Below are 56741 nucleotides of genomic sequence, written 5' to 3'. Positions count from 1 at the left end.
CGTCGTCCAGGGGAGTGCCGAGGAAGACGATCCGCTCCGACAGGAGCCTGCTGAACACGTCGGAGGACCGCTCCCCGCGGGGCGTGCGCTCCACGACCACCGGAACCGTGTAGCGACCGCTCACCGCGCACCTCCCGGGGCCGCGAAGCCCGGCGCGAACCGGCCGATCCGGAGACCGCCGCCCATCTCGGCGGCGGAGGCGACCACGTGGTCGACGAAACCGTACTCCCTGGCCTGCTCGGCGGTGAACCAGGCGTCGCGGTGCTGGTCGCGGGTGACGGTCTCCTCGCTCTGCCCCGTGTACCGGGCGATGAGCCGCACCATGGTCTGCTTGGTGTACGCGAGGTTCTCGGCCTGGATGGCGATGTCGGCCGCGGTACCGCCGAGTCCGCCCGAGGGCTGGTGCATCATGATCCGCGCGTGCGGAAGGCTGTAGCGCTTGCCGGGTGCCCCGGCGCAGGCCAGGAACTGGCCCATGCTCGCGGCGAACCCCATGACCAGGGTGGACACGTCGTTGGGCACGAAGTGCATGGTGTCGTGGACGGCCATCCCCGCGTGGACGGATCCCCCCGGGCTGTTGATCGCGAGGGTGATGTCCTTGTCGGGGTCCTCGTCGGCGAGCAGCAGCAGCTGCGCGCACACGCGGTTGGCGGAGTCCTCGTCCACCTGGGTGCCGAGCAGCACGATGCGGCTGCGCAGCAGGCGGGCGGCGAGCCGGTCGTCGAACCCGGCTCCGTCCGGGGCCTCCGAGGCGGCGAGCCTCTGACGGGTCGGCATGGAACCCTCCTCTCCCGGCGGGGCCGTTCCCCGCCGGTGGTTCCACACTGCTCCGGTCCCGGTCGCCGCCGCCACGGTTTCGGCCTGCGGCAGATCTGCCACGGGCAGACCGGAGCGGACAGGGGTAAGGAGACGGCCTCGCCAGGGGCGCCGGCCCGGTCCGCCGGGGAGGTCAGGTCTCGTCGATGGCCTCGCGCAGATCCCGCAGGAGACCGAGCACGACCGGTCGCAGCGAAGGCGTGATGGCCTCGAACAGGCGCTTCTGCTTGGCCTCCATGTTGCGGCGCCAGACGGCGAGGACCCTCTCCCCCTCCTCGGTGACGGTCACCACCGTGCTGCGCTCGTCCCGCTCGGAGCGGCGGCGCGCCACCATGCCCTTGCGCTCGAGTTGTTGGATCATGCGGGTGACGGAGGGCGAGGAGACCCCGACCACGTGGGCCACCGCGCCCACGGTCGGGTTGTCCAGCCCGCGGACCGCCTCCATGAGGAGGGACTGGGTGAGGGTGATCTCCTCCGCACCCCGGAGCCCGCTGCGGGTGCGCGCGTGGATCGCCGCGTTGATCAGCTCTGTCCACGCGCGCTGGAACTCCTCGAGCTCCACGCCGTGGTCTTGGTCACGGTGCGAAGCGGCACTGGACTCGGGTGTCTCGGCGAACACGGAACTTCCTCGTCGGATGGGCTGGCGGCCTCGGTCAAGGGCTCGCGCGTTGGTTTGACGTTTAGATAGCTTAGCTATTAAATAGCTTAAGCACGCAAATTTACGATATCCACGCCCTCTCGACCGTGGCGTTGCCCGCCCCCCCTTCCCCGACGGTGGGTGCACCCGTCCGCTGCCGGGGGCTGTGGACGTCCGTCCAAGACAACGGGACGGGCCCGGACAAATCCGGGAGGGGCGCATTGACCACAGTGCTGATCGCGCATTTCATCGCAGCGGCGGTCGCGCCCTTACTGATACGCCGGTGGGGCCGCAACGCGTTCCTCGCGCTCGCCGTGGTCCCGGGGGTCTCGACCGTCTGGGCCCTTTTCCAGCTCCCGGCCGTCCTGGCCGGTGACACGCTCTCGACCTCCGTCGAGTGGGCCCCCGCGTTCTCCCTGCGCCTCGGCCTGTACATGGACGGCCTCGGCCTGCTCATGACGCTCATCGCCGCGGGCGTGGGCACCCTGATCCTGATCTACTGCGCCCGCTACTTCAGCGACTCCGAGCCCGGCCTCGGCCGCTTCGCCGGCGTGTTCACCGCCTTCGCCGGGGCAATGCTCGGCCTCGTGCTGGCCGACGACCTCATCCAGCTCTTCGTGTACTGGGAGCTGACCACGGTCCTCTCCTACCTGCTCATCGGGCACAGCACCGAGCTGAAGGAGAGCCGCCGCGCCGCCATGACGGCCCTGACCGTCACCACCTTCGGCGGCCTGACGATGCTCGTGGGCATGATCGTTCTCGGCGAGACCGCCGGGACCTACGTGATCTCCGAGATCGTCGCCTCCCCGCCGGAGGGCACGGCCGTCGAGGTCGCCCTCGTCCTCGTGATGGTCGGCGCGATGTCCAAGTCCGCGCTGTTCCCCTTCAGCCTGTGGCTGCCGGCCGCCATGCGCGCGCCCACGCCGGTCTCCGGCTACCTGCACGCCGCGGCGATGGTCAAGGCGGGCGTGTATCTGGTGGCCCGGCTCACCCCCGGCTTCCACGACAGCGCGGTCTGGACCTCCATGGCGCTGTTCTTCGGTGCCCTGACCATGGTGCTCGGCGGTTGGAAGGCCCTGCGCCAGTACGACCTCAAACTCGTCCTGGCCTACGGCACCATCAGCCAGCTCGGTTTCCTCATCTGCCTCCTGGGGGCCGGCACCCGCTCCGCCGCCCTGGCCGGGATCTCCATGCTCCTGGCGCACTCGCTGTTCAAAGCGCCCCTGTTCCTCGTGGTCGGCATCATCGACCACGGCACCGGGACCCGGGACCTGCGCGAACTCTCGGGGCTGCGCCGTTCGATGCCGGCGACCTTCTGGACATCCGTGCTCGCCCTGGCCTCCATGGCGGGCCTGCCCCCCACACTGGGCTTCGCCGCCAAGGAACTCGCCTTCGGCGCGTTCACCCGCGGCGACGGCGTCGACATCGCCGTCCTGGCAGCCCTCGTGCTCGGCTCCGCCTTCACGGTCGCCTACAGCCTCCGCTTCCTGTGGGGCGGCTTCATGGACAAGCCCGATGTGGCGGACACCCCCGTGCACGCGCCCGGGCCGCTGTTCCTGGCACCCGCCGTGATCATGGCCGGGTTCGGCCTCGTCGGCGGGCCGCTCGCCTCCCTGCTGGACCCCTTCATGGCCGTCTACTCCGCCACCCTCCCCCTCGGCCCCGGCGCCCACGACGAGCACCTGGCGCTGTGGCACGGCTTCGGGCTCCCCCTGCTGCTGTCGGCGGTGGTCGTCGCGGCAGGCCTGGTCCTGTTCCGCTTCCGCACCGCCGTCGCGTGGGCGGGCGTACGGATGGGCCGGGTCGAGGGCGATCGCGTCTACCGCCGGATGCTCAGCGGCCTGGAGAACCTCGCCCTCCAGGTCACCGGCAGCACCCAGCGCGGTTCCCTTCCGGTCTACCTCAGCACCATCCTGGTGGCCCTGGTGGTCGCCGCCGGGGTGTGGGTCGTCCGGGGACGCCTCTGGGAGGGCGACTACCCCCAGCTCCGCATGTGGGACAGCCCCGTCCACCTCCTGCCCGCCGTCATCGTCGCGGCCGCCGCGCTGCTGACCCTGTTCATGCGGCGGCGCCTGTTCGCGGTCGTCCTCGTCGGCGTCACCGGCTACGGGGTGGCCTCCCTCTTCTACCTGATGGGCTCACCGGACCTCGCCCTCACGCAGTTCCTCGTCGAGACCGTCAGCCTGGTGGTCTTCGTCCTGGTGCTGCGGCGCTTCCCGAGCCACTTCTCGGCACCCGCCCTGCGCGGCCGCCGGGTGTGGAACATGGCCGTGGGAGCCGTCAGCGGCGTGCTGGTCGCCGCCATGACGTGGTTCGCCCTGGCCGGGCGCAAGGAGCCGTCCGTCTCGGAGGGCTACCCCGAGGCGGCCGAGAAGGCCGGCGGCGACAACATCATCTCCGTGCTGCTGGTCGACGTCCGCGCCTGGGACACCATGGGGGAGATCGCCGTGCTGGCCGCGGCGGCCGCCGGCGTGGCCAGCCTGATGTTCGTTCGCCGCTCGCAGCCCCGCAAGATGGCCGTCGGGGTACTGGCCCGCTCCCGGACCTCGGTGCCCGAGCCGAACGGCGAGCGGCCGATCGACCTGAGCGGCATCACCCTGGCTCCCGAGAGCCTGCACATCCGCCCCAAGTGGGACCGCACCTGGCTCTCGGCGGCGCACGCCCTTCCCACCGAGCGCCGGTCGGTCGTCTTCGAGGTCGTCTCGCGCTTCCTGTTCCCCGCCGTCATGATGATCTCCGTGTACCTGCTGCTGACCGGCCACGGCGCGGTCGGCGGCGGCTTCGCGGGCGGCATCGTCGCGGGCCTGGCGTTCATCGTCCGCTACCTGGCGGGCGGGCGCTTCGAGCTCTACAGCACCGCGTGGGTACAGCCCGGCGCGCTGATCGGCACGGGCCTGGCCGTGGCCACCGGAACGGCGCTGGGCGGCGCGGTCTTCGGCGACAACGTCCTGGCCGGCGGCCACTTCTACCTCGACCTCTGGATCCTGGGAGAGGCGCACGTCACCGTGTCCACGCTCTTCGACCTCGGTGTGTACCTGCTGGTCATCGGACTGGTCCTGGACATCCTGCGCAGCCTCGGCGCCCGCATCGACGAACAGATCGAGCGGGACTCCGCAGACCCCGACACGTCGGCCGCGGCCGGATCCTCCGTACGGCCCGAGGAGGTCACCTCGTGAACGACTCCCCGAGTCTGCTCATGGTCGTCCTCATCGGCGTCCTCGTCGCGGTGGGCGTCGTGCTCCTCCTCGAGCGCAGCCTCAGCCGCGTGCTCCTCGGCTTCATCCTCATGAGCAACGGTGTCAACCTGCTGCTCCTCGCCATGGCGGGGAAGATGGGGGAACCGCCCCTGCTGTGGCTGTCGGATCCGGAGGAGATGACCGACCCGCTGCCGCAGGCGATGATCCTCACCGCCGTCGTCATCACCCTCGGTATCACGGCACTCCTGCTGGCCATGGCCTATCGGAGCTGGCAGCTGGAGGGCAACGACGAGGTCCAGGACGACGCCGAGGACCTCCGGATCGTGCAGGGCGAGGGCCGGCGCGCGCTGCGGCGCAGGTTCGCCCGCGAGCGCCGCAGGCTCAAGGCCGACATCCGCCGCCAGCGCGCCGAGCTCCAGGCGACCATCGCCGCGGCCGACGCCCAGGAGCTGGCCGAGCAGGCCCGGATCAAGGCCGAGATCGCCATCGCCGAGGCCGAGCTCGCCCGCTACGAGGCCGAGGCCGAGGAGCACGGTGCGGACGAGCAGTCCCAGGAGACGATGCGCAAGCTCAGCAGCCGGGCCGAGACCATGGCCGCCCAGGTCCAGGAGCTGCGCCAGCGCATCCGGCTGGGCCGCAAGCGGCTGCGCGAGCACCGCCGGGCCGACCGCGCCGCCGAGCGCGAGCTGTGGCGCGAGCTGCGGCGGCGGGTGCGCGCCCAGCGCCGCCAGGCACGGCAGAGCATGCGGGCCGAGCGTGAGCGCCTGGCCCGTGCCGAGGACAGCGACCTGCAAGGGAGTGACTGGCCGTGAGTTGGGACTACTTCGCGGGTCTTCTCCACTACTTCGTCCCCCTGCCGGTGGTGATCCCGCTGTTCGCGGCGGGGGTCAAGATGGCCATGGGCAGCCGGGGCCCCAAGTTCCAGCAGTGGCTGAGCATCATCGCCCTGACCCTGGTGCTGGCCATCGGCGGCGTGCTCATGGTGGGCTCCTACCTGTTCGGCCCGCAGGCGGTGCAGATCGGCGGCTGGGAGGCACCGATCGGCATCACCCTCGTGGCCGACCAGCTGTCCGCACTGATGGTGACGGTGTCGGCCGCGGTCACGCTGGCCGTGCTCGTGTACTCCATCGGCCAGGGCATGGCCAGCAGGGCCGAGGTCGCGCCGCTGTCGGTGTACCAGCCGACCTACCTGATCCTGGTCGCGGGCGTGTCCAACGCCTTCCTCGCCGGTGACCTGTTCAACCTGTACGTCGGCTTCGAGATCCTGCTGACCGCCAGCTACGTGCTGCTGACCCTGGGCGGAACGCAGTCGCGCATGCGGGCGGGCGCCATCTACGTGGTGGTCTCGCTCGTGTCGTCGGTGCTGTTCCTCATCGCGATCGGCCTGGTCTTCGGAGCGACCGGCACGGTGAACATGGCCCAGCTCGCCGAGCGCATCCCCGAGCTCCAGCCCGACCTGAGAGCGGTCCTCCAGGTCTTCCTGCTGTTCGCCTTCGGCATCAAGGCGGCGGTGTTCCCGCTGGCCGCCTGGCTGCCCGACTCCTACCCGACCGCCCCCGCACCCGTCACCGCGGTGTTCGCGGGTCTGCTCACCAAGGTCGGCGTCTACGCGATCATCCGCGCCCACACGCTGCTCTTCCCCGGGCAGCTGCTCAGCGATCTGCTCATGTGGGTGGCGCTGGCGACCATGATCATGGGCATCCTCGGTGCGGTCGCGCAGACCGACATCAAGCGGCTGCTGTCGTTCACCCTGATCAGCCACATCGGCTACATGGTGTTCGGCGTGGCGCTGGGCACCGAGCTCGGCCTGGCCGGCGCGGTGTTCTACGTGGCCCACCACATCACCGTGCAGACCACGCTGTTCCTCATCACGGGTCTGATCGAGCGCCGGGGCGGGTCCACGTCGATGGACCACCTCGGCGGCCTGGTGCAGATCGCCCCGCTGCTGGCCGTGCTGTTCTTCGTGCCGGCGATGAACCTGGGCGGCATCCCGCCGCTGTCGGGCTTCCTGGGCAAGCTCGGCCTGCTCCAGGCCGGCGTGGAGGTGGGCACACCGCTGGCCTACACGCTGGTGGGGGCGTCGGTCCTGACCAGCCTGCTCACCCTCTACGTGATCTCGCGCGTGTGGAACTACGCGTTCTGGCGGGCTCCCTCCGAGGGCCGGGTCGCCGACCCCGGCACCGTGCTGGAGGACACCGAGGCCGACGACACCTCCACCGCGGCCCTGGGCCAGGGCGACGCGGTCGGCCCTTCCTCCCGGCTGGGAAGCTCGATCACCGCGAGCGCCCCGGTGGTCACGTCGGTGGCCCTGCCCAAGAGCATGCTGGGCGCCACGATCGCCCTGGTGGCCTTCGGCCTGGCCCTGACGGTGTTCGCGGGACCGCTCATCGACTACTCGTCGGACGCGGCGACGGAGCTGCTCGCGCGCACCCCCTACATCGAGGCAGTCCTCGGAGGTGACCGGTGAAGGTTCCCGAAAGGCCGTCGAGGCTGAGGGCCGCACGCAACCGCCTGGGCAAGGTGCAGTTCTCCGTCGCGGTCGGCATGACGCTGGTGTGGATGCTGCTGTTCAACGGCTTCCAGCTGCGCCCCGAGTCACTGGGACTGCTGGTGCTGGGGTTCCTGGTGGCGGTGGTGATCATGCTGCTCTTCCCGATGCCGCCGATCGACCCCGGTTTCCGCTTCCGCCCGATCGCCCTGGTCCGGATGGTGGCGTACATCCTCGCCAAGATGGTCGTGGCGAGCTTCTCGGTGATCCGCCAGATCTTCACCTCCGGCGAGGTGCACAGCTCGGTCATGGCCGTGAAGCTCAGAACCCAGTCGGACCTGATGCTCGTGTGCACCGCCATCGCCAGCTCGATCATCCCGGGGACGGTCATCGTCGAGGTCGGCCGCGACGAGTGGATCCTCTACGTCCACGTCCTGGGCGCCGACGACGAGGAGAGCATCGAGCAGTCCCGCCTCGACATCCTCGAACTCGAGCGCCAGATCGTGCTGGCACTGGGGACCGGCAAGGACGTCGCCGCCCTGGCCGGGCCCGCGCCCACCGGAGAGGAGAGCCCGTGACCGTCCTGTGGATCCTGATCGCCGCCATGCTCGGCGTGGCGGCCCTGCTGGAGCTGATCCGGCTGGTGCACGGCCCGAGCATCCTGGACCGGGCCGTGGCGCTGGACGTGCTGCTCGTGTCGGCCCTGACCGGACTCGGCGCGTACGCGGCCTACCACCGGGACCCCACCATCCTGCCGACCCTGCTGGTGCTGGCCCTGCTGGGCTTCGTCGGCTCGGTCAGCATCGCCAAGTTCGTCGCCCGCCGCTCCGAGGAGCACACCGACACGCAGGCCGGCGGAACCGGCTCCGCCGAGGGTCCGCCCGTCGAGGAGGGGAAGGCACCGTGAGCGAACAGCTCGTCGCCGTTCTGGACTGGATCGCGATCCTGTGCCTCCTGTTCGGCGCCGCCCTGTGCCTGCTGGCGGGGATCGGCCTGATCCGCTTCCCCGACCTGCTCGCGCGCATGCACACCGCGGCCAAGCCGCAGGTCCTGGGGCTGCTGCTGGTCCTGGTCGGCATCGGGATCCGGATGATCCCGGTGGAGACCAGCGTGTTCAACATCGGCACGCTCTTCCTGGTGGGCCTGTTCCAGGTGGTGACCATTCCGGTGGCCGGCCACATCGCCGCCCGGGTCGCCTACCGGACCGGGCGGATCCGCAGCGACCTCCTCGTGAAGGACGAGCTGGCGGAGCGGTTGAGGGCCTCGGGCAGGAACCCCTCCCAGGAGAACCCGCAGCGGTAGAGGCGGCCGCGGAAACGCGTCCGCACGTCACCCGCGGGCATCCGCTCCCGCCGGGGCGGCGTCCTCGGGCAGGGCGGCGAGGGCCACGGTGAGGGCGACGCGGGCCTCGGGATCCTGGAGGGGGAGGTCGGCCACCTCCCGCATGCGCCGCAGGCGGTAGCGGACCGTGTTCGGGTGCAGGCCGAGGAGCTCTGCGGCCGAGGCCAGGTCGCCGTGGCTGTACAGCCAGGCCCGCAGGGTACGCGTGTACTCGGTGCCGTGCGCGGTGTCGTGGGCCAGCAGGACCACCACCGGGTTGCGGCCGGGCAGGCGGCCGGACTCGGCCACCAGGCGCAGCCGGCGCAGCAGGACGGAGTGCCAGGAGTCGTCGTAGACCACGGGATCGCTGCCCGACGCCAGGGGCAGGCACTCGTCCGCCTCCTGCCTGCTGGCGGGCAGGTGGGCGGCGTCGGCGGCCCCGCCCACACCGACGACGACCTCGAGGCGGTCGGGCAGCCCGCGCACGGTCGAGCGCACCCACTCCAGGGCCGGGGCGGTGGCCCCGCCGCAGGAGAGCACCGTGTAGACGGTGTTGCCGAGGAGCGTGCTGCGCCCCGGCCGTGACCAGCCGAAGCCGGTGGTGACCTGTTCGAACAGGTGCAGGACGGCGGCGTCGGGGTCGGTCGGGGTGCGGGCCTGGAAGGCGATGACGCGCAGTCCGTCGGCGAGGAGGCCGATCCGGCCCGCCGCCTGGACCGGGTCGACCGATCCCTCCAGGAGGTCGATCACCGACTCCGACTCGACCTGGCGCTCCAGGTCGCTGCTCACCCTGGCGCGCAGCATGTGCAGGCCGACCGTGTGGGCGCCCTCGTTCAGGGCACGCAGGCGGGCCTCGTCCAGGGGCTCGTCGCACACCGTCCACAGCGAGCCGAGGAGCTCGCGGCCCACCCGGATCGGCACGACCGTGCGGCCGCCCATCCCGATCTCCGGCGCGGCGGGGACGAAGAGGGGCCCGCTGCTGGCCGTGAGGCGGGCGAACACCCCCTCGGCCTCGAGTCTGTCGCGTACCGCGTCGGGCGCGCGCCGGGTGACGATCGTGTCCCGGCGCACCCTGTCGGCCGTGCCCTGGTACTCGGAGTAGGCGACCACCCGCCAGGTGCGGTCCTCGATCGTGACGGGACCGCCGACCTCGGCGGCGACGGTGTCGGCGAGGGCGAACAGGTCGCTGGGGCCGCGCCCCGACTCGGTCTCGCGGCCCTCCAGGACCAGGCCGTAGACGATGCCGGAGATCTGGCTCCACGACACCGCCGGGTCGACCAGGACCAGGGCCAGGCCCCGTTCGTGCAGGTGGGCGCGCACCTCGGCGCCGGCCTCGGCGGCGGAGCGGAGGATGACGACGTCGGCACGGGCCTGGTCGGCCAGGTGCAGGGCCTCCTCGACGGCCTCGACCCCCACGGCCAGGAAGGCGTCGCCCCTGGGCGGGGTCTCGTCGGTGGGGTCGTGCATGGCGACGCTGCGCAGCTGCTTGCCGCGCAGCGGCTCGGGCCCGACCAGACGCGCCCCGTATCCGCCCAGGACGTTGACGAGCCGATCAAGATTGATCACCCGTTTCCGCCCCCTCGATGTTGTCCGACAGCGACAAAACCGTTACGCCTGATTGTCGTTCCACAATAGCGAGCGGTCTTCGGTCCGTGGCCACACTCAAGAACGAGGGGCAGCACCCCCGGCCCTCCGACCCTCTGTCTGAATTGTCTGCACTCGCGCCACGGACGTGTCCGTGGCGCGTGTTCGTGAAGCTAAGGACGTTCCATGAGCAAGACTGCCAGCCGTTGGATGACCCGGGAGGCCTACGAGCGACTCAAGGAAGAGCTCCGGGTGCTGAACAGCGACCCCGACGACGATCCGGGAACGAACTCCGGAACGGTCGGGGGCGCGGGGAACACGATCCCCGCGCCCCGCTACATTCACGACCCGGGCGTGCGCGAGGCCCGCGTGAAGACCATCGAGCGGCTGCTCCTCGAAGCCGTGGTGGAGGACGTGCCCGACGACGGCATCGCCGCCCCCGGCAAGGTGCTGACCATCCGCTTCGACGACGAGGAGGAGACGGAGGAGTTCCTCCTCGGCGTCCGTGACGCCTCGGTCTCGGAGGGGATGGACGTCTACTCGCCCGAGTCGCCGCTCGGCGCCTCGCTGCTGGGTGCGCGGCCGGGCGAGCGGCGGACGTTCACCTCACCGCGCGGCGCGGTGATCGGTGTGACCCTCGTGGCCGCCGAGCCCTACCGCTCGCCAGCGGCGAACTGACCCTCCTCCGCAGCCGACCAGGGGACCCCCTCGCGCCCCGGTCGCGATCGCGGGCTCCGTCCTGACAGGGAACGGAACCCGCGACCGCGGCCGGGGCCCCCTCGTTTCCGGGCGGAACACCTCAGGAGCCGGGAACCAGCCCGAGGGGACCGTCGGGGGCGGGGGCAAAGTGGCGCTCGACCTCGACCGCGGAGACCGCGGCGAGCGTGTCGGGGGACCACTTGGGTGAGCGGTCCTTGTCGATCACCTGGGCACGCACGCCCTCCACCAGGTCGGGCGAGGCCAGGGCCGCGCACGAGACCCGGTACTCCTGCTCCAGCACGGCTTCCAGGGTCGGCAGTTCCCCGGCCCGGCGCAGCGCCGCCAGGGTGGTCTTGACCGCGGTCGGCGACTTGGCCAGGACGGTGTCGGCGGCGGCTGCCGCCTCAGGGTCGCCGAAGGCGCTCAGGCGCTCGACGATCTCCTCCGCGGTCTCCGCCGCGTAGCACGCGCCGATCCACGGCTTCCCGGTCAGGGACGGCTCCGGAGGTGTCTCGGCGAAGCGCTCCACCGCCTCAGCCACGCCGCCGGCGGACGTGGCGTCCGCGAGCGCGGCGACCAGCTCGGCCAGCCTTCCGGAGGGCACGAAGCGGTCGGCGAGGCCGAGAGCAATCGCGTCCCCCGCGCCGATCGCCCCGGCGGTGAGGCCCAGATGGGTCCCCGTCTCGCCCGGAGCGCGGGAGAGGAGGTAGGTTCCGCCGACGTCGGGAACGAACCCGATCGTGGTCTCCGGCATGGCCACCAGGGACCGCTCGGTGACGATGCGGACCGAACCGTGCGCGGACACACCGACCCCGCCGCCCATGACCACGCCGTCCATGAAGGCGACGTAGGGCTTGGGGTAGCGGGCGATGTGCGCGTTCAGGAGGTACTCGTCGCGCCAGAAGGCGGCTGCCCTCAGATCTCCGTCGCGGGCGCTCGCGGAGATGGCGCGGACGTCGCCGCCCGCACACAGGCCCCGCTCCCCCGCTCCGTCGATCAGCACGGCGGCGACCGCGTCGTCGTCCTCCCAGGCCGCGAGGGCGCCGCGCAGGGTGAGGACCATGTCGTGGTCGAGGGCGTTGATGGCGCGCGGCCGGTTCAGGGTGAGCCGGCCGAGACGGCCTTCCACCCGTACCAGGACCTTGTCGTCGGGGCTCATGGTCTCGGGGCTCCTTCGGGGTCGGACGGGCGAGGAACTGGCCGGAGGCGGCCTTCGGGGTGGTGGCGGGCGGGGGCGCGTCCGGCCCCCGCCCGCCGCCGCGTCAGGAGGCGGCCACCGCGCCGGGCGCACCCATCAGGGCGTACGCCTCCTCCAGACGGCCGGGGAAGGCGTCCGGTGTCTCCGCCAGCCTCATGGCCGTGAGCTCACAGGCCATGGCGGCGTGGGCGGCGAGGACCGCGACGTTCTCCGGGGTGCCCACCTCGGTGAGCGCACCGGCCAGCCGGAGCGCCCTCTCCTGGCGGGTGAGCAGGTAGCGGGACCGCAGTTCGGTGCTCTCCCTGAGCAGGCGGGCCAGGACCGCCGAGTGTCCCGGGGAGAGCGCGATGTGGGGCCGGGCGGCGGAGGCCGACTCCCGGATCGCGGCGACGGCGGCTGCCAGGTCGCCGCCCAGAGGTCGGGGCGCCTTCTCGCGAATGTGGGCGCACATCCGGTCGGTCTCGGCGCTCTCGTCGGCGAACAGCACCTGCTGTTTGTCGCCGAAGTAGCGGAAGAAGGTGGTGCGGCCGACCTCGGCGCGTTCTGCGATCGCGGCGACCGTCACGTTGTCGAATCCGTGCTCCGCGAAGAGCTGGAAGGCTGCTGACACGATCATCGCTCTGGCCTTGCGCCGTTTACGGGCGTGGAGCGTGTCCGGGGGGTGATGCATGTGGCGGAACCTATCAGATGAGGCCCGGTCCGCTCGGGGACAGCAGGACCATAGGGACGGTAGTCCTGAAGCGTCTCCGGAGAACCGGGAGATCGGGAGTCTTCTGTGCCTGCCCTGTGTTTCGGAAAGCAACCGCGAGGGGTACAGGCAGGCCCCGTGCGGCTGCACCGGTTGGGCCGGAATTTTATTCCAGAGCAGCACCGGTATGGCAACCGCACCCTCCTGATTAATCCGGGCTCGCGCAGAGGCGCTCCGCCGCCCCGGGACGTTATATCTCTCGCAGGGAAGCATTTTCTTATGACACCGATACTCCGCGGAGAGAAACTTTCGGCCCTGTCCCATAACCGACGCCCGACTACCGCGGACGGACCCGGGTAGAGGGGCTGCGGAACCGCCCGGCGGCACGGGGCGGCACGAGGCGAGAGGAGCAGCCATGGCGGTGATGCGCGCGGCGCGGCTCGACGTGAGGACCAGGACCCTGGAGGTCACGGAGGTGGCCAGGCCCGTCCCCGGTCGGGGACAGGTCCTGGTGCGGGTGAAGGCGGCGGGGGTGTGCCTGTCCGACGTCCACCTGATCGACGGCACCCTCACCCCTCGCCACCTGCGGGGGGACGTGGTCACGCTGGGCCACGAGGTCGCCGGGGTGGTCGAGGAGCTCGGCCCCGACGTCGCCGGCGCGGCGGTGGGCGACCGGGTGACGCTCCAGGCGGGACAGACCGACCGCTCCGGTCGGGTCCTCACCCGGGGCGTCGACTACGACGGGGGATGGGCCGAGTACGCGCTCGCCGACGAGGCGACCCTCGTCCCCATCCCGGACAACCTGCCCTTCGACCAGGCGTCGATCATCCCCGACGCCGTCTCCACCCCGTGGGCCGCGGTGACCTCCACCGCCGCCGTGGCGCCGGCCGAGGCCGTGGCCGTGTGGGGTGTCGGCGGGCTCGGCGTCCACGCCGTCATGCTGCTGCGCCTCATCGGTGCGGCACCGGTCATCGCCGCCGACCCCGACCCGGTGGCACGCGACCGCGCCCTCGCCCACGGCGCCGACGCCGCCCTCGACTCCACGGCCGACGGCTTCCTCGAACGGATCGGCGAGCTGACCGGCGGGCGCGGTCTCGCCGCGGCCTTCGACTTCGCCGGGGTCCCGGTCGTGCGCGAGCAGGCCCTGCGGGTGCTCTCCCCGGGCGGCCGCCTGGTCCTCGTGGGACTGACCGACAAGCCGCTGGAGATCCGCGACGGCACCCGCTTCAGCTACCTGGGCCAGCGGGTCCTCGGCCACTACGGCTCCGAGCCCGAGCACGTGGTCCAGCTCGTGGACCTGGTGGGCGCCGGGCGCCTGGACCTGTCCGCCTCCATCAGCGGCACCTGTCCGCTGGAGGAGGCGCCGGCGGCGGTCGAGCGACTGGAGCGGCGGACCGGGTCCCCGGTCCGCCTCGTCCTGCGGCCCTGACCCGGGCCGGAGCGGCCGGCTACCAGGCGGCGGGGGCGTAGTCCTTGAGGAAGCATCCGTACACGTCCTCGCCGCGCTCACCGCGGACGATGGGGTCGTACACCCGCGCGGCCCCGTCCTCCAGGTCGAGGGGCGCGTGGAAGCCGGCCTCGGCGAGGCGCTCCTTGTCCGGATGGGGCCGCTCGTCGGTGATCCACCCGGTGTCCACACTGGTCATGAGGATGCCGTCGGTCTCCAGCATCTCCTGGGCGCTGGTCCTGGTCAGCATGTTGAGGGCAGCTTTCGCCATGTTCGTGTGCGGGTGCCCCGGCCCCTTGTAACCGCGTCCGAAGACGCCCTCCATCGCCGAGACGTTGACGATGTAGGTGCGCCGCGCCGAGGAGGCGGCCAGCGCCGGACGCAGCCGGTCCACCAGCAGGAACGGCGCGCTCACGTTGCACAGCTGCACCTCCAGCATCTCGACGGGGTCGATCTCCCCGACCCGCTGCGTCCAGCTGTTGACCGGCGCCAGATCGGGTACCAGCCCTCCGGCGTCGATGGCGGTGCCGGCCCGTACCCGATCCATGGACGCCGAGCCCGTGGCGAGCGCCAGGGAGGCGAGCATCTCGGGGGAAAGCGCGTGCCGGGCGTCCGTTCCCTCCTCCAGGGCGCGCGGTGCCACGCCGCCGAGCACGAGCGGCCGGGGCAGGTGTTCACCGGTGAGAGGCCGCGCCTCGGCCTCGATCAGCGGCCGGTAGGAGGCGGGTGACCGGCGGACCGTCTGCGCGGCATTGTTGACGAGGATGTCCAGCGGCCCCTGCTCGGCCACGGAGTCGGCCAGCCGCAGGACCTGGGAGGGGTCGCGCAGGTCGATGCCCACCACGCTCAGCCGGTGCAGCCACCGATCGCTGTCGGGCATCGCGGCGAAGCGGCGCACGGCGTCGTTGGGGAAGCGCGTGGTGATCGTGGTGTGCGCGCCGTCGCGCAGCAGCCGCAGGGCGATGTACATGCCGATCTTGGCCCGGCCGCCGGTGAGCAGGGCGCGGCGCCCGGTCAGATCGGTGCGAGCGTTCCGGCGCTCCCTGTTGAGCGCCGCGCACGGCGGGCACAGCTGGTGGTAGAAGGCGTCGACCTCCCGGTACTTCTCCTTGCAGACGTAGCAGGGGCGCGCCTTGGTGAGCACGCCGGCCAGGGCGCCGGCGGCGCCGCTGGTGAGGGCGCGCCCGCGGGTCTCGTCGTCGATCCGGTCGGGGGCCGCGGTCGCGGTGGCCGCGAGTACCGCGTCGTCGTGCAGCTTGGCGGCCCTCCGGCGCTCCTTGCGCCGCTGCTCCTTGACGCTCTTGAACAGCTGGGCGGTGGCGCGCTGGAGGGCGACGGAGTCCGGGTGGTCGCTGGGCAGCCCGCCGGCGCGCCCGAGCACGTCCAGGCACACGCGCAGCAGTTCGGGCTCGATCCCCGGGGTCTCCGCCGCCGGGGTTTCCTCCGCCACCTCGGCAGCCCTCGTCTCCGTCATCACCGCTCCACTGAGGTCTTTTCGTCGGTTCCGTCCGGGAACCAACAGGAACCTTATGCGCATGCGGGCACCGTCCGGTGCCCGCAGGGGCCACCATGGGGGGAGGCGGGCGCGAAGGTGCGCCGTCGACAAAGGGGGATTCAGGTGACCGAACAGGCAGCCGCCGAGCTCGTGGTGCTGCTCGACGACGAACACCGCAGGGTGGGCGTGGCCGACAAGGCGGAGGTGCACACGGAGGACACCCCGCTGCATCTGGCCTTCTCCTGCTACGTCCTGGACGCCCGGGGCCGCGTGCTGATGACGCGGCGCGCCCTCGGCAAGACCACCTGGCCGGGGGTGTGGACCAACAGCTGCTGCGGCCACCCGGCGCCGGGCGAGGAACTGGAGGACGCCGTCCGCCGGCGGGCCCGCCACGAACTGGGGGTGTCCCTCACCGGGATCCGGCCCGCCCTCCCCGACTTCCGCTACCGGGCGGTGTCGGCGGAGGGGATCGTGGAGAACGAGTTCTGCCCGGTCTTCTGGGCCCGCACGGACGACACCCCGGACCCGAACCCGGACGAGGTGGCCGAGTACGCGTGGGCGGACTGGGAGTCCCTGGCCGCGGTGGCCGGCCGTTCCCCGTGGCTGCTCAGCCCGTGGTCGGTCGAGCAGATCCCGCAGCTGGATCCGCGCTGACCGCATGCTCCGGAGGGCGCCCGCCCGGGTAGGAACCCGGGCGGGTACCCCCTTCTCCCCTTGGAGCAGAGCAGATGACACCTCGCCGGCCCGACGCCGTCGTCTTCGACGTCCTCGACACCCTCTTCCCCCTGGCCCCGCTGGAGTGGCGCTTCCGCGAGGCGGGCATCCCCCGCGTCCTCATGGCCCGCTGGTCCGACCACCTGCTGCGGGACGTGTTCGCCCTCGCCCTGACGGGCGGCACCCGTTCCTTCGAGGACGCGGTGCGCGGAGCCCTGCGCGACATCACGGGACATCAGATCGCCCCCTACGCGGAGGACTCCGTCGTCGAGGGCCTGTCGGAGCTCGATCCCCGGCCGGAGGCGGCCGCGGCCCTGCGCGCGGCGCGTGAGGGCGGGTCGCGCGTCGCCGTCCTCGGCACCACGGACGCCGGCACCGCCCGCCGGCTGCTGGAGCGGTCCGGTCTGCTGGAACAGGTCGAGGAGGTGCTGACGCCGAGCGGCTGGAAGCCGGCGCCGGGGGCCTACCTGTCGGCGGCGGCCGCCCTCGGGTCTCCCCCGGAGCGGGTCGCACTGGTCACCGCGCACGGCTGGGACGCGGCCGGGGCCTCCGGCGCAGGACTGCTCAGCGGCTGGTCGTCGCACCTGGAGGGACGGTTCCCCCTCCTGTTCGGCCAACCCGACGCCTGTGGCCGGGACCTCGCCGAGACGGTCTCCGCGCTCCTCACCCCGGAGAGGTGAGCCTCACTCCGCCCAGGAGCTGTCGTACTCGGGGTGGGCCCGGTAGACCGCCGCCAGGTACTTGACCGCGAGCCGCCAGGCCAGCAGCTCCGACCAGGGGTCTCCGCCGGGCGGCGGCGGGGAGGAGGGCGCGGGTTCCAGGGAGCGCATGCTGGCGTCGTGCGCGCGCGTGTACCCCAGGACGATCTTGCGCTTGGCGGTGACCTCGGCCAGCGCCCGGTCCCGGCCGCGCGCCCCCGCGGGTACGGCCTTCAGCGCGCGCTCGTCCTCGTCCAGGCGAGCGTTCAGGAACTCGACGATGGTCAACGGCCAACCCCTCTCCGTGTCCCGGACAGTATCCGCCACAGGGCACCAGAGGATCACACCGGTACGCATACGACCGCATCCGCCCCGGCATGCCCGGCTCAGACGCAGCCCTCGAACTGCGGGACGCTGTCGAGCACATCCAGGTCGGTCGCGCCGAACCAGGTCTCCAGCAGTTCCTCGGCCGTGCCCTCCTGGTACATCCTGCTGATCGCCTTGTTGACCGCCTCGCAGGCCTCCACGTCGCCGTGGGGAAGCCCCACACCGTACTTCTCGTCGGTGAACGGGTTGTTGACGAACCGGAACGCGGACGGGTCCTCCGCCAGGAAACCGGCCAGGATCAGGTTGTCCGTGGACACCGCGTCCACCGTCCCCTCGCGCAGCATGTCGATACAGGCGCTGTAGCTCGGTGCCTCCACCTGCTCCACGCCGATCCCCAGGCCCTCGGTGATCCGCACCGCGGAGTAGGACCCGGCGCCCTGGCAGACGGACCTCCCCTCCAGGTCGCGCACCCCCTGGACACCGGTGTCCTCCGCCCTCACCAGGACGTCCTGCTTGGCCACGTAGTAGGGTCCACCGAAGGTCACCTGGGTCTTGCGTGCGGGGGTGATCGAGTAGGTGGCCACGACCATGTCCACCTCGCCGCTGATCAGCTTCTGCTCACGTTCGGCCGAGGTGACCCCGACGAACTCCACGTTCTCCTCCGGGACGCCGAGCTGTCCGGCGATGTAGAGGGCCACGTCCACGTCGAACCCCTCGAACCCGCCGTCCCCTGTCGCGAGCCCCAGCCCCGGCTGGTCGGCCTTGACGCCCACGGCCAGCGAGGACGCGTCGACCAGCGACCGGTCCTCGCCCAGCACCGCCGAGCAGGCGGTCACTCCCAGCAGCGCGGCGGCGGCCAGGGCCGCCGTGCCGCGACGGTGTCGAAACGCCATCACCTGTTCCTCGTCTCTCCGGGTCAGCGGTACTCGGTCAGTCGGGGGCGCACCCCGAACAGGATCAGGAGCAGCAGGGCGGCCGCTCCCGCCGGCAGCAGCCACAGCCACGGGGCCAGCACCGCGTCGCCCCGCCCGATGCCCTGCTCGAAGGCTTCCTCGTGGAGGTCGGTCAGGTCGCCGAGCGCCTGCTCGTAGTCGCGGAAGGCGCCGTCCTCGGAGTGCGTGATCCCCATGCGGACACCGATCGCCTCCTCCGTGTCGCCCGCCCCCGCCGCCGCGCGCAGCTCCTCGTCCTGCCCCTGGAGGGCGCTGTAGGCCTCCAGGACCTCGGCCAGCTCGTCCTCGTGGCCGGGCAGCACCGCGTCCTGCGCCTTCTGGCCCAGGTAACCGAGCGTGCCGGGGTCGTCCTCGCCCGCCCCGCCCCGGCCGGGCAGCTCGGGGTAGGAGACCGCGACCTCCTCGACCGCGTCGTAGTAGTCCTCCAGGTTGTTCACCGGGCGGAACAGCACCTGCTGGGCGCGCTCCAGGTACACCTGCTGGTAGTTGTCGGCCATCTCCGGGTCGAGCAGGTAGCGGCTCTGGTCGGCCTGCATGTCGGTGGCGATCGCCTGGGCCCGGGCCAGCGACATCGCCGCGTCCAGGCCCTCCTCCTTGGCCTCGCGCTGGTATCCGCCACTGGTGTCGAGCGCCAGGACGGCTCCCAGTGTCAGCGCCCCCGTGAGCAGGGTCGCGCCCAGCAGGGGCAGGTTGAAGCGGCGCCGGAAGCGCACCCGCAGGAAGCCCTGGAGGGCGACCAGCGCCAGCATCGCCGCCGCGCCGGCACCGCCCACCCCCAGCAGGCCGACCGCCACCGAGGCCTGCCGCTCCTCGTGGTCGGCGCGCACGATCGCCGACGAGTCCAGGCCGAGGTTGAACGCCTTGGGCAGGAGCTCCGTGTGCATCATCAGCGTCGCCCGCCGGTAGGTCTCCAGAGCCTGTCCGTCCACCTCCCCGGGCGGCGCCTCCGCCTCGTCGTTGCGCAGGCGCGCCTCGGTGGCCAGCTGCTCGTAGGCGCCCATCCCCTCCAGGACCTCTTGGACGTTGCGCTCCTCGACGGTGTCGCCCTCGGTGAGCGACGCCGCGTGCAGCAGAGCCTCGTTGGCCTGCTTCCGACTCGCCTCGTACTGTTCGAGGGCGTCGTCCCTCCCGGAGCCGAGGTCGTGGTCGGTGCCCATGAGGAGCACGTCGGACGTCTTCGCGTCCATGTCGGCCAGGGCCAGGTACAGCTCCGTGGTCGCCATCGCCTGCGGGCCCGCGTCGCGTCCCAGCACGTCGAGCCCCTCGCGGGTCTGCCCCAGGGTGAAGGACGCCGACGCGAACAGTCCGAGGACGGTCGTCACGCACAGCACGGTCAGCAGCCACACCCGGGCGGGGGTGGTGGCCGTCCACGTGCGCAGCACGTCCCATCCGGCACGGGCGGCGGACCGGCCGCGCGGTGCCGGGCGCACGGGGGGTTCGGTGGTCGTCACAGGGGTCACCCCTTCTGGAGGATGATGACGGTCCACGCACCGGCGTAGACCCGGTCGCCGTCGCGGAGGGGGAACTCCACACCGGGGGCGACGGGGTCGGCGGTTCCGTTGACCGTGGTTCCGTTGGTCGACCCCGGATCGACGAGGGCCCAGGTTCCGTCGGGCCTGGCGATCAGGATCGCGTGGATGTGGGAGATCGCGGGGTCTCCTCCGGGCCCGCCCAGGTCGATCTCGGGGACGAAGCCGCGGGAGGCGCTGCGCCTGCCGATGTGCACCCGGTCGCCGCTCAGCGCGACGCGGCGCGGGAGGACCCGGGAGGGGAAGGGAAGGAGGTCGGGGTCGAGCACCCCCTGGTTGACCATGTACTGGTAGTAGGCGGGGTCGGCCGTGACGGTCACCCGCCATCCCGGTGCCGCCGGGCCCGCCCCGGGATCGCGTCTCTGGTGCGAGGCGAAGTCGTATCCGCACTCCTCGCAGAACCGGCCGGTGCGGGAGGTGCCGCACTCGGGGCAGGGCCCTCCCCTGGGCGCGCCGGGACGCGGCGGGGCGGGAGCCGCCGGGGATCGGAGGGGGGCGGGCGGGAGGTGCTGCGGGGGGCGGGGGTCGAAGGTCCGGAGCCTCAGCCCGCAGACGTCGCACACATCGTTCGCCGTGGAGGGGTGCCCGGAAGGGCAACTCGGCATGTGTCCTCCTACCCGGGTCTGGGGGAAACTCCGGGGGCCGGCGCCCCGGGGCGGGGCCGGTCCTGGGCAGTCCGGTCCGGTCCGGCGTCCGACTCCGTGTCGCCGGCCGGGTCGGGGCGGGACCCGGGCCGGACGGTTCCGGAGGCGGCGCCGTCCTCGCCGGTCCGCTCCGTGCGGGTGCTGCCGGAGGCGGGGGCCGCGTCCTCCGCCCCACCGGTGCCGAGGAGCACCGCATGTGCCGGTCCGGCACGCACTCCGTGTCCGGGAAGGCCGGGGGAGGCCTCCGCTCGGACGTGGTGGTCACGGCTTTCCGTACCCCGCGGTCCGAGCGGATAGTCCCCCGTCCGGTTGCTTCTCGCCACGGCGTGGCCGGTGGGGCCCAGAGGTACGGGAGCGTCCCGAGTGGCGCAGTGCGCCACTGGGGCCTCGGGGGTCCGCAGCCGCAGGGCCGCGGAGCGGCCGCCCCGTACCGGCCGACCCGGGACGGCGTCGGCGACCGCCCGGGGCCTCTGCCCTTCCGGCGGCGGGAGACCGGGGACGGCGGCCTCCTCAGGAACTGCCGGCACGCGCTCCTCCGTCGGGTACGGGGATGACAACGACGGTGATGTTGTCCTTGCCGCCTGCCTGGACGGCCAGGTCCACGTAGGCGCGGGCCGCCTCCAAGGGGCGCGCCCCCGCCCCCGGGACCGCGTCGGCCATCGCCTGCGCCTCGGGGTAGTAGTTCCACAGTCCGTCGCTGCACAGGACGACCGCGCCGGGTCCTGTCGGGCGCACGGTGGAGATGTGCGCGTCGATCTCCCCCGAATCGGCGCCCATCCACGCCACGAGGGCGTGCGCGTTCGCCGAACGCATGGCCTCCTCCCGTGTCATGGCCCCCATCTGCACCATGGCCTCGCTCCAGGAGTCGTCCCGGGTGAGGAGGGAGGAGGCACTGGCGGAGGGACCGCCGGCGAGCCAGTAGGCGCGGCTGTCGCCGACCCAGCCGATGGTGACGGTCCCGCCGGCGGGGTCGGCCACGGCGGACACGAAGGTGCAGGCCGGCGCCGAGCTCGGTGAGTCGGCGATGGCGGCGACGGCCTCGGCCGCGCGGGTCATGGCCATGCCGGTGGCCTCGCGGGCGTCGACCCCCCGGCTCATCTGCTCGACCAGGACCGCGGCTCCGGCCTCCGCGGTGATCCGGGAGGCGTCGTCGGAGCGCGGCGAGGAGGAGACGCCGTCGCAGACCACCGCGCACACGGTACCGGGCGCGTGGGGGGAGTCCGCGGGAACGACCCGGAGCGCCATGGCGTCCTCGTTGCGCCGGTGACGCAGGCCGCGGTCGCTGACGCCGGCCGCGGTGGCAGTGCGCAGTTCCACGTGGTCCCGGCCGGTGGGTTGGAGGAGTCCGCACTCACCGCAGTAGCCGTCGGCCACCTGTCCGGGGCACCACGCGCACGGGCCCCCGCCGGGCTGCACCGGGGTGCTGCCGGAAGGCGGCGGCCAGGCCCCGTCCGGCACGGTCGGCACGGAGTCGCGCCGCAGGGACTGGGTGGTGAACGCGTCGGGCCCCCGGCGGGGCGCCGCGGCGGACCCCGGAGGCGGCGGGGGCGCGGACCGGTCCGCGCCGTACAGGCTCACCTGGGGTGACGTCGGCGCCCCCTCGGAGGGGACCAGGCCGGGCCGCACCGCGAAGGACGCCAGGCTCTCCTGCGGGGCGGTGGGTACCGAGTCGGGATGCGGTTCGGCCCGCGCCTCGCGCACCTCCGGGGGAAGCGAGCGGCCGCAGCTCTCGCAGAAGGCGTCTCCGGGAGACACCTTGTCCGCGCACTCCGGGCAGGTCCGCACCATCGTCATCGCTGTACCTTCGATTCTCACAGCAGAGTCACGGGTCGTAGGGAGTTGGCCTTGTCGACCAGCGCGTACCGCTGCGCGACCGAGGTCGAGCGGTGCGCCAGGTCACGGTAGCGCCGCTCCAGGTTGAGGCGCACACCGGCCTCGGTGAGCGGCCCTCCCAGCAGCTGCCGCTCGTCCGCGCGGCCTCCCGCGAGCAGCCATTCCAGGGCCGATTCGAGGACCCGGGCGGCCAGGCGGTCGGTGGTCTCCCCGTCCAGCCCCAGGCGTTCCAGCCGCTGCCCCGCCTGGACGAGGTCGGTGGCGGAGCGGCCCGGATGGCGGGCGGCCAGCACGGAGACGAGCGCGGTCTGCGCGTGGACGTGCATGACGGAGAGCTCCGGCACGCTGTCCAGGACCGAGATGGCGTTGGCGCGGTCACCCTGGGCCAGCCGGATGCGCACCAGCCCGAAGGCGGCGCTGACGAACGAGTGGTCGGTGTTCCACACCGTCTGGTACTGGCGGGCCGCGATCTCGTGCTGTCCGGTCCGCTCGCAGGCCAGGGCCAGGCCCAGCTTGGGCGCCGCCTCGCCGGGCAGATGGTCGTACAGCGCGTCGAAGTGGTCGCGGGCCTCGCCGAACCTCCCCGTGCTCAGTTCGGCGACCGCCAGGTACCACATGGTGCGCCAGTCGCCGGGGAGGCGCAGGCTGAACCGGTGCAGGACGTCCATGGCCTCGCCGTGCCGGCCGAGGGAGACGAGCGACCGGGTCAGCGCCAGCAGGGTCTCCGGGGTGGGGTCGGGCATGGCGCTCAGTGCCGGGACGAGCTCCTCGGGCGGCATGGCCTCGAAGCCCCTCAGGTGCTGGGCCGCCGGGTCGGCCGGGTCGATCAGGGGCGTGGGCAGGAGCGCCGCGGCTTCGGCGGGCGGGGGCGGGGAGAGCATCCGGTCGGCGTTGCCCACGTCCGAGCCGCCGATGAACGTCTCGCCGCCGAACAGGGTGGAGGGCGCGGGGTGCGGGGTGCCCTCCGTGTCGGACAGCACCTCCCGGAGCACGCCGGTGAGCTGGTCGGCCATGTCGGCGGCGTCGTGGAAGCGGAGCTCGGGCTCGGCGTGGGTGGCGCGGCGCAGCAGGCGGTCGTAGGACTCGTGCCGCTGGAGCAGCGGCACCGTGTGGCGCGGCGGCAGGGTGTGCGGGTGTTCCCGGACGAAGCCGAAGTGGAAGCTGAGCACGGCCAGGGCCCGGCCGACCGAGTACAGGTCCGCGCTGACGCTCGGTCCGGGCCCGCGAAGTTCGGCCTCGGGGACCCGGTAGCCCGGCGTGGTGTACACGGGGCTGACGGTGTCGTCCATCCGCCGGACCCCGCCCAGGTCGATGAGCTTGATCTGCTCCTCGCTCTGGATGACGTTGTCGGGCTTGAAGTCGCAGTAGAGCAGGCCCCTGCTGTGCAGGTAACCCAGGGCCCGCAGGGCCTCCAGGCCGTAGGCGATGACCTGGTCGAGGGGCAGGACCGCGTCGGGGGCGGACAGGCGGCGCTCCGTCAGCAGCTCGCGCAGCGACTTGCCGCCCACGTACTCCATGACGATGTGCCCGCCGGGGATACCGGTGCGCGGGTCGGGGTGCTGCGAGAAGTTGATGATCTTGACGATGTTGGGGTGCTCGACCTCGGAGAGGAAGGCGCGCTCGGCGGCGGCGGCCTTGTGCGCCTCGGCGTCGCCCGCGTTGAGCAGTCCCTTGAGCACGACCCAGCGGTCGTTGACGTTGCGGTCCCGGGCCAGGTAGATCCAGCCGAGGCCGCCGTGCGCGAGGCAGCCGAGCACCTCGTACTGGCCGCCGACCATGTCCCCGGCACGCAGTTTGGGGGTGAAGGAGTACTGGGCACCGCACGTGCGGCAGAAGCCCTCGGTGCGGCCGGGGCGGCCGTCGCGACCGCGGCCGACCTTCTCGCCGCAGTTGCCGCAGAAGCGGTTCCTCTCCGCGACCACGGGGTCGGCCATGACCGCTCCGGCGGGGTCCCGGTAGGGCACCGGGGGGACCGCGACCATGCCCATGCCGAGCATGCCCCGGCCGGAGCTGCGGCTGCGCCCGGTGCCCGGCCCGTCGGTGCCGGGGCCGCCGGCGGCGGTGCCCGGTCCGGAGCGGCCGGACAGGCGGAGGTTGCCCGTGACGGGATGGGAGGGGGCCTGGTCGCCGCCGTCGCTCCGGGAGGACAGCCACTGCTCGAGAACGGCTTCCGGCGGGCGGGCGGGCGGAACGGGCCGAGGGGAGGCGGGCGAGGGCTGCGAGCCCGGGGGCGTGCCCGGGCCGGAGGAGTAGGTGGGCCGCCCCGGGGCCTGGGACCACCGGGGGCCGGCACCGGGCGCGGGGGGCCGCTGCGGTCCGGTGCCCGCCGCGTGCGACCACTGCGGTCCCGTGGGAGGGCGCGCGGGGCCGCGGGGGGTGTCGGCGGGCGCCGGGCCGCACACACCGCAGACGCCCTCCTCGATCAGCCCCCGGCACCCGGGGGTCGTGCATCTCGTCATCTCACACCACCATCGCTCTCGCCCTCTGACGCGCCCGGGTCCGTCCGGGTTCTGCCCGCGGGGGTTTCGGCCGCCCCTATCCGTCCGAGCGCGTGCCGGTAGGCGGCCGCGGCGGCGTCCGGGTCGAGGCCCTCCGCCTCACGCGCCGCGTCCGCGACGGCATGGACGGTGCGCCGGGTCTCCCCCAGCAGGACACCGAGGTCGCGCCAGCGCCGGCGTGCGCGCAGGCCGTCCATCCGGGCGACCTGCGCGCGGAGCGCGGGAACGGGGTCGGGCAGGTTCTCCGGAAGCTCTCGGACACGGGCCAGCGCCGTGTCGACGGCGTCGATGGCGGAGGAGAGCTGCTCGACGCACTCCCGGTAGGAGTCGCGCATGTGCAGGGCGTCGAGAAGCTCGCCGCGCAGGGGTTCGAGCCGTGCGCGGAGAGCGTCGAGCGGAGCGGTGTCCACCCTGCCGTCGCGGACCAGGGCGAGGGGATCCCGGCGGACGGTGTCCCCGGTGCGGGACAGCTCCGAGCGCAGCTCCTCGTGCTCGGCCTCGTCCTCGATCATGTCGGAGAAGGTGACGATCTCCTGCCAGAGGCCGTCCAGTTCCCTGAGCCGGGGGTTGAGCGTCCGCCAGGCGCGCTCCACCTCGTCGATGATGCCGGTTGCCTCGCCGGCCCCTGCGGACACGAGCGCGACCGCCTCGGCGGCGGTGACGCGCTCGGCCCCGGGGACCTCCACGTGGTGTCCGGTGAGCAGGAGGGTGAGCCTCTTCTGGGCCTCGGGGCCGTGGTCGGCCAGGTGTTCGGCGGCCCGGTCGAGCACCCGCCGGAGGACGTCGTGGACGTCCTTCAGCGCGTGGATGCGGGCGCTCGTCCGCTCCCAGCGCTCGCGGGTCGGGCCGCACAGGTCGATGCCTTCGAGCAACCGCCGGCAGACCCTGTCGTCCAGGTCCTCCAGGAGGAGCGTCAGGCGGTCGTGCTCACCGTGCATCCGGTTGAGCGCGTGCTCGATGCCCTCCCAGCTCATGGGAGGCATGCTCGCCTCCGACGCGCTCGTCATCTGCCCGCCACTCCCCCGTGATCCCCGTGCCCGCCCCCGGACGCGAACGTTCATGTCCCTTTGTCCAGACAAGAGTCTGGCGCCGGGCTCCGGCGATCACAAGGGAGGAGTGGATTTACGGCCGTGTGCGGTCACTTGGACCCTGTCTGGCAACCAAAGACCACCAAGTCGCCTCAAAGCTCCTTTTGTCATCTGGAAGACCGAATGTCGAGAACAAATCTGACATCATCGGTGACCGAAACCCCTGCTCGGAGCGGAGCGGCCGCCCTGGGACGGGGCGGCCGCTCTCGGTACCTGTTCCTGTGCTCGGGTGCCTGTCCGCGCCAGGAGCCCTGCCTACGCTCCCGGGTCCTCGGGACGGCGGTGGCGCCCTCCGGCGCGGCGAAGGACGTCCGGGTCCCCCTCGGTACCGCGCCCGGGGCGTGCCTTGGGGTCGCCCTCGTAGCCCTCGTGATAGCCCTCGGCGTACCCCGGGTCGAAGGCACTCGGCCTCTCCTCCTCCGGTGTGCCGAAGGTGTCCGGCTCCGCGATCTCCTCGGCCCGGGCCCTGCCGTCGGCGGCGCCGCGCAGGCGCAGCCCCGCCATGACGAGGGCGATACCGAAGATCACCGCGTAGGCACCGACCACGAACATGACGGCCAGGGCCCCCGCCAGCGGCCAGAACCACACCAGCAGACCGAACACCACCGAGAGGGCGCCGGCGAAGATCAGCAGCCACTCGGAGCTGATACGCGCGCGGAGGCGGGTCGCGGTGACGATCTCGGCGATCCCCGTGATGATCGCCCAGGCTCCGATGACGAACACCAGCGCGACGGCCGCGAACGCGGGCCAGACCAGGGCGACCAGGCCGAGCAGGGCCGTGAACACCGCCTGCACGATCTGCGGAGTGCGGGAACCGCGTTCCGCGTTGCGTGTCGAGTAGAACAGGACCACCGCGTCGATGATCGCGTAGACACCGAAGACGATCGCCAGGGCGACCATGGTCTTGCCCGGCCACAGCAGGGCGACCAGGCCGAAGAGGACCGCGGCGAGTCCGCGCAGGACCACCGCCCACCACTTCCGGCTCATTTCTCCCAGACCGTCCCGGGCCTGCGGACTTCGGGCCATCGTCGTCCCACCTCCCTCGGGGCGCCCCTCGGAGGGGCTACACCCCGCCCCTTCCCACAGAGCGGCACTCCAACGACAAAGAACAGGCAAAATGCGGAGAAGGCGGGACCGTGCGGGTGCGCGGGAACGGGAAAGCCCGCCCCGTCGGTGACGAGGGCGGGCGATCGTGCGGTTCCGGTGGGCTCAGCCCTGACCCGGGTAGCGCCGCTCGGCCGGGCCGACGTAGTGCTGCCGCGGACGCGCGATCCGGAAGGCCGGGTCGTGCAGCTGCTCGCGATAGTGGGCGATCCAGCCGGGCAGGCGGCCGATCGCGAACAGCACGGTGAACATGTTGGTCGGGAAGCCCATGGCCCGGTAGATCACGCCGGTGTAGAAGTCGACGTTCGGGTAGAGCTTGCGCTCGGTGAAGTAGGAGTCGGCCAGCGCGGCGGCCTCCAGCCGGAGAGCCAGAGAGAACAGCTCGTCCGGGTTCTCGTCGCGGTCGAGGATCTGGGTGGCCAGGTCCTTGATCTCGCGGCTGCGCGGGTCGAAGTTCTTGTAGACCCGGTGGCCGAAGCCCATCAGGCGCACCTCGCGGGCCTTGACCCGCTCCAGGAACTCCTCGACGGTCGATCCGGACTCGCGGATCTCGTCCAGCATCTCCAGGACGGCCTGGTTGGCACCGCCATGGGAGGGGCCGGACAGGGCGTTGATGCCCGAGGAGATGCTGGCGAAGATGTCGGCCTTGGCCGAACCCACCACGCGTACGGTGGCGGTGGAGCAGTTCAGCTCGTGGTCGGCGTGCAGGATGAGGAGCAGGTCGACGGCCTTGCCGAACAGCTCGCCGAGCTCTCCGGCGGCGGCCTTGTCCCCGAAGGTCATCCGGACGAAGTTGGTGACGTAGTCCAGGGAGTCGTCCGGGGCGATCGGCGCCTCGCCGACGGAGTTGCGGTAGATGCGCGCCGCGATCGTCGGCAGCTTGGCCAACAGCCGGATCGTGGCGAGCTCGATCTGGTTCTCGTCGGACGGGTCGACGCTGTCCTCGTAGTACGCGGCCAGCGTGTTCACGGCGCTGGCGAGCAGCGCCATCGGGTGGCCGTTGCGGGGCATCGCGTCGATGAACGCGCCCATGTCGGCCGGGATGTCGGCGTTCTCACGCAGCTTGTCGGAGAACTCCTTGAGCTGTCCGGGCTCGGGCAGCTCGCCGTAGATCACCAGGTAGGCCACCTCGAGGAAGTTGCTTCCCACGGCGAGGTCCTGGATCGGGTACCCGCGGTAGCGGAGGATCCCGGCGTCCCCGTCGATGTAGGTGATCTTGGAGCTGCACGAAGCGGTGTTGCCGAACCCCGGGTCCAGAGTCGTCATGCCGGTCGAGCCGAGAAGGGTCTTCAGCTCGATCGTGCTCTCACCCTCGGTACCGGTGTACACCGGCAGCTTCAGCACGCCGCCCTCGTAGTGGAGCTCCACAGTGCGCTGTTTGTCGTCTTCGCTCATACCCGAGGTCAACCTTTCCAGGCGGGGGATACGTGAGGTGCGTCAGACGCGGGGCGGTCCGCCTCCACGTTCTTGATTCACTCGTTATTGTTCTGTTTTGTTAAACGACAGTTAAGCAAAATCATATAAGTTTCACCGATTCACGAACAGGTGACGTGCAACACATACCCAGGCGTGAGCGGAATTACCACAGGGTGAAGATTTACAAACTTTGCCGACTGTCGTTTACATCGTGATCGCCCTGAGACGTCAGGGACGCAGGGAGGGTTCGCCTCCACGCCGTCCCGCTTGCTGTACGGTCCCCCGAGCACCCCGTCACGCCCGTCCGAATCCGCGCCCTCCCGGGCGCGTTCACAGATCTGGACATACCCGGACAGAGCGGAGTGCGATCGGTCGTTCGAACGCGCCCTGGTGGCCTCTTCTCAGGTTACCTTCGCCCTGTTCACAGGGACTTGGGCGGGGTACCCCCCGGACGGTGATCTTGGCCTCTGCCTGGGCTCCGGATTCCCCGGAGGTCACCCTCGGCACACGCACGGCCCCGGGAGTGCACCGGACCTGTGGCCTCCGCACGCGATTTCACACGCCGGGTACACACCCGTGAGCGCTGCGGGAAACATTCGGGGCGTACACGTCGCGGATACCATTCGCGCCCTGCGCACGAACCGCTCTTTGCCGGAAAAACGACAGGCGGTGGCCTTGTGCCGGGGCCGTGGACACTCTCGCCGTATCGGCGGAGCCGATGCCCGCGACCTGAAAAGCGGGGGGCTAGTCCTCCTCGACGACACCGCCGGCCAGCAGGGGCTCCATGAACAGGTCCGGGTGGTCGCGCTCGATGACCCTCAGCCGCCACTTGTTGTGCACCAGCACCAGCAGCTCTCCGTCGGAGCGGCGCCGCAGCACCTCGGCCCCCGACAGCGCGTGCAGCTTCGGCGCGGACTCGGCGTCCGTGCGCCGCGCCACCGAGTAGTCCAGCGGCGCGGCCTCGATCGGGGAGCGGAACTCCTGCTCCATGCGGTGCCTGACCACGTCGAACTGCAGCGGCCCCACCGCCGCCAGCACGGGGGCCTGCTCACCGCGCACGTCGGAGGTGAGCACCTGCACCACGCCCTCGGCGTCGAGCTGGGCGATCCCCTTCTGGAACTGCTTGTACTTGCCGGCGTCCACCGCGCGCGCCACGACGAAGTGCTCCGGGGCGAAGCTGGGGATCGGAGGGAACTCCACCTTCGGTCCGTCGAAGAGGGTGTCGCCCACCTTCAGGGCCTGCGCGTTGACCAGGGCGATCACGTCGCCCGGGTAGGCGGTGTCGATCGTGGAGCGGTCCGCGCCGAACACCGCCTGGGTGTACTTGGTCGCGAAGGGGCGCCCCGTGGCCGCGTGGGTCAGCACCATGCCCCGCTCGAAGCGGCCCGAGGAGACCCGCACGAACGCCATCCGGTCCCGATGGTTCTTGTCCATGTTGGCCTGCATCTTGAAGACCTGGCCGGAGAAGGGCTTCTCCACCGGGCGCGGCCGCTCCTGCACGTCGAGCTTGGCCGTCGGGGCCGGCGCCAGGTTGACGATCGCCTCCAGCAGCTGGCCGACGCCGAAGTTGGACAGGGCCGCGCCGAAGAGCACCGGCGAGGATTTGCCCGCCAGGAAGGACTCCTCGTCGTAGTCGGCGCCCAGCGCCTCCAGCAGCTCGATCTCCTCCTGGGCCGCGGTCCAGGCCTCACCCTCGGTCTCGGCCGCCCGGTCGGCGTCCAGGACCTCCTCCAGCGCCTTGGTGGCACCGCCGGGGGTGCGGGTCAGCTTCACGTAGTCGCCGGTGGTGCGGTCCACCAGACCGCGGAAGTCGCCCGCGATGCCCACCGGCCAGTTCAGGGGAGTGGGCCGCAGGCCGATGCGCTGCTCGATCTCGTCGAGCAGCTCCAGGGGCTCGCGTCCGGGGCGGTCCCACTTGTTGACGAACGTGATGACCGGCATCCTGCGGGCCCGGCACACGTCGAAGAGCTTGAGGGTCTGCGGCTCCAGACCCTTGGCCGAGTCCAGGAGCATGATCGCGCAGTCCACCGCCGAGAGCACGCGGTAGGTGTCCTCCGAGAAGTCCGCGTGGCCGGGGGTGTCCAGCAGGTTGAGCACCTGGCCCTCGTAGTCGATGCGCAGGGCCGCCGAGGTGATGGAGATGCCGCGGTCCTGCTCCATCGCCATCCAGTCGGAGGTCACGCCCTTGCGGTCGCCCTTGCCGTGCACGGCACCGGCCGAGGAGATCGCCGCCGCGTGCAGCGCCAGCGCCTCGGTGGTCGTCGACTTTCCGGCGTCCGGGTGGGAGATGACCGCGAAGGTCCGCCGCCGCGCGGCCTCGTTCGCGACCTCCGCCTCCTGTCGCGCCGTCGCCGCCGTGTCCACGCTCATCACCGCTGCCGTCCCGCCTCGTCGCCCGTCCGTCGGCCCGTCCCGGGGCCCTGTCCAGCGTACGCGCGCGGCGGGCCGCCCGTGACCGGCGGGGAGAGATCAGTCCGCGTTCTCGGCCCGGTCGACGGCGGAGGCGATCCTGCGCACGAGCTCGTCGCGGCCCAGACCGCCGGGGTAGACGGCCACCACGACCTTGGAGGAGCCGGCGGCCTCCCGCGCGGGAGCCCCGCCGAGCATGGGACCGGCGCTGCGCCGGACGAGGTCCATCGCGTCGTCGTAGCCCGCCAGCACCTGGCGGGCCTCCTGCTCGGGCCGTCGCAGCCAGGAGCGCAGCACGTGGTTGTGGGCGGCGATGAGCGAGGCCGCGGCGACCTGTGCGGCCAGGGACCGGTTCCCGTCGCCCTCCTCCCCGCCCGCGGCGAGGTAGCGGCTGAACGCGGACTGGTAGCGGGCCGTCATCGCCACCTCGCGGTCGCGCAGCCGCGGGTGCGCCCGCACGAGCCGGTAGCGGGGCACGGTGACCTCGGGGTCGCGCAGGTGCTCCTGCAGGACCAGGCGGGCGGCGGCGCACACGGTGTCCAGGGGTTCGTCGGCCGACTCCTCCAGGTAGCGGACCACCGAGGCGAACAGCTCGTCGTGCTCGGCGAAGAGGATGTCCTCCTTCGAGCCGAACCGCCGGAACAGGCTGCGCCGGCTCACCCCGGAGGCAGCGGCGATCCCGTCCATCGTCGTGGCCTCGAAGCCGTCCTCGGTGAACAGCCGGACGGCCGCCAGGACCACCTCCCTGGTCGACACCCGGGCCTGTCCGCCCCGCACAGCCTCCGTCATGGGCTCCCCTCCCCCGATGTTCCCGCAAGGTACCCGAGCCGCACTGTGTACTCCGCACCCCCCACCCCCTATTCTGGCACTGGATGCCAACCCAAGGCACGCAGTGCCAAGCGCTGCGGAGCAGCCGATCCCGGGAGGGAAGAAGCAGATGAGCGACTTCGACCTGTTCAAGACCACCGACGAGCACGAGGAGCTGCGCGCGGCCGTGCGCTCCGTCGCCGAGGACAAGATCGCTCCGAACGCCGCGGAGGTCGACGAGACCGGTTCCTTCCCCCAGGCCGCCCACGACGCCCTGGTCGCGACCGACTTCCACGCCCCGCACATCGCGGAGCAGTACGACGGCGTGGGCGCCGACGCCCTGGCGACCTGCATCGTCATCGAGGAGGTCGCCCGTGCCTGCGCCTCCTCCTCCCTCATCCCCGCCGTCAACAAGCTCGGCACCATGCCGCTGATCCTCGGTGCCTCCGAGGAGGTCAAGCAGCGCTACCTGCCCGAGGTCGCCCGGGGCGAGGCCATGTTCTCCTACGGCCTCTCCGAGCGCGAGGCCGGCTCGGACACGGCCGGCATGCGCACCCAGGCCGTCCGGGACGGCGACGACTGGGTCCTCAACGGCCAGAAGTCGTGGATCACCAACGCCGGGGTCAGCAAGTACTACACCGTCATGGCGGTGACCGACCCCGAGGGCCCGCGCGGCCGCAACATCACCGCGTTCGTCGTGCACGCCGACGACGAGGGCTTCACCCTGGGCGAGCCCGAGCGCAAGCTGGGCATCAAGGGCTCCCCGACCCGCGAGCTGTTCTTCGACAACGTGCGCATCCCCGGCGACCGCGTCGCCAGCGGCATCGGCGAGGGCCTCAAGGTCGCGCTGCGCACCCTCGACCACACCCGCGTCACCATCGGCGCGCAGGCCGTCGGCATCGCCCAGGGCGCTCTGGACCATGCCACCGCCTACGTCAAGGAGCGCAAGCAGTTCGGCAAGGCCATCGCCGACTTCCAGGGCATCCAGTTCATGCTCGCCGACATGGCCATGAAGCTGGAGACCGCCCGCCAGATGGTCTACGTGGCCGCCGCCAAGTCCGAGCGGGGCGACGCCGACCTCCCCTTCTTCGGTGCCGCGGCCAAGTGCTACGCCTCCGACGCGGCCATGGAGATCACCACCGACGCCGTGCAGCTGCTCGGCGGCGCCGGCTACGTGAAGGACTTCCCGCTGGAGCGCATGATGCGCGACGCCAAGATCACGCAGATCTACGAGGGCACGAACCAGATCCAGCGCCTGGTCATGGCCCGCCAGCTCCTCAAGAAGTAGCCGCAGGCCCCGGGACCGGTCGGCGCACAGGGCCGCGGGCCGGTCCCCGGCCGGTCTCAGAGGGTGGACTCGCGGATGAAGCGGGCCAACGGGATGGGTTCGCGGCCCAGGGCGGCGCGGACGTCGTCGGTGGTCTCGGCGGCCCGCCCCGCGACCGCCGCGGCGAAGCGCTCGTTGAGGGTGTCGATGTAGCGGTCGCCCCACCCCCGGTCGGCGGCCCGGTAGTAGAAGGTCGCCTCGTCCACGGGCTTGAAGCGCCAGACCGGGCTGTCGGTGCCCTTGGTCTGCCTGACCACCTCGCGGAAGGTCAGTGCCTCGGGGCCGGTGAGCGTGTACTCCTTGCCGCCGTGGTCGTCCACGAGGGCGGCGACGGCCGCGGCGGCGACGTCGCGCGCGTCCACGAAGCTGACCGGGGTGCGGCGCTTGACCGGGAGCTGGAGGCGGCCGTTCCTCGACCGCGCCAGCGCGGCGAAGACCCCCTCGGTGAAGTCCTGGAACAGCCAGTTGGGCCGCAGGACCGTCACCCGGTCGAACAACTCCTTGGCCTTGAACTCCGCGGCCCGCTGGTCGGAGTCGGAGGGCGCGTGCTCGGTGCCCATCGCCGACATGACCACCGCCTTGCCGACGCCCGCCTCCGCGGCCCTCTCCAGGAACGCCGCCACCCGGTGCCCGAGGGCACTGCCCACCGGGGTGACCACGAAGATCCGGGAGACGTCCGCGACGGCCTCGCCCCAGTTGGAGGTGTCGGTCCAGTCCAGACGCTGCTCCGAGCCGCGCGAGGCGCCCCTGACAGGCAGGCCGCGTCGCCTCAGCTCGGTCAGGACGCGTCGGCCCACCATCCCGGTGGCTCCGGTCACAAGTGTGCTCATCGAGTCAACCGTACCCCGTCGAGGCGCACGTAGACTCCTTCTGGTGAGCACCGCGACCCCTCCTTTCCGGCGCAGCGTGCGTGACTGGATCGTGGACCTGTCCATGTTCCTCCTGGCCCTCGCCTACGCGGTGCTGGCCGACGTCGACGTCCCCGGCTACCCCGCCTCCGCGGGGTTCCCCGGCTGGTGGGAGGCGACCGAACGGCTGCTGGTCTTCGCGGCCTGCGCCTCCCTGTGGTGGCGCCGCCGCCGGCCGGTCCAGCTCGCCGCGGCCCTGGTCCTGCTCTCGGCCGTGTCCGAGCTCGCCGCCGGGGCGATGCTCATCTCCCTCTTCTCCCTCGCGCTGCACCGGTCGCCGCGCGTCAGCCTCTCCGTGTTCGGGCTCAGCATCGCCGCCGCGGGCGTCAGGTCCCTGCTCGCACCCGACGTCCCGCACGCCCCCGCGCTGGTGGCCTTCCTCCTCAGCGTGGCCCTCCAGGGTGCGGTCATCGGCTGGGGCCTGACCGTCCACCACCGGCGCGAGTTGTTCGAGTCCCTGCGCGACCGGGCCCTGCACGCGGAGACGGAGGCCCAGCTGCGCGCCGAGCACGCCCAGCACCAGGTGCGCGAGGCGATGGCACGGGAGATCCACGACGTGCTCGGCCACCGCCTGTCGCTGCTCAGCGTCCACGCGGGGGCGCTGGAGTACCGCCCCGACGCCTCGCCCGAGGAGGTGGCCCGGTCCGCGAAGGTGATCCGCGAGAGCGCCCACCAGGCCCTGCAGGACCTGCGCGAGGTCATCGGGGTCCTGCGCGCGCCCGTGGGCGAGCTGCCCCAGCCCACGATGGCCGACCTCCAGCAGCTGGTGGAGGAGGCCGACGAGGTGGGCGCACGGGTGGAGTTCGCCTCCGACCACCCCGGGCAGGTCCCCGAGCGGGCGGCGCGCACGGCCTACCGGATCGTCCAGGAGGGGCTGACGAACGTGCGCAAGCACGCCCCGGGCGCGGACACGCGGGTCCTGGTGCGGGGAGCCCCCGGTGAGGGGCTGACCGTGGAGGTGCGCAACGGTCCGCCTCCCGTGCCCCCGCGGCCCCCGGCGAACGGGATCGGTGCCGGGCAGGGCCTGGTCGGCCTGAGCGAACGGGTCTCCCTCCTGTCGGGGCGTCTGGAGCACGGACCGGCGGCCGGCGGTGGCTGGTGCCTGTCGGCATGGCTACCGTGGCCGTCATGAGCGAAGCGGAACGCGGCCCCGGGGAGATCGGCGTCGTCCTCGTCGACGACGACGCACTGGTACGGGTCGGCCTGGTCATGATGATGGGCGGCGCCCCCGACATCCGGGTCCTGGCGGAGGCCGGAGACGGCGGAGCCGTCCTGGAGCTGGTGGAGCGCCACTCCCCCGACGTGGTGCTGATGGACATCCGCATGCCCACCGTGGACGGCCTGACCGCCACCGAGCGGCTGCGCGCCCTGCCGGATCCGCCGGAGGTGCTGGTGCTCACGACCTTCGACGCCGACGAGCACGTGCTGCGCGCGCTGCGGGCGGGGGCCTCCGGCTTCCTGCTCAAGGACACGCCTCCGGCGGAGATCGTGGAATCGGTCCGCCAGGTGGCGCGGGGCATGTCGGTGCTGTCCCCCGCGGTGACGCGCCGCCTGGTCGCACGCGCGGGCGCGGCCGATCGCGGGGAGCGGGCGGAGCAGGCGCGACAGCTCCTGGCCGCGCTCAACAGCCGGGAGCTGGAGGTGGCGGTGGCGGTCGGCGAGGGCCGCTCCAACGCCGACATCGCCGCCGCGCTGTTCCTGAGCGTGCCCACGGTGAAGACGCACATGTCGAGCATCCTCACCAAGCTGGGCCTCAACAACCGCGTGCAGGTGGCACTGCTCGTCCACGACGCCCATCTCCTGGACGGCAGCCTCTGAAACGTGGGACACGCCGCACGCGCGGCTCGCGGTATCCGGTCCGCCGCTCCCTACAGTGGGCACCGGGCTACTTCCCACGGAACGAGGGGGGCGTGTGAGTCAGGAGGAGTACCACGAGAACATCCTGGACGCCGTCATGGAGCGGGTCCGCCCGCACATCGGCAAGGGGCACGTCGCCGACTACATCCCCGAGCTGGGCAAGGTGGACCCGCACCGGTTCGGCTTCGCCCTGGCCACAGTCGACGGCGACATCCACTCCGCCGGCGACGTCGACATCCCCTTCTCCCTGCAGAGCATCACCAAGCTGTTCACGCTGGCCCTGGTGGTGAGCGGGAGCGACGACATCTGGCAGCGGGTGCACCGGGAACCCTCCGGGAGTCCGTTCAACTCGCTCTACCAGCTGGAGTTCGAGCGGGGCATCCCGCGCAACCCGCTGATCAACCCGGGTGCGCTCGTGGTCACCGACCAGCTGCTCAGCGACACCGGGGACGCGGTGGGAACGCTGTGCGACCTGCTGAGCCGGGAGAGCGGGAACCCGCACCTGCAGGTGGACGAGGTGACCGCGCACTCCGAGTACCTGACGGGCGACCGCAACCGCTCCCTGGCCTATCTGATGTCCGACTTCGGAAACATACGCAACCCCGTGTCCGAGGTTCTGGACCACTACTTCCGGCAGTGCGCGATCACCGTCACCACCGTGGAGCTGGCGCGGATCGGGCTGCTGCTGGCCCGGCACGGGGTGCGCGCGGACGGCAGCAGGATGTTCAGCAGGGAGGCGGCCCGGCGCATCATGGCGGTCATGCTCACCTGCGGCACCTACGACGCCGCGGGCGAGTTCGCCTTCCGGATCGGCCTGCCCTGCAAGAGCGGGGTGGGCGGCGGAATCCTGGCCGTGGTCCCGGCCCGCTACTCGCTGGCCGTGTGGGGCCCCGGCCTGGACCCCCGGGGCAACTCGGTGGCGGGGGCGCTGGCCCTGGAGGCCTTCACCGACATCACGCACCTCTCGGTGTTCTGAGCGGGTCCGGCGCTCCGGGCGGGCCTGGTCTCACGCTGCGGGGACGAAGGTCTCCGAGAGGCGATCGAGCAGCTCCAGATTGGCCGCGGTGTCGTCGGCAGAGGCCACGAGGAACAGCGCGTACCCCTTCTGCTCGGTGTGGAAGCCCCGGTTGACGGCGTGCATCCGCCCGCCTCGGCCGTCGTAGGTGAACTCCCAGTCGGCGGCGGTGAGGTAGGCGTCGGCCCAGCCCCCTTCGATCTCCCGGATCTCCGTCAGGGTGTAGCCGGGGAAGTTCTCCGAGGCGGCAGGGGCGAGATTGCGCCAGTCCTGCGCCGCGTCCGGTCCGGGGGTGTCGGTCTGGTCCACCAGCAGGTAGCCGCCGTCGGGGTTGCGGAAGTAAACCATGTGGCCGTCACGCTCGTAGGTCCAGTCCTCGGGGTGCTCCACGGTGAAGCCGGAGGAGTCCGTGTGGACGGTCAGGAAGTCCCAGCGGTCGTCCTCCTCGCTCTCCTGCTCCTCGGACGCCTCTTCCCGGGCATCCTCCGGGGAGGCCCCGCCGGGGGAGGCGTCCTCCTCGGGAGAAGCGGCCCCTTCCTCGGAGGAGGCGCCCGCCTGCTGTTCGGCGACCAGGCCGGTGTCGGGTTCGCCGCCGCGGTTCATGGCCGTCAGGGCGCTCGTGATCCCCGCCGCCGCGAGGACGACGAGGCCGACCGCGACCACGAGGACGGTGCGGAGCCTGCCTCCGGTCCTCTCCCTGCCGGCGGCGGGAGCGGGCGCCGCGGCCGGCTCGGCGGGCGCGGCGGGCTCGACGGGCGCGGCAGGCTCGGCGGGCACCACCGCGGTCTTCTTCCCCGCGGCGGTGGCGGTCGGCACGGCGGCGGACGCGGCCTCGCGGATCTCCCGGAGCCTGGCGCGCACCTCGACGATGCCGGGCCGATCCTCGGGCTCCTTGCGGCACAGGTCCCGCAGCAGCGGGGCGAGCGGGCCCGCATTGACCGGGGCGGGCAGATCCTGGGTGACGATCGCGGTGAGCGTGGCCACGGGGGTGGGCCGGTCGAACGGGAGCGTGCCCTCCAGCGCCTGGTAGAGGGTGATGCCGAGCGACCACACGTCCGAGGCGGGGGTCGCCGAGTGCCCGTGTGCGATCTCCGGTGCCAGGTAGCTGGGCGAGCCGATGAGCAGCCCGGTGCTGGTCAGGTGGGTGGCGCCGTCCAGGAGGGCGATACCGAAATCGGTGAGGACCGCGCGGTCGTTGCCCGCGATCAGCACGTTGCCGGGCTTGACGTCGCGGTGCACGATCCCGTTCCCGTGCGCCTCGGCCAGACCGGCGGCCATCTGCTCCCCGATGTCGGCGACCCGGTCCACGGGGAGGACGCCCTCGTCGCGGATGATGTCGCCGAGGGACCGCCCCCGCACGAGCTCCATGACGATCCAGGGAAGGCCGTCCTCCTCCGCGACGTCGAACACGGTGATGATGGAGGGGTGGCTGAGCTGCGCCGCGCTGCGCGCCTCACGGAGCATGCGGGTGCGCAGGACCTCGACCTCGTGCGCGGGAAGGTTCGGCGGGGTGGTCAGCTCCTTGACCGCCACCTGCCGGTCCAGGAGGGTGTCGACGCCCTTCCAGACGCGCCCCATACCGCCCGCTCCGATGACCTCGTCCAGGCGGTACCGATGGGCCAGGACACGACCGGAGTCGGCTTCCGAACTGTTCATGTGCGCGCGGTCCTCTACGGGGAAGGGCATGGGAGGCGGAGGGGATCGGAGAGCAGTCTAGGAGTCCGGGACACTCCATGCCCTCTTCCGCAGGGTGCGACACGTGTCTCCTCAAGGTGACACACCCCCGCAAACCATCTTGGCATGTGCCGATTCCCCCGAAAGGCCGTCCGGTCCTACCTCCTCCAGAAGCGCAGGAACGAGAACAGCGGGGCCGGTCTCTTCCCTGCCGCCACTTCCTCCTCCACGGCCTCCCAGCCCTCCACCGGAGTGTTCACCGGCTTCTGGGACGGAAAGGCGGCGGGCAGCCGGATCGGGGACCAGAAGTGGACCGCCAGCCGCCAGCGCAGCTCCTCCTGGGGCACGGCCGTGCGCAGGCCGGGCAGGCGCCCCAGGAGGACGCGCAGGGCCTCGGTCCCCATGGCGACGGCCTCGCGCTGGGCGGGGCAGCGGTGCGGGCCGATGCCCCACGCCATGTGGGCGCGGTTGGCCGTCTCGGCCATCTCCCGGGCGTTCTCGCGCGCGTAGAAGTGGTTGGCCGCGGCCGCGGCGACCAGGACCGGTTCCCCCGCCCTGATCACGCGGCCGCCTCCGACGGGGACGTCCGCGCGGGGGTAGAGCACGGGGAAGTGGGAGATCGGCGGGTCCTTCCAGAGCACCTGGTCGACCACGTCCTCCAGGGTGCTGAGGGAGTCGCGCACCCTCGCGGCCAGGTGCGGGTTGCCGAGGATCATCCGCAGCGCCCCGTCGACGAGGGCCGCCACCGGTTCGTTGGCGGCTCCCATGACGCGGCGGAGCTGGTGGAACGCCTCCTCCTCGGTGAGCCCGGCCGGGTGGTGGACCAGGCGGCTGACGAGGTCGTCGCCGGGGTTCTCCCTCCTGTCGCGGAGGATCTCGGAGAGGATGCGCCGGATCGTCTCCACGGACTCCGCGGGCTCGATCCCGAGCATCGCGGAGCGGGAGGCGACGGCGTATCCGGTGGCCTGCTCCTCGGAGAAACCGCACAGGTCGGCCATGACGAACAGGGGGAGGACGCGGCCGTAGTCGTTGAGGAGGTCGGCCTCCCCGCTCTCGCAGAAGGAGTCGACGAGCCGGTCGGCGACGTCCCGGGTGCTCTGGACGATGCGGGGCTCGGAGAGGGTCCTCAGGGAGTCGACGACAGCGCCCCGGAGGCGCTGGTGCTCGCTCCCGTCGGTGGTTCCGATGCTCCGGCCCGGGGCCATCATGGCCATGAGGGGGGAGGCGGCGGGGATGCGGCCCTCTCTCAGGTCCTTCCACATACGGGAGTCGCGTGTGAAGAGGGTGGTGTCGCGCGACCACGAGACGATCGTCTCGTAGTCGGTGACCAGCCAGCCGTACACTCCCTCCCCCAGTTCGACGGGGATGATCGGGCCGTGCTCCGCACGCATCTGCTCGTACACGGAGTAGGGGGCGGGGTGGGGCTCGGCGTGCTGCAGCGCCGCGTGGGGGCATCGGGGAGACACAGGCGACCTCGGTAGTGCGGGGGAGACACGGAAGGCACCGTCGCAGAGCGGGGATACGGTCGGCACACACGCCTCAGGGGTATGAGACGCCTCACAAGGATAGCGCTCCGCACATCTCGGACACAGGTGCCCGAAACGCGCGGAGCGCTACTCTTCCGGCGCGACCGGGCATCATCTGCCGAAGGTGCGCAGCCGCTGGCTGTTGGTCACCACGAACACGCTCGACACCGCCATCGCGGCCCCGGCGAGCATCGGGTTGAGCAGCCCCGCCGCGGCCAGCGGGATGGCCGCCGTGTTGTAGGCGAAGGCCCAGAAGAGGTTTCCCTTGATCGTGGCCAGGGTGCGCCGTGACAGCCGGACCGCGTCGGCGGCCGCACGCAGGTCCCCGCGGACCAGGGTGAGGTCACCGGCCTCGATCGCCGCGTCGGTACCGGTGCCCATGGACAGGCCCAGGTCGGCCTGGGCCAGGGCTGCGGCGTCGTTGACCCCGTCCCCGACCATCGCCACGGTGCGGCCCTCGGCCTGGAGGCGCCTGACCTCGTCGACCTTGTCCCGGGGCAGCACCTCGGCCACCACCCGCTCGATCCCCACCTCGTCGGCGACGGCGCGGGCGGCGCTCTCGTTGTCACCGGTCAGCAGGACGGGTGTGAGACCCAGGTCGCGGAAGGCCCGGACCGCCTCGGCACTGGTGGGCTTGACGGTGTCGGAGACGACCAGCACACCGCGGGCCCGGCCGTCCCAACCGACGGCCACGGCGGTGCGGCCCTCGCCGTGGGCCTCCTTCATCGCGGTGGAGAGCTCCTCGGGGAGGTGCTGCCCCGCTTCCTCCAGGAGCGCGGGACGCCCGACGAGGACGGTACGGCCCGCCACGGTGCCCCGGACGCCGAGGCCCGCCGTGTTGGCGAAGTCCTCGGGCTCGGGCAGGGCGCCCTGCTCGCGGGCCCCGGCCGCGATCGCGCGGGCGACGGGGTGCTCGGAGGAGGACTCCAGGGCCCCGGCCAGCCGCAGGACCTCGGTCTCGTCCTCCCCGTCGGCGGCGACGGTCCGCACCAGCGCCATCCGGCCCGTGGTGACGGTCCCGGTCTTGTCGAGCACCACGGTGTCGACGCGCCGGGTGTTCTCCAGGACCTCCGGGCCCTTGATGAGGATGCCGAGCTGGGCGCCCCGGCCGGTGCCCACCATGAGGGCCATCGGCGTGGCCAGGCCCAGGGCGCAGGGGCAGGCGATGATGAGGACGGCGACAGCGGCGCTGAAGGCGGCCGAGGTGGGGCCTCCGGTGCCCAGCCAGAAGCCGAGCGTGCCCGCGGCGACCAGGATGGCGGCGGGGACGAAGACGCCCGACACGCGGTCGGCCAGGCGCTGGACCTCGGCCTTGCCGTTCTGGGCCTCCTCGACCAGGCGTGCCATCTGGGCGAGCTGGGTGTCGGAGCCGACCCGGGTGGCCCGCACGACGAGCCGGCCGCCCGCGTTGACGGTGGCGCCCACCACGGCGTCACCGGGGCCGACCTCTGCCGGGACCGACTCACCGGTCAGCATGCTCATGTCGACGGCGGAGGTGCCGCTCTCGACCTCGCCGTCGGTGGCGACCTTCTCCCCCGGCCGCACCACGAACCGGTCCCCGACGACCAGCTGCTCGACGGGGACCATGGTCTCGCGCCCGCCCCGCAGGACCGCGACCTCCTTGGCGCCCAGTTCCATGAGGGCGCGCAGGGCCGTACCGGCCCTCCTCTTGGCGCGGGCCTCGAAGTACTTGCCGAGGAGGATGAAGGAGGTGACGCCCGCCGCGGTCTCCAGGTAGATGTCGGCGGATCCGTCGGTGCGGGCGACGGTGAACTCGAAGGCGTGGGTCATCCCGGGTTCGCCGGCGGTGCCGAGGAAGAGGGCGTAGAGGGACCACAGGAAGGCGGCGCCCACGCCGAGGGAGACCAGCGTGTCCATGGTGGCGGTACCCAGGCGCAGGTTCTTCCAGGCGGCGACGTGGAAGGGCAGGGCGCCCCAGACCACGACCGGCGCGGCCAGCGTCAGCGAGGCCCACTGCCAGTGGGTGAACTGGAGCGCGGGAACCATCGCCATGGCGATGACGGGCACGGACAGGAGCAGGGAGACGACGGCGCGGTCGCGCAGGGGGCGCGAGGGGTCGTCGGGCTCCGCGGCGGGCTCGCGTTCGGTCCGGGGGACGGCGGCGGTGTACCCGGCCTTCTCGACCTGGGCGACGAGGTCCTCCACCGGCACAGGAGGGCCGTCGAAGGAGACGCGGGCCTTCTCGGTCGCGAAGTTGACGGTGGCGGTGACGCCGTCCATCTTGTTGAGGCGCTTCTCCACCCTGTTCGCGCAGGCGGCACAGGTCATGCCGCCGATGGCGAGTTCCACCGAACTGCTCATGGTGCTCCGTGCCCTTCACCCCGGTGCTGCTCTTCGCCCGTGGTCTCCTCGACGCGGTCGGGGGCGCCCTCCTCCGGGAGGACGGGGCCGACCACCGAGCCGACCCCGAACATCGCGACGAAGACGACCACGAGCCCGAGGGCGTACAGCCCCAGCTTCGCGGTCACTCCCATGTCAGCCGCGCACCTCGTACCCGGCCTCGTCGATGGCGGCGCGCACCGCGGCGTCGTCGACCGGACCCTCGGCGGTGACGGTCACCTTCTTGCCCTCGAGGTCCACCTCGACACCGGTGACGCCGGCGACACCGGTGACCTCCTCGGTGACGGAGTTGACGCAGTGGCCGCAGCTCATGCCCTCGACGGTGTAGACAGCAGTGCTTGTGGCGCTCATGTGGCCTCCTGTGCCGTGATGTGCAGCTGTTGGACAACAACAACCATACCCCCCTGGGGTATTCCATCACCAGAGTATCCCCGCGGAGGCAACGTGTCGCCCGCCACACACGACCGCGGCCCCGGGGCTCTGGGAGCACCCGGGGCCGCGGGAACGGCATGCGCCCGGCGGGGATGCCGGGGCGGCGGATCAGTCCGTCTTCAGCTCCAGCCGGGCCACCAGCCGCTCACTCGTGTGGTGGCCCGCCAGCGTGAAACCCGCCCTCCGGAACATCTCCACGGTGCCGGGATAGACCTCGGAGCTCGGCGCCCGTCCGCCCATCGTGTCCACCGGGTAGGCCTCCAGCACGCGCGCACCCTGCGAGCGCGCGTAGTCGATCGCGCCGTCCAGCAGGCGGCTGCCCAGGCCCCGGCGGCGCCGGCGCGGCGGAAGCCAGAAGCACACCAGGGCCCACACCCCCGGCTCCCTCGGGTCGGCGGGACGCAGGGTCCGGGAGCGGGCGAGGCGGACGAAGTCCTCGCGCGGCGCGACCGACACCCATCCGCAGGGCCCGTTCTCGTCGTAGGCGAGCAGGCCCGGCACCTTCCCGTCGTGGGTGAGGCGCCGCAGCTCCTCCTTGTTGTCCAGGCCTCGCCGAGAGCGGTCGCAGGTGGTGCTCTCGGTGTGGTCCTTGGCCCGCCGGCGGAAGAACGTGCACCAGCAGTGGCCGTAGGCTCCGGTCGGACCGAACAGGTTCTCCAGGTCGTCCCACCGGTCGGGGGTCGCGGGTTCGATGGACACGATGGACATGGGGCTCCCTCGCGAGGCGCACACTGGCCGCACAACTGTGATCCAGCACACTAGCGATTATTCGCCGTGACCGAAAGAACACAGATGCACAGAAGTGACTTGTTCGCGCCTAGTGCACGGTCTTCTCCTGTTCGGCCTTGTTGTCCGGCTCCCAGCACTCGACTCCGGTCAGTTCGGGCATCCGGTCCCGGGTGAACACGGGCTCCAGCCCTTGGCTGCGCTGCTCGTTGTAGTCCTTGAGCAGGCGGAAGGCCACTCCGGCCAGCGGCGTGATCGCCAGCAGGTTGACCAGGGCCATCAGGCCCATCGTCGTGTCCGCCAGGGTCCAGACCAGGTCGATGGAGCCCAGCGCGCCGAGGAAGGTCGCCACCAGGAACACGGTCTTGTAGCCGAGAAGCACGTTCTTGCGCGAGGACAGGTACTGGATGTTCGCCTCGCCGTAGTAGTAGTTGCCCAGCACCGAGGTGAACGCGACGAGCAGGATGATGAGCGTCATCAGGTGCAGCGACCACGGACCGAGCGACTCCATCACGGCATGCTGGGCCAGGTCGCCCTGGAGCTCTCCGCCCACGGGTTCCGTCGTGCCGAGGAGAACGATGAACGCCGTCACCGAGCACACGACGAAGGTGTCGAAGAAGACGCCCATGGTCTGCACGAGCCCCTGCTTGACCGGGTGGGAGACCGAGGCGGTGGCGGCCGCGTTCGGGGCCGAGCCGAGTCCGGCCTCGTTGGAGAACATGCCCCGGCGCACGCCCTGGACGATGACGGTGCCCAGACCGGCCGCGGCGAACTCCCGGATCCCGAAGGCGTGCCCGAGGATCAGGGCGAACACCTCGGGGATCCGCTCGAAGTTCATCACCGCGATCGCCAGGCCCATGAGGATGTACAGCGCGGCGAAGAAGGGGATGAGCGCCTGGGCGGTCTGCGCGATGCGGCGGACACCGCCGAAGATCACCAGTGCCGTGGCCACGACCACCGCGGCGCCGACGAGGAGGGACAGCCACAGGCCCGAACCGAGCCCGGCGGTCTCGGCCGAGTTGGCCACGGCCCCGGAGATGGTGTTGCTCTGCACGGCGTTGAACACCATGGGGAAGGTGAGGATGAGGACGACCGCGAAGAGCACGCCGACCCAGCGCTTCCCGAGTCCGCGCTCCATGTAGTAGGCGGGCCCGCCGCGGTAGCCGGAGCTGGCGCGCACCTTGTACAGCTGCGCGAGCGTGGACTCGACGAAGCTGGCGGAGCCGACGAGCAGCGCCATCGCCCACATCCAGAAGACGGCGCCGGGTCCGCCCAGGGCGATGGCGATGGACACGCCGATGATGTTGCCGGTACCGATCCGGGCCGCGGCCGAGATCATGAACGCCTGGAGGGAGGAGACGGCCTTCTTTCCGTCGGGCGCCGTCTCCGCCTTGTCGGTGATCACCCCGAACATCGCCGGGATCATCCTGAACTGCACGAAGCCCGAGGCGATGGTGAAGTAGAGGCTGACCGCGATCAGCAGGGGGATGAGGACCCAGGCCCACAGGTAGTCGTTGTTGAACGTGCCGATGGCCTCGGTGACACCCGCGTGGTACGCCGGTGCCGTGTCTGGAGACAACACGGGAGGGGTCTCTCCTTACGTGTGGGGAATGACCGGCCCCTCATACCCGCTGATCCCGGGCCCTCACCACAGGCGGTACATCTTCCGCATAACGTGACAAAAACTCTGTTTGCCCGTTTCCTGCCCGGCGCGAGGTCTCACCGAGACCCGGCCCCCGCTACTGCACCAGGTCGGCGTACTCGGGGTTGCGCTTGACGAACTCCTTGGCGAAGGGGCAGATGGGCACCACCTTCAGACCCCGGCGGCGGATGTCGTCGAGCGATTCCCGCATGAGCGTGCTGGCCACACCCCGGCCCTCGACGGCGCGGTCCACCTCGACGTGCGGCAGTGCGAGCACGCCGTCCTCGATCTGGTGGTAGGCGGAGAACCCGACCACCTCCCCGCCGGCGCTCACCTCGTACCTCGAACGGTCCGGCACGTCGACGACTGACAGCTCCATGGCACTCCCTCGCTCTCACGCGCACATCGCACGCTCCTCCCAGAATGCCACCCTCCCCCCGCAGCCCCTGCCCACACCTGCCCACACCTGCCGCCCCGGTCCTGTGCGGAGCCGGGGCGGCGGAGGAGCGGTGGGTCACCAGCCGCGGCGTGCGGCCCGCTCGGCCTGACCCGCACCCGGCGAGTACCTGTCCCGGTCCCGGTAGACGACGTAGGGACGGAACAGGTACCCGACCGGCGCGGTGAACGCGTGGATCAGGCGGGTGAACGGGAACAGCGCGAAGAGCGCCATGCCCACCAGGGCATGCAGCTGGTAGGCGGCGTGGGCCTGCGACATCGCCGCGATGTCCGGTTGCAGGATCCAGATCGACCGGAACCACGGGGACACGGTGAACCGGTAGTCCTGGGTGTGCCCGCCGGTGACCTCGACCCCCGCGAAGTAGGCGGTCATGCCCAGGCCCGTGACGATGGCGCCCACCAGCACCACGTACATGAGCTTGTCGTTGCGCGTGGTGGCGCTGAACACCGGTCCGGTCGTGCGCCGGCGCCAGATCAGCAGGGCGATGCCGCCCAGCGTGCAGACCCCCGCCACCAGGCCGAGGGACAGTGCGGTGATGTGGTAGGCGGTGTCGGGGATCCCGATCCCGGTTGTCCACGACTCGGGGATGACCAGGCCGATGAAGTGCCCCACGATGACCACCAGCAGGCCGAAGTGGAACAGCGGGCTGCCGATCCGCAGCAGCCGGGACTCGTACAGCTCGGAGGAGCGGGTGGTCCAGCCGAACCGGTCGTAGCGCCAGCGCCAGATCAGACCGCTGATCAGGATGGCGAGCACGACGTAGGGCACCACACCCCACAGAAGCATGTCGATGGTGGAGTAGTCGCTCACTGACCGCCTCCAGGCGTCGGGTCGGGCTCGGCGCCGGCCGGCGGCACCTTCAGGCTGTACGGTTCCAGGCCCACGTCCTCCGCGGGCGGTCCCTGCCGGGCCAGCAGGTGCACCTTCTCGACGTCGGTGCGCTGCGGCGGCGGCAGGGTCTGGCGGACCGAACCCACGACCAGGGCGTAGGGCGTCCCGTACTTGGTCAGCGCCTCGCCCAGCAGGTCGAGGCCCGCCCGGAACCGCAGCAGGAGCTCCTCGCCGAGGCGCGCGTCGCCCCGGGCGGAGAACTCGAGGACGACCGCGAGGTGGTCGGGCAGCTCGTTGGCGGACACCGACCACCCGGCGTCGCGGTAGATGCCCTTGATCTCGGACAGGGCGTGGCCGCGGCGCCGGGTGTCGCCGTCGGTGTAGTAGGTCATGTACAGCGACCTGCGCCGACGCAGGTCGAACACGTCCACGTAGTGCTCGCACAGCTCCATCTCGGGAGTGCTGGAGGCGTGCTCGCAGAACTCCAGGAGAGCCGAGCGCACCTCGCCGCGGGGCAGCTCGGCGACTGCGCGCGCGACCAGTGGCAGCCGCTCGAAGAAGGCCGCGTCGGGATAGGTGAGCAGGACGGAGGCCGCCTGGTGGATCACCGCCGTGCGGTGCGCCCGCCGGGCCGCACGGCCCGCGCCGAGCCAGCCGCGGATCCCCTCCGCGGGGCCTGCGGCCCCGCGCTCCTCTCCCTCTCCGTGTGCCTCGGTGGTGGTGCTCATGTCTCGACCTCTCACGCGGGCCGGCCTCCGCCGTCCCCGCCGTTGTCGGTGTCACGGTCCCTCCGCCGGGGAGGGAAGAGCCCGCTGGGGCGGCCGTTGCCGTCCCAGTTGAGGAGGTTGATCCGTCCGCGCTTGTCCGTGTGGCTGTCGCTGGTCTGCCTGTCGCGCAGTGTGTGGAAGTCCTCCACGGTGGCCCGCACCGGCTGCCCGGACGCCTCGCCGAAGGGCGCACCGCCCCCCGGGGTCCCCATGCCGCCCATGCCGGGGCCGCCCTCGAAATCGAGGCTGCACCCGATCTCCTCGATGACGCCCTTGTCGGCCTCGTCGACCCCGTAGGCGGTGGGGATGACATAGCGCTCGTCGTACTTGGCCAGGGCCAGGAGGCGGTACATGTCGTAGACGTCCTCGCCCGACATGCCGACCGCCTCGGCGATCGACGCGTCCTCCTCCTGCCCCAGGTTGATCCGGCGCATGTAGGAGCGCATGGCGGCCAGGCGCCGCAGCACCAGCCGTACGGGCTCGGGGTCCCCGGCGGTGAACAGCTCGGCCAGGTACTCCACGGGGATGCGCAGGGTGTCGATGGCCCCGAACAGGTTGTCGGCGTCCTCGCCGTCGTGCCCGGTCGTGGTGAGGGTGTCCACCACCGGCGACAGCGGCGGCACGTACCAGACCATCGGCATGGTGCGGTACTCGGGATGCAGGGGCAGGGCGACCCGGAACTTCTTGGCCAGCGCGTAGACGGGCGAGCGCTCGGCCGACTCGACCCACCTGTCGGGGATCCCGTCGCGGCGGGCGGCGGCTTGCACGTCGGGGTCGCTCGGATCGAGGAACACGTCCAGCTGGGCCTCGTAGAGGTCCTTCTCGTCCTCCACGGCCGCGGCCTCGCCGACCCGGTCGGCGTCGTAGAGGATGACGCCCAGGTAGCGCAGCCGCCCCACACACGTCTCCGAGCAGACCGTCGGCAGGCCCACCTCGACACGCGGATAGCAGAAGGTGCACTTCTCGGCCTTGCCGGTCTTGTGGTTGAAGTACATCTTCTTGTACGGGCAGCCGGTGACGCACATGCGCCAGCCCCGGCAGCGGTCCTGGTCGACCAGGACGATGCCGTCCTCACTGCGCTTGTACAGGGCCCCGCTCGGGCAGGAGGCCACGCAGGACGGGTTGATGCAGTGCTCGCAGATGCGCGGCAGGTAGAACATGAAGGTCTCCTCGAAGGAGAACTTCACCTTGTCCTCGAGCTTGCGCACGACCGGGTCCTGCTGCGCCAGCTCGGGGCCGCCGCCGAGATTGTCGTCCCAGTTGGCGCTCCAGGAGATGTCCATCGGCTTGCCGGTGAGCGCCGAGCGGGGTGAGGAGACCGGGAAGTCGTCACCCAGCGGCGCGTTGGTCAGCGTCTCGTAGTCGTAGGTCCAGGGCTCGTAGTAGTCGTAGATGGAGGGCATGACCGGGTTGGCGAAGATGGTCGCCAGCTTCTTGAGCCGCCCGCCGGCGCGGGGCACGAGCTTGCCCCTGGAGGTGCGGACCCAGCCGCCCTTCCACTTCTCCTGGTCCTCGTAGGTGCGGGGATAGCCCTGGCCGGGCCGGGTCTCGACGTTGTTGAACCACACGTACTCGACGCCGGTGCGGTTGGTCCAGGTCTGCTTGCAGGTGACGGAGCAGGTGTGGCACCCGATGCACTTGTCGAGGTTCATCACCATGGCGACCTGTGCCATGACCCGGCCGATCGGCCGCTTGCCCCCGGAGCTTCCGCGCCCGGCGCCGGGGCGTGTGCTCGTGGCCATCAGTAACGCACCTCCGTCGTCCTCTTGCGTACCACCGTGATCTCGTCGCGCTGGTTCCCGGTCGGTCCGATGTAGTTGAAGGTGTAGCTGAGCTGCGCGTACCCGCCGATGAGGTGGGTGGGTTTGACCAGCAGCCGGGTGAGCGAGTTGTGGATACCGCCCCTCTTCCCCGTCGTCTCGGTCTTCGGCACGTTGATGGTGCGCTCCTGCACGTGGTACATGAACACGGTCCCCGGCGGCATCCGGTGGGACACGATGAGCCGGGCCGCGACCACACCGTTGCGGTTGACCGCCTCCACCCAGTCGTTGTCGGAGGCCTCGATCGCCTTCGCGTCCTCGACGCTCATCCAGATGGTGGGGCCGCCCCGGGACAAGGTCTGCATGAGCAGGTTGTCCTGGTACTCGGAGTGGATGGACCACTTGGAGTGCGGCGTCAGGTAGCGCACGACCACCTCGCGCTGACCGTTGGAGCCGAGGCGCGGTTCGCCGAACAGGGCGTTCATGTCCAGCGGGGGCCGGTACACCGGCAGGGCCTCGCCGAACTCGTGCATCCAGTCGTGGTCGAGGTAGAAGTGCTGGCGCCCGGTGAGGGTGTGCCAGGGCTTGGCGTGCTCGGTGTTGATGGTGAACGGCGAGTAGCGGCGTTCGGTCTCCTCCTTGCCCGACCACTCGGGGCTGGTGGCCACGGGCGTGGGACCCCGCTGGGCGTCGGTGAAGACCACCCGGTGCGCGGCGGAGTGCGCCGCCAGCTCCCGGATGTCGGTGCCGGTGCGATCGGCCAGGCGGTGGAAGCCCTGTGCGGCCAGGCGCCCGTTGGTGGTCCCCGACAGGGCCAGGATCATCTCGCACGCCTTGACGTCGGTGTCCAGGGACGGGCGGCCGTCGGCGACGCCTCCGCGCACCGCGCCGTTGCGCCTGCGCAGCCACTCCACCTCCTCGTCGGGGGTGAAGGACACGCCCTTGACCGGCAGCCCCTTGGTCTCGACGAGCGGTCCGAGCGCGGCCATCTTCTGGGCGACGGCCGAGTAGTTGCGGCGCACGGTGGTGATCTGGGGCATGTTGCGGCCCGGGACGGGGCGCTCGCCCTCGGCCTTCCAGTCCCGGGCGATGCCGCGCGGCTGCGCGATCTCCCCCGGGGTGTCGTGCAGATGGGGCGTGGCGACCAGGTCGGTGACCTCGCCGAGGTGGTCGGCGGCCAGGGCGCTGAAGACCTTGGCCAGGTCGTGGAAGGTCTTGAAGTCGGTGCGGGCCTCCCACGGCGGGTCGATGGCCGGGTTGAACGAGTGCACGAAGGGGTGCATGTCCGTGGTGTTGAGGTCGTACTTCTCGTACCAGGTGGCGGCGGGGAGCACGATGTCGGAGACCAGCGTGGAGCTGGTCATCCGGAAGTCCATCGTCACCAGCAGGTCGAGCTTGCCCTCGGGGATGTCCTCCCGCCATTCGACCTCCTCGGGCCTGTCCTGCGGCCCGGCGGGCTCCGCCCGGAGGTTGGAGGAGGTGCCGAGCAGGTGCCGCAGGAAGTACTCGTTTCCCTTGGCCGAGGAACCGAACAGGTTGGAGCGCCACAGCATGAGGGTCCGCGGCCAGTTCGCCGGGTCGTCGGGGTCCTCCGCGGCGAAGCGCAGGGACCCCTCGGCCAGCCGGTCGGCGATGTACTCGTTCGGGTCCTGCCCCTGCTCGTCCGCCTCCCGGCCCAGGTCGATCGGGTTGCGGTCGAAGGTCGGGTAGGAGGGCGTCCACCCCATCCGCGAGGCGGAGGCGATCAGGTCGGCGGTGTGCTTGCCGCTCACCTTGCCCGGCCCCAGCGGGGAGGTCAGGGCGTCGGCCCGGTAGGTGTCGTAGCGCCACTGGTCGGTGTGGGTGTACCAGTAGGAGGTGCCCGCCATGAAGCGCGGCGGCCGGTTCCAGTCCGTGGCCGCCGCGTAGGTCGCCCAGCCGGTGACGGGGCGGCACTTCTCCTGCCCGACGTAATGGGCCCAGCCGCCGCCGTTGACACCCTGGCAGCCGGTGAGCAGCAGCAGGGACAGGAAGGCGCGGTAGGAGTTCTCGCCGTGGAACCACTGGTTGGTGCCGGCGCCGAGGATGATCATCGCCCGGCCGCCGCTGACGTCGGCGGTCTCGGCGAACTCGCGGGCGATCCGGATCGCCTTCTCCGCCGGAACGCCGGTCATCTCGGCCTGCCAGGCCGGGGTGCAGGGTTCGGGGTCCTCGTAGCCGGCGGGCCAGGCGCCCGGCAGTCCGGGGCGGGAGACGCCGTACTGGGCCAGGAGCAGGTCGAAGACGGTGGTGACCAGGCGATCTCCCACCCGCCGGACAGGGACGCCCCGGGTGAGGATCCCGCCTCTGCCGGTGGGGGTGTCGAAGCGGGACAGGGCCACCTCGACGGCCTCGCCGCCCTCCTCGTAGAAGGTGAGCTCGGGCGTGCGCCCGTCGAGCTCGAGGTTCCAGCGGCCCTCGTCCTGCTCGTTCCAGCGGTGGCCCACGGTCCCGTTGGGGACGGCGGGGGCGCTCTCCCCCTCGGGCCAGAAGAGGGGCTTCCACTCGGGGTCGGCCTCGCCCGTCTCGCCCGTGTCGGCGGCGGTGAGGAACTTGCCCGGCACCATGCGGCCGTCCCGCTCGTCGATCTGCACCAGGAAGGGGAGGTCGGTGTAGGTGCGGACGTAGCGGTCGAAGTTCTCGGTCCTCTTCTCGACGAAGTGCTCGCGCAGGATCACGTGGCCCATGGCCATGGCCAGGGCGCCGTCCGTCCCGGGATGGGGGGCCATCCACTCGTCGGCGAACTTGGTGGCGTCGCTGTAGTCGGGCGAGACCACGACGACCTTCTGGCCCCGGTAGCGGGCCTCGGTCATCCAGTGGGCGTCCGGGGTGCGCGTGACGGGGACGTTGGAGCCCCACAGGACCAGGTAGGCGGCGTCCCACCAGTCACCGGACTCGGGGACGTCGGTCTGGTCGCCGAAGACCTGGGGTGAGGCGACGGGGAGATCGGCGTACCAGTCGTAGAACGACAGCATGGAGCCGCCGAGGAGGTTGATGAACCGGGCGCCGGCGCCGTGGGAGACCATCGACATGGCGGGGATCGGGGAGAAGCCGGCGATCCGGTCGGGACCGTACCTCTTGATGGTGAGGACGTGGGCGGCCGCCGCGATCTCCAGGGCCTCCTCCCACGTGGTGCGCACCAGACCGCCCTTGCCGCGCGCCCGGTGGTAGCGGCGGCGCTTGTCCGGGTCGGTGGTGATCTCCTCCCAGGCGGCCACCGGATCGCCCAGGCGGGATTTCACCTCGCGATACATCTCCGCCAATACAGCGCGAATGTACGGATAGCGAACACGCGTCGGTGAATAGGTATACCAGGAGAAAGCCGCGCCTCTGGGACATCCGCGCGGCTCGTACTCGGGGCGGTCGGGGCCCACCGACGGATAATCGGTGGCCTGCGCCTCCCAGGTGATGATCCCGTCCTTGACGAAGACGTTCCACGAACAGGAGCCGGTGCAGTTGACGCCGTGGGTGGAGCGCACGATCTTGTCGTGGCTCCAGCGGTCCCGGTAGAACACATCCCCCTGCCTGCCGCCCTTGCGGACCTGGGCCCTGCTCCCGTCCACGGGTTCGGAGCGGGTCAGATAATTTCCTATCCGCAAAAGGGCGTCGCTTGCTCCGCCTTTTTTCGCCATACGGAAACACTCCGTCTCATTGGCTGAACACGCCATCCGGCACAATCCATCATTACGATGCCTTCTCGGGGCGTGATGTCACACACCACACGCCGCCCCTGTCGATATTTGCGCCAGATTTTCCCGAGAGGAGCCGATATGCAATCGGAGACCGGGGAGCGGGGCGCCCGTTCCGGTACACCGGGCAGAAACCTCGCCCTGGCCACAGCGGCGTTCACCCTGACGTTCTGGGCGTGGAACATGATCGCGCCCCTGTCGAGGACCTATTCGGAGGGCCTGGACCTCTCCCCCACCCAGACCTCGATCCTGGTGGCCTTCCCCGTCCTCGTGGGGTCGCTGGGGAGGATCCCGGTGGGCATGCTGACCGACCGCTACGGCGGCCGGACCATGTTCACGGCCCTCTGCCTCATCAGCATCGTCCCGGTCTTCCTCGTGGGGATCTCCGGCCAGTCCTACACGATGCTGCTGGTGTGGGGGTTCTTCCTCGGGATCGCGGGCACGACCTTCGCCATCGGCATCCCCTTCGTGAACGCCTGGCACGAGCCGAACCGGCGGGGGTTCGCCACGGGCGTGTTCGGCGCGGGCATGGGCGGCACCGCGCTGTCGGCCTTCCTCACCCCGGCCCTGGTCGGCTCGCTCGGGCTCCTCACGACGCACCTGCTGATGTGCGCCGCACTGGCCGCGATGGGGGCCGTCATGTGGCTGTTCAGCCGCGACGCGCCCGGCTGGCGGCCGCGCACCGAACCGGTGCTGCCGCGCATGCGCGAGGCCCTCAAGATGAAGGCGACCTGGCAGGCGTCGCTGCTGTACGCACTGGCCTTCGGCGGATTCGTGGCCTTCTCCACCTACATGCCGACCCTGCTCGCCCAGGACTACGGCTTCGAGCAGGCGGAGGCCGGCCTGCGCACCGCCGGGTTCGCCCTCGCCGCGGTCGCCGCCCGTCCGCTCGGCGGTGTCCTCTCCGACCGGATCGGGCCGGTGAGGGTGTGCCTGATCTCGTTCTTCGCCACCTGCCTGTGCGCGATCGCGCTGACCGCGCGCCTGCCCACGGAGTTCCCGGCCGGCACGGTCTTCGTCCTGACCGCGATCGCCCTCGGCCTGGGCACCGGCGGCGTGTTCGCACTGGTCGCCAAGCTCGTCGAACCCTCCCGGGTGGGCACCGTCACGGGTCTGGTCGGCGCGGCCGGCGGCCTGGGCGGCTACTTCCCGCCGCTGCTCATGGGCATGATCTACCAGGCCACGGGGCAGTACACACTGAACTTCGCGATGCTGGCCCTGGCCGCCCTCGTCGCGGGTGTGTACACCTTCTGGGCCTTCCGGAACACGGACTGACTACAGGTCGCGGGCCCGCACCAGGGCCGCCGCGCGGTTGCCGACCCTCACCCGCTCCAGGGCGAGCACCCCCTCGGGCAGGGCGATCCTGCGCGTGCGCGCCGTCACCACCACCACGGCGTGCGCGGGGAGCACGCGACCCAGGGAGGCGAACAGCGCGGCGAGAGGGTTCTCGGGAACGTCGCCCAGCCAGTGCGTCATCTCGCCGTAGGGGACGTCCGTCACCACCAGGTCGGCGCCGACCTCCTCCGAGGAGAAGACGTCGGCCACCGCGGCCTCGTGCGGCAGGTCTCCCCCGGCCGCGGCGAGCCGCTCCGCCAGGGCGCGCGCGTCCTCGGCGCGCTCCACGAACGAGGGGCGCCCGAAGTCCCGCGCCGAGCGGCGCAGCTCCTCCTCGCGCTCGGCCAGGCCCTCCGCCGTCAGCAGCCGGAGGTTGCGCGCCGCCAGCTGGACGGCGTCGGGGTCCGCGTCGCTCGCACGGACGGAGGAGATCCGGTCCCGGTGCAGCAGCCCCAGGACGGTGGCGAGATAGCCGCTTCCGCAGCACGGGTCCCAGAGGCGGACGCTCCCGTCCCCGGTGTGGACCATCGCCCGCCGGAAGAGCTCGTCGGCCAGCCGCACGGGAAACCCCGGGAACCCCGGGGCCGACCTCAGTACGTGCCCGCTCGCCAGCACCGAGTTGTCCTGCCGTTCGAGGGCGTACCGGTAGCCCAACGTTCCCTCCGTATTCGGCAACGACGGAGGCCCGGTGTCCATCGACACCGGGCCTCTTGTTGCGGTCCTGACGGGATTTGAACCCGCGGCCTCCACCTTGACAGGGTGGCGAGCACTCCTAACTGCTCCACAGGACCTCGCTGCAGGAACAACTCTAGCGCGACTTCGAAGTGCTTCGTACCGCGCTCGGCCTAGAGTGGCTTCCGAAACCGATTCCGGAAGGAAGCAGCCGCGTGAGCGATTCCCTGCCCTCTGGCCCCGACAGCACCCGGGTCGACCGCTGGCTGTGGGCGGTCCGACTCACCAAGACCCGGGCCGACGCCGCCCAGGCCTGCCGCGGCGGGCACGTGCGCGTCAACGACCGCCCCGCCAAGCCCGCCTCCACCGTCAAGGTCGGCGACGAGGTCCGCGTCCGCCTGCACGGCACCACGCGGATCGTGGAAGTGGGGCACGTCATAGAGAAGCGCGTGGGCGCCCCGATCGCGGCGCGCTGCTACACGGACAACACCCCCGAGCAGCCGCCCCAGGCGACCGTCCCGGTCCTGCGCCGCGACCGCGGCACCGGCCGCCCCACCAAGCGCGACCGCCGTCAGCTGGACCGCCTGCGCACGGAGTTCCCGCAGCTCTGACCGTGATCGTGTACCTGCGGCCCAGGTGGGACGCCGAACCGTGCCGCGAGCAGGAGACCGCTCACCGCTCAGAGGGGGTGGGCGGCCAGGAAGTCGAGCACCTCGCCCGTCGCCTCGGCCCCGCCCTCGTGCAGGTAGCCGTGGCGCAGGCCGGGCAGCACCAGCAACTTCGCACCGGGGATCCGGGCGGCCAGCAGCTCCGCGTTGCCCGCGGGGGTGAGTTCGTCGTCCTCCCCGTGCACCACCAGCGCGGGCGCCCCGATCGACGGCAGGAGGTCCCAGCCGTCGTGCCCAAGGCTCGCGTCGTAGTGGAGCCGCTGCGCCCGCAGCGGTCCGCGCGGCAGGATGCGTGTGACGGTGTCGGGATGGGCCGCCGCCCAGTCGGGCGAGTAGAAGAGCTCGGCGATCTTGTCCCGGCCGGCGGGCGTCGACGCCTGCCGCAGCGCCAGCGTGGCCTCCCGGGAGCGTTCCACCTCGTGCCCGCCGCCCGGAGCGGTCGCGCCGAGCACCAGCGCACCGAGCCGTTCGGGCGCCCGTTCGGCAAACCGCTGGGCGACCTTGCCGCCCATGGAGAACCCGTAGACGTGCGCGCGCCCGATCCCCGCCCCGTCCAGGACGGACAGGGCGTCGTCGACGAAGAGCTCCAGGCTGTAGGGCTTCCCGAGCGGGGCGTCGCTGCCGCCGGTGCCGCGGAAGTCCATCCGCACCACGCGGTGCTCCTCCGCGAGCGCCTCCCGCACCCCGTCCCACATCTCGTGGTCGAGGGACTGGCCGTTGAACAGCAGCAGGGGGTCGCCCTCCCCGAGGACGTCGTACCAGATCCGGGTTCCGTCAGCAGCGGTCACATGGCTCACGGACCCGGACACTACCTGACAAATCTCTGCTACCCCGGAAGCAGCCTGCCCAGAAGTGCCCCCTGGCCCGCCTGGAGCACGTGCCCCGCCGCCAACGGGATCCAGAAGCACTCCAGCAGTGTCGGCTCCCCCTGACCGTCGTGCTCCTCGGCACTGCGCCACCGCTCGGGGACCGGTCCCTCCACCTCCAGGTGGAAAAAGTGCCGCCGCTGCACCTCGGGCCTGTGGGGCGCGAGGTCGTACTCGGCCGTCCCGAGCCCGCGCACCATCCGGAACCCCGAGAGTCCGGTCTCCTCGGCAGCCTCCCGCAGCGCGGCCGCCGCGGGCTCCTCTCCGGGCCGCACCGTCCCGGCCGGCACCTGGATCCCCACTTCCTCCCAGGAGAACCCGACATGCCGGAACACCAGCAGCCGCCCGTCCCGCACGACGTAGCAGACCGCCTTGTCCCGCACCACGCGTTCAGCGGTCATCCCGGCACCTTCCGGCCCAGGGCCGATGCGGAAAGGCCGGCGCGAGGTGCCCGGTCAAAGGCGAGAACCGTGCCGGGCACGGGCCCCAGAAGGTTCTGGGCCGCCCCCTGAATCACCGCTGTCAGCACTGAGGTGATCTCAGCAATCGGGAAGCAGTAGAAAACCGGCAATAAAGACGAGAAGTGCATCCATGGGTGAATTTCCGTTCCCCTGACACAGA

Annotated in this window: 51 protein-coding genes and 1 tRNA gene (1 of these 52 running past the window's edge); 16 read left to right on the top strand and 36 right to left on the bottom strand. The window is 71.6% G+C overall.

Features of this window, described 5'->3' with window-relative positions; genetic code table 11:
• The 3 genes from FHS13_RS13780 to FHS13_RS13770 all read right to left on the bottom strand — a co-directional run.
• Nucleotides 1–124 carry the start of an ATP-dependent Clp protease proteolytic subunit gene (locus FHS13_RS13780; protein WP_184292238.1) on the bottom strand. Its footprint begins 506 nt before the window's first position, so 124 of the gene's 630 nt are visible here — the first part of the coding sequence; its start codon is at nucleotides 122–124; the stop codon falls past the left edge of the window.
• On the bottom strand, nucleotides 121–777 hold the full coding sequence (locus tag FHS13_RS13775; protein ID WP_184292236.1) for a ClpP family protease: 657 nt from the start codon (nucleotides 775–777) through the stop codon (nucleotides 121–123). The genes FHS13_RS13780 and FHS13_RS13775 overlap by 4 nt, the downstream gene beginning before the upstream one ends.
• 172 nt (nucleotides 778–949) lie before the next feature.
• Nucleotides 950–1435 carry a MarR family transcriptional regulator gene (locus FHS13_RS13770; RefSeq protein WP_184292234.1) on the bottom strand — a complete coding sequence of 162 codons (486 nt, stop codon included), beginning with the start codon at nucleotides 1433–1435 and terminating at the stop codon, nucleotides 950–952.
• Between the two features lie 248 nt (nucleotides 1436–1683).
• Between FHS13_RS13770 and FHS13_RS13765 the strand changes: the two genes are divergently transcribed.
• The 6 genes from FHS13_RS13765 to mnhG are packed head-to-tail and all read left to right on the top strand — an operon-like array spanning nucleotide 1684 to nucleotide 8440.
• Nucleotides 1684–4629, top strand: coding sequence for a Na+/H+ antiporter subunit A (locus FHS13_RS13765; protein WP_184292525.1), 2946 nt, complete (start codon nucleotides 1684–1686; stop codon nucleotides 4627–4629).
• Nucleotides 4626–5462, top strand: coding sequence for a Na(+)/H(+) antiporter subunit C (locus FHS13_RS13760; protein WP_184292232.1), 837 nt, complete (start codon nucleotides 4626–4628; stop codon nucleotides 5460–5462). Before FHS13_RS13765 ends, FHS13_RS13760 begins: the two co-directional genes overlap by 4 nt.
• Complete coding sequence (locus FHS13_RS13755; protein WP_184292230.1) at nucleotides 5459–7117, top strand: Na+/H+ antiporter subunit D; 1659 nt, start codon at nucleotides 5459–5461, stop codon at nucleotides 7115–7117. Before FHS13_RS13760 ends, FHS13_RS13755 begins: the two co-directional genes overlap by 4 nt.
• Nucleotides 7114–7716, top strand: a complete 603-nt coding sequence (locus tag FHS13_RS13750; protein WP_343065026.1) for a Na+/H+ antiporter subunit E — start codon at nucleotides 7114–7116, stop codon at nucleotides 7714–7716. Before FHS13_RS13755 ends, FHS13_RS13750 begins: the two co-directional genes overlap by 4 nt.
• The gene (locus FHS13_RS13745) at nucleotides 7713–8045 is read left to right on the top strand and encodes a monovalent cation/H+ antiporter complex subunit F (protein WP_184292229.1); all 333 of its coding nucleotides are present in this window, start codon (nucleotides 7713–7715) and stop codon (nucleotides 8043–8045) included. Before FHS13_RS13750 ends, FHS13_RS13745 begins: the two co-directional genes overlap by 4 nt.
• Nucleotides 8042–8440 (top strand): monovalent cation/H(+) antiporter subunit G, encoded by a 399-nt coding sequence (gene mnhG / locus FHS13_RS13740; RefSeq protein ID WP_184292228.1) that lies wholly within the window; start codon nucleotides 8042–8044, stop codon nucleotides 8438–8440. The genes FHS13_RS13745 and mnhG overlap by 4 nt, the downstream gene beginning before the upstream one ends.
• A gap of 27 nt (nucleotides 8441–8467) precedes the next feature.
• On the opposite strand, the gene FHS13_RS13735 is transcribed toward mnhG, so the two are convergent.
• Complete coding sequence (locus FHS13_RS13735; RefSeq protein WP_184292227.1) at nucleotides 8468–10024, bottom strand: helix-turn-helix domain-containing protein; 1557 nt, start codon at nucleotides 10022–10024, stop codon at nucleotides 8468–8470.
• A gap of 204 nt (nucleotides 10025–10228) precedes the next feature.
• Here FHS13_RS13735 and FHS13_RS13730 point away from each other — a divergent pair, with 204 nt between their 5' ends.
• A complete protein-coding gene (locus tag FHS13_RS13730; protein WP_184292226.1) occupies nucleotides 10229–10720 on the top strand; it encodes a GreA/GreB family elongation factor in 492 nt (163 codons plus the stop codon).
• 121 nt (nucleotides 10721–10841) lie between these two features.
• Here the strand turns inward: FHS13_RS13730 and FHS13_RS13725 are convergent, their stop codons facing one another.
• Both FHS13_RS13725 and FHS13_RS13720 read right to left on the bottom strand, forming a co-directional pair.
• Nucleotides 10842–11900: an enoyl-CoA hydratase/isomerase family protein gene (locus FHS13_RS13725; protein ID WP_184292225.1), complete on the bottom strand. Its 1059-nt coding sequence runs from the start codon at nucleotides 11898–11900 to the stop codon at nucleotides 10842–10844.
• A gap of 103 nt (nucleotides 11901–12003) precedes the next feature.
• Nucleotides 12004–12609 (bottom strand): TetR/AcrR family transcriptional regulator, encoded by a 606-nt coding sequence (locus tag FHS13_RS13720; RefSeq protein WP_184292224.1) that lies wholly within the window; start codon nucleotides 12607–12609, stop codon nucleotides 12004–12006.
• Nucleotides 12610–13042: 433 nt separating this feature from the next.
• Between FHS13_RS13720 and FHS13_RS13715 the strand changes: the two genes are divergently transcribed.
• A complete protein-coding gene (locus FHS13_RS13715) occupies nucleotides 13043–14056 on the top strand; it encodes a zinc-binding dehydrogenase (RefSeq protein WP_184292223.1) in 1014 nt (337 codons plus the stop codon).
• A 19-nt stretch (nucleotides 14057–14075) separates the two neighbouring features.
• Here FHS13_RS13715 and FHS13_RS13710 read toward each other — a convergent pair whose 3' ends face one another.
• Nucleotides 14076–15548, bottom strand: a complete 1473-nt coding sequence (locus FHS13_RS13710; RefSeq protein WP_184292222.1) for an SDR family oxidoreductase — start codon at nucleotides 15546–15548, stop codon at nucleotides 14076–14078.
• A 144-nt stretch (nucleotides 15549–15692) separates the two neighbouring features.
• Between FHS13_RS13710 and idi the strand changes: the two genes are divergently transcribed.
• Together idi and FHS13_RS13700 are read left to right on the top strand one after the other, a co-directional pair.
• On the top strand, nucleotides 15693–16223 hold the full coding sequence (idi, locus tag FHS13_RS13705) for an isopentenyl-diphosphate Delta-isomerase (protein ID WP_184292221.1): 531 nt from the start codon (nucleotides 15693–15695) through the stop codon (nucleotides 16221–16223).
• Between the two features lie 74 nt (nucleotides 16224–16297).
• Nucleotides 16298–16963 (top strand): HAD family hydrolase, encoded by a 666-nt coding sequence (locus FHS13_RS13700; RefSeq protein ID WP_184292220.1) that lies wholly within the window; start codon nucleotides 16298–16300, stop codon nucleotides 16961–16963.
• A 3-nt stretch (nucleotides 16964–16966) separates the two neighbouring features.
• On the opposite strand, the gene FHS13_RS13695 is transcribed toward FHS13_RS13700, so the two are convergent.
• The 11 genes from FHS13_RS13695 to FHS13_RS13645 form a co-directional block, all read right to left on the bottom strand.
• The gene (locus tag FHS13_RS13695; RefSeq protein WP_184292218.1) at nucleotides 16967–17269 is read right to left on the bottom strand and encodes a DUF6221 family protein; all 303 of its coding nucleotides are present in this window, start codon (nucleotides 17267–17269) and stop codon (nucleotides 16967–16969) included.
• Nucleotides 17270–17367: 98 nt separating this feature from the next.
• Nucleotides 17368–18201, bottom strand: a complete 834-nt coding sequence (locus FHS13_RS13690) for a glutamate ABC transporter substrate-binding protein (protein ID WP_184292216.1) — start codon at nucleotides 18199–18201, stop codon at nucleotides 17368–17370.
• A gap of 23 nt (nucleotides 18202–18224) precedes the next feature.
• Nucleotides 18225–19712 carry a hypothetical protein gene (locus tag FHS13_RS13685; protein ID WP_425491174.1) on the bottom strand — a complete coding sequence of 496 codons (1488 nt, stop codon included), beginning with the start codon at nucleotides 19710–19712 and terminating at the stop codon, nucleotides 18225–18227.
• A 5-nt stretch (nucleotides 19713–19717) separates the two neighbouring features.
• Nucleotides 19718–20395, bottom strand: a complete 678-nt coding sequence (locus tag FHS13_RS13680) for an FHA domain-containing protein (RefSeq protein ID WP_184292214.1) — start codon at nucleotides 20393–20395, stop codon at nucleotides 19718–19720.
• Nucleotides 20396–20944: 549 nt separating this feature from the next.
• Nucleotides 20945–22228: a PP2C family protein-serine/threonine phosphatase gene (locus tag FHS13_RS13675; RefSeq protein WP_184292212.1), complete on the bottom strand. Its 1284-nt coding sequence runs from the start codon at nucleotides 22226–22228 to the stop codon at nucleotides 20945–20947.
• A gap of 17 nt (nucleotides 22229–22245) precedes the next feature.
• On the bottom strand, nucleotides 22246–24726 hold the full coding sequence (locus tag FHS13_RS13670) for a serine/threonine-protein kinase (RefSeq protein ID WP_246405293.1): 2481 nt from the start codon (nucleotides 24724–24726) through the stop codon (nucleotides 22246–22248).
• On the bottom strand, nucleotides 24723–25772 hold the full coding sequence (locus FHS13_RS13665; RefSeq protein ID WP_184292210.1) for a hypothetical protein: 1050 nt from the start codon (nucleotides 25770–25772) through the stop codon (nucleotides 24723–24725). Before FHS13_RS13665 ends, FHS13_RS13670 begins: the two co-directional genes overlap by 4 nt.
• Before the next feature lie 336 nt (nucleotides 25773–26108).
• The gene (locus tag FHS13_RS13660) at nucleotides 26109–26840 is read right to left on the bottom strand and encodes an HdeD family acid-resistance protein (RefSeq protein ID WP_246405292.1); all 732 of its coding nucleotides are present in this window, start codon (nucleotides 26838–26840) and stop codon (nucleotides 26109–26111) included.
• A gap of 222 nt (nucleotides 26841–27062) precedes the next feature.
• Nucleotides 27063–28352 (bottom strand): citrate synthase, encoded by a 1290-nt coding sequence (locus FHS13_RS13655; RefSeq protein WP_184292206.1) that lies wholly within the window; start codon nucleotides 28350–28352, stop codon nucleotides 27063–27065.
• Nucleotides 28353–29117: 765 nt separating this feature from the next.
• The gene (locus FHS13_RS13650) at nucleotides 29118–30743 is read right to left on the bottom strand and encodes a peptide chain release factor 3 (protein ID WP_184292204.1); all 1626 of its coding nucleotides are present in this window, start codon (nucleotides 30741–30743) and stop codon (nucleotides 29118–29120) included.
• A gap of 99 nt (nucleotides 30744–30842) precedes the next feature.
• Nucleotides 30843–31571 (bottom strand): TetR/AcrR family transcriptional regulator, encoded by a 729-nt coding sequence (locus FHS13_RS13645; RefSeq protein ID WP_184292203.1) that lies wholly within the window; start codon nucleotides 31569–31571, stop codon nucleotides 30843–30845.
• Between the two features lie 148 nt (nucleotides 31572–31719).
• Between FHS13_RS13645 and FHS13_RS13640 the strand changes: the two genes are divergently transcribed.
• Nucleotides 31720–32877 carry an acyl-CoA dehydrogenase family protein gene (locus FHS13_RS13640; RefSeq protein ID WP_184292201.1) on the top strand — a complete coding sequence of 386 codons (1158 nt, stop codon included), beginning with the start codon at nucleotides 31720–31722 and terminating at the stop codon, nucleotides 32875–32877.
• A 56-nt stretch (nucleotides 32878–32933) separates the two neighbouring features.
• Here FHS13_RS13640 and FHS13_RS13635 read toward each other — a convergent pair whose 3' ends face one another.
• Nucleotides 32934–33746: an NAD-dependent epimerase/dehydratase family protein gene (locus FHS13_RS13635; protein ID WP_184292199.1), complete on the bottom strand. Its 813-nt coding sequence runs from the start codon at nucleotides 33744–33746 to the stop codon at nucleotides 32934–32936.
• A gap of 40 nt (nucleotides 33747–33786) precedes the next feature.
• On the opposite strand from FHS13_RS13635, the gene FHS13_RS13630 reads away from it, so the two are divergent.
• The 3 genes from FHS13_RS13630 to FHS13_RS13620 all read left to right on the top strand — a co-directional run bounded on the left by FHS13_RS13630 (nucleotide 33787) and on the right by FHS13_RS13620 (nucleotide 36657).
• Complete coding sequence (locus tag FHS13_RS13630) at nucleotides 33787–34956, top strand: sensor histidine kinase (protein ID WP_420222209.1); 1170 nt, start codon at nucleotides 33787–33789, stop codon at nucleotides 34954–34956.
• The gene (locus FHS13_RS13625) at nucleotides 34935–35642 is read left to right on the top strand and encodes a response regulator (RefSeq protein WP_184292198.1); all 708 of its coding nucleotides are present in this window, start codon (nucleotides 34935–34937) and stop codon (nucleotides 35640–35642) included. Before FHS13_RS13630 ends, FHS13_RS13625 begins: the two co-directional genes overlap by 22 nt.
• Nucleotides 35643–35736: 94 nt before the next feature.
• Nucleotides 35737–36657 (top strand): glutaminase, encoded by a 921-nt coding sequence (locus FHS13_RS13620; RefSeq protein ID WP_343065025.1) that lies wholly within the window; start codon nucleotides 35737–35739, stop codon nucleotides 36655–36657.
• Nucleotides 36658–36687: 30 nt separating this feature from the next.
• On the opposite strand, the gene FHS13_RS13615 is transcribed toward FHS13_RS13620, so the two are convergent.
• The 12 genes from FHS13_RS13615 to FHS13_RS13560 form a co-directional block, all read right to left on the bottom strand.
• Nucleotides 36688–38352 (bottom strand): serine/threonine-protein kinase, encoded by a 1665-nt coding sequence (locus tag FHS13_RS13615; protein WP_184292196.1) that lies wholly within the window; start codon nucleotides 38350–38352, stop codon nucleotides 36688–36690.
• A gap of 176 nt (nucleotides 38353–38528) precedes the next feature.
• Nucleotides 38529–39836, bottom strand: a complete 1308-nt coding sequence (locus tag FHS13_RS13610; protein WP_184292194.1) for a cytochrome P450 — start codon at nucleotides 39834–39836, stop codon at nucleotides 38529–38531.
• Nucleotides 39837–40007: 171 nt separating this feature from the next.
• Complete coding sequence (locus FHS13_RS13605; protein ID WP_246405291.1) at nucleotides 40008–42218, bottom strand: heavy metal translocating P-type ATPase; 2211 nt, start codon at nucleotides 42216–42218, stop codon at nucleotides 40008–40010.
• Entirely contained in the window at nucleotides 42215–42391 is a 177-nt protein-coding gene (locus FHS13_RS13600; protein WP_184292192.1) for a hypothetical protein, read from the bottom strand. Before FHS13_RS13600 ends, FHS13_RS13605 begins: the two co-directional genes overlap by 4 nt.
• A 1-nt stretch (nucleotide 42392) precedes the next feature.
• Nucleotides 42393–42608, bottom strand: a complete 216-nt coding sequence (locus FHS13_RS13595) for a heavy-metal-associated domain-containing protein (protein ID WP_184292190.1) — start codon at nucleotides 42606–42608, stop codon at nucleotides 42393–42395.
• A 189-nt stretch (nucleotides 42609–42797) separates the two neighbouring features.
• Nucleotides 42798–43397, bottom strand: coding sequence for a GNAT family N-acetyltransferase (locus FHS13_RS13590; protein ID WP_184292188.1), 600 nt, complete (start codon nucleotides 43395–43397; stop codon nucleotides 42798–42800).
• Between the two features lie 109 nt (nucleotides 43398–43506).
• Nucleotides 43507–44997 carry an amino acid carrier protein gene (locus FHS13_RS13585; protein ID WP_184292186.1) on the bottom strand — a complete coding sequence of 497 codons (1491 nt, stop codon included), beginning with the start codon at nucleotides 44995–44997 and terminating at the stop codon, nucleotides 43507–43509.
• A gap of 157 nt (nucleotides 44998–45154) precedes the next feature.
• Nucleotides 45155–45436, bottom strand: coding sequence for a GNAT family N-acetyltransferase (locus tag FHS13_RS13580; RefSeq protein ID WP_184292184.1), 282 nt, complete (start codon nucleotides 45434–45436; stop codon nucleotides 45155–45157).
• 135 nt (nucleotides 45437–45571) lie between these two features.
• A complete protein-coding gene (gene narI, locus FHS13_RS13575) occupies nucleotides 45572–46300 on the bottom strand; it encodes a respiratory nitrate reductase subunit gamma (RefSeq protein ID WP_221442951.1) in 729 nt (242 codons plus the stop codon).
• Between the two features lie 20 nt (nucleotides 46301–46320).
• Nucleotides 46321–47073: a nitrate reductase molybdenum cofactor assembly chaperone gene (narJ, locus tag FHS13_RS13570; RefSeq protein ID WP_184292180.1), complete on the bottom strand. Its 753-nt coding sequence runs from the start codon at nucleotides 47071–47073 to the stop codon at nucleotides 46321–46323.
• 11 nt (nucleotides 47074–47084) lie between these two features.
• Complete coding sequence (gene narH / locus FHS13_RS13565) at nucleotides 47085–48854, bottom strand: nitrate reductase subunit beta (protein WP_246405290.1); 1770 nt, start codon at nucleotides 48852–48854, stop codon at nucleotides 47085–47087.
• A complete protein-coding gene (locus tag FHS13_RS13560; protein WP_184292179.1) occupies nucleotides 48854–52522 on the bottom strand; it encodes a nitrate reductase subunit alpha in 3669 nt (1222 codons plus the stop codon). Before FHS13_RS13560 ends, narH begins: the two co-directional genes overlap by 1 nt.
• Before the next feature lie 138 nt (nucleotides 52523–52660).
• Here FHS13_RS13560 and FHS13_RS13555 point away from each other — a divergent pair, with 138 nt between their 5' ends.
• Nucleotides 52661–53854, top strand: a complete 1194-nt coding sequence (locus tag FHS13_RS13555) for an MFS transporter (protein WP_184292177.1) — start codon at nucleotides 52661–52663, stop codon at nucleotides 53852–53854.
• Here the strand turns inward: FHS13_RS13555 and FHS13_RS13550 are convergent, their stop codons facing one another.
• Together FHS13_RS13550 and FHS13_RS13545 are read right to left on the bottom strand one after the other, a co-directional pair.
• Nucleotides 53855–54568, bottom strand: coding sequence for an rRNA methyltransferase (locus FHS13_RS13550; RefSeq protein WP_184292175.1), 714 nt, complete (start codon nucleotides 54566–54568; stop codon nucleotides 53855–53857). It lies immediately after the preceding gene.
• Between the two features lie 62 nt (nucleotides 54569–54630).
• A tRNA-Asp gene (locus FHS13_RS13545) sits at nucleotides 54631–54705 on the bottom strand.
• 96 nt (nucleotides 54706–54801) lie between these two features.
• Here FHS13_RS13545 and FHS13_RS13540 point away from each other — a divergent pair.
• Nucleotides 54802–55197, top strand: coding sequence for a S4 domain-containing protein (locus FHS13_RS13540; RefSeq protein ID WP_184292173.1), 396 nt, complete (start codon nucleotides 54802–54804; stop codon nucleotides 55195–55197).
• A gap of 68 nt (nucleotides 55198–55265) precedes the next feature.
• Here the strand turns inward: FHS13_RS13540 and FHS13_RS13535 are convergent, their stop codons facing one another.
• From FHS13_RS13535 to FHS13_RS21170, 3 genes are all read right to left on the bottom strand, one after another.
• Nucleotides 55266–56051 (bottom strand): alpha/beta fold hydrolase, encoded by a 786-nt coding sequence (locus FHS13_RS13535; RefSeq protein WP_343065024.1) that lies wholly within the window; start codon nucleotides 56049–56051, stop codon nucleotides 55266–55268.
• Between the two features lie 29 nt (nucleotides 56052–56080).
• Complete coding sequence (locus tag FHS13_RS13530) at nucleotides 56081–56521, bottom strand: NUDIX hydrolase (RefSeq protein WP_184292169.1); 441 nt, start codon at nucleotides 56519–56521, stop codon at nucleotides 56081–56083.
• The coding region (locus tag FHS13_RS21170) for a hypothetical protein (protein ID WP_221442933.1) at nucleotides 56518–56741 on the bottom strand (224 nt) is incomplete at its 5' end. The genes FHS13_RS21170 and FHS13_RS13530, both read right to left, overlap by 4 nt.

Origin of the sequence: Nocardiopsis algeriensis, from assembly GCF_014203695.1 — a bacterium.
Lineage (GTDB): Bacteria > Actinomycetota > Actinomycetes > Streptosporangiales > Streptosporangiaceae > Nocardiopsis > Nocardiopsis algeriensis.
This window is presented reverse-complemented; position numbering and strand designations above follow the sequence as displayed.

Coding starts and splice junctions, on each gene's coding strand:
- FHS13_RS13775 (WP_184292236.1), bottom strand. CDS start 777: ATGCCGACCCGTCAGAGGCTCGCCGCCTCGGAGGCCCCGGACGGAGCC.
- FHS13_RS13730 (WP_184292226.1), top strand. CDS start 10,229: ATGAGCAAGACTGCCAGCCGTTGGATGACCCGGGAGGCCTACGAGCGA.
- FHS13_RS13725 (WP_184292225.1), bottom strand. CDS start 11,900: ATGAGCCCCGACGACAAGGTCCTGGTACGGGTGGAAGGCCGTCTCGGC.
- FHS13_RS13720 (WP_184292224.1), bottom strand. CDS start 12,609: ATGCATCACCCCCCGGACACGCTCCACGCCCGTAAACGGCGCAAGGCC.
- FHS13_RS13715 (WP_184292223.1), top strand. CDS start 13,043: ATGGCGGTGATGCGCGCGGCGCGGCTCGACGTGAGGACCAGGACCCTG.
- FHS13_RS13710 (WP_184292222.1), bottom strand. CDS start 15,548: ATGACGGAGACGAGGGCTGCCGAGGTGGCGGAGGAAACCCCGGCGGCG.
- FHS13_RS13700 (WP_184292220.1), top strand. CDS start 16,298: ATGACACCTCGCCGGCCCGACGCCGTCGTCTTCGACGTCCTCGACACC.
- FHS13_RS13690 (WP_184292216.1), bottom strand. CDS start 18,201: ATGGCGTTTCGACACCGTCGCGGCACGGCGGCCCTGGCCGCCGCCGCG.
- FHS13_RS13680 (WP_184292214.1), bottom strand. CDS start 20,395: ATGCCGAGTTGCCCTTCCGGGCACCCCTCCACGGCGAACGATGTGTGC.
- FHS13_RS13675 (WP_184292212.1), bottom strand. CDS start 22,228: ATGACGATGGTGCGGACCTGCCCGGAGTGCGCGGACAAGGTGTCTCCC.
- FHS13_RS13670 (WP_246405293.1), bottom strand. CDS start 24,726: ATGACGAGATGCACGACCCCCGGGTGCCGGGGGCTGATCGAGGAGGGC.
- FHS13_RS13665 (WP_184292210.1), bottom strand. CDS start 25,772: ATGACGAGCGCGTCGGAGGCGAGCATGCCTCCCATGAGCTGGGAGGGC.
- FHS13_RS13660 (WP_246405292.1), bottom strand. CDS start 26,840: ATGAGCCGGAAGTGGTGGGCGGTGGTCCTGCGCGGACTCGCCGCGGTC.
- FHS13_RS13655 (WP_184292206.1), bottom strand. CDS start 28,352: ATGAGCGAAGACGACAAACAGCGCACTGTGGAGCTCCACTACGAGGGC.
- FHS13_RS13650 (WP_184292204.1), bottom strand. CDS start 30,743: ATGAGCGTGGACACGGCGGCGACGGCGCGACAGGAGGCGGAGGTCGCG.
- FHS13_RS13645 (WP_184292203.1), bottom strand. CDS start 31,571: ATGACGGAGGCTGTGCGGGGCGGACAGGCCCGGGTGTCGACCAGGGAG.
- FHS13_RS13640 (WP_184292201.1), top strand. CDS start 31,720: ATGAGCGACTTCGACCTGTTCAAGACCACCGACGAGCACGAGGAGCTG.
- FHS13_RS13635 (WP_184292199.1), bottom strand. CDS start 33,746: ATGAGCACACTTGTGACCGGAGCCACCGGGATGGTGGGCCGACGCGTC.
- FHS13_RS13625 (WP_184292198.1), top strand. CDS start 34,935: ATGGCTACCGTGGCCGTCATGAGCGAAGCGGAACGCGGCCCCGGGGAG.
- FHS13_RS13615 (WP_184292196.1), bottom strand. CDS start 38,352: ATGAACAGTTCGGAAGCCGACTCCGGTCGTGTCCTGGCCCATCGGTAC.
- FHS13_RS13605 (WP_246405291.1), bottom strand. CDS start 42,218: ATGAGCAGTTCGGTGGAACTCGCCATCGGCGGCATGACCTGTGCCGCC.
- FHS13_RS13600 (WP_184292192.1), bottom strand. CDS start 42,391: ATGGGAGTGACCGCGAAGCTGGGGCTGTACGCCCTCGGGCTCGTGGTC.
- FHS13_RS13595 (WP_184292190.1), bottom strand. CDS start 42,608: ATGAGCGCCACAAGCACTGCTGTCTACACCGTCGAGGGCATGAGCTGC.
- FHS13_RS13590 (WP_184292188.1), bottom strand. CDS start 43,397: ATGTCCATCGTGTCCATCGAACCCGCGACCCCCGACCGGTGGGACGAC.
- FHS13_RS13580 (WP_184292184.1), bottom strand. CDS start 45,436: ATGGAGCTGTCAGTCGTCGACGTGCCGGACCGTTCGAGGTACGAGGTG.
- narI (WP_221442951.1), bottom strand. CDS start 46,300: ATGCTTCTGTGGGGTGTGGTGCCCTACGTCGTGCTCGCCATCCTGATC.
- narJ (WP_184292180.1), bottom strand. CDS start 47,073: ATGAGCACCACCACCGAGGCACACGGAGAGGGAGAGGAGCGCGGGGCC.
- narH (WP_246405290.1), bottom strand. CDS start 48,854: ATGGCCACGAGCACACGCCCCGGCGCCGGGCGCGGAAGCTCCGGGGGC.
- FHS13_RS13560 (WP_184292179.1), bottom strand. CDS start 52,522: ATGGCGAAAAAAGGCGGAGCAAGCGACGCCCTTTTGCGGATAGGAAAT.
- FHS13_RS13555 (WP_184292177.1), top strand. CDS start 52,661: ATGCAATCGGAGACCGGGGAGCGGGGCGCCCGTTCCGGTACACCGGGC.
- FHS13_RS13530 (WP_184292169.1), bottom strand. CDS start 56,521: ATGACCGCTGAACGCGTGGTGCGGGACAAGGCGGTCTGCTACGTCGTG.